This window comes from Gracilibacillus ureilyticus (assembly GCF_900111195.1).
GTDB lineage: Bacteria > Bacillota > Bacilli > Bacillales > Amphibacillaceae > Gracilibacillus > Gracilibacillus ureilyticus.
On the sequence record NZ_FOGL01000006.1, the window covers coordinates 102510 to 160180 of the forward strand.

The 57671-nt window shown below is 36.8% G+C and carries 59 protein-coding genes and 1 riboswitch (1 of these 60 only partly in view); of the genes, 34 read left to right on the plus strand and 25 right to left on the minus strand.

Going from position 1 to position 57671, the window contains the following annotated elements; all coding sequences use genetic code 11:
* Positions 1 to 170 precede the first annotated feature (170 nt).
* The 6 genes from BMW36_RS07935 to BMW36_RS07960 form a co-directional block, all read right to left on the minus strand.
* On the minus strand, positions 171 to 566 hold the full coding sequence (locus BMW36_RS07935; protein ID WP_089740329.1) for an SLAP domain-containing protein: 396 nt from the start codon (positions 564 to 566) through the stop codon (positions 171 to 173).
* Positions 567 to 733: 167 nt separating this feature from the next.
* Positions 734 to 1627: a MetQ/NlpA family ABC transporter substrate-binding protein gene (locus tag BMW36_RS07940; protein ID WP_089740330.1), complete on the minus strand. Its 894-nt coding sequence runs from the start codon at positions 1625 to 1627 to the stop codon at positions 734 to 736.
* A gap of 74 nt (positions 1628 to 1701) precedes the next feature.
* Positions 1702 to 2370 carry a methionine ABC transporter permease gene (locus tag BMW36_RS07945; protein ID WP_089740331.1) on the minus strand — a complete coding sequence of 223 codons (669 nt, stop codon included), beginning with the start codon at positions 2368 to 2370 and terminating at the stop codon, positions 1702 to 1704.
* Positions 2363 to 3388: a methionine ABC transporter ATP-binding protein gene (locus BMW36_RS07950; protein WP_089740332.1), complete on the minus strand. Its 1026-nt coding sequence runs from the start codon at positions 3386 to 3388 to the stop codon at positions 2363 to 2365. The genes BMW36_RS07945 and BMW36_RS07950 overlap by 8 nt, the downstream gene beginning before the upstream one ends.
* Before the next feature lie 102 nt (positions 3389 to 3490).
* Positions 3491 to 3597, minus strand: a riboswitch (SAM riboswitch).
* Between the two features lie 116 nt (positions 3598 to 3713).
* Positions 3714 to 5075, minus strand: coding sequence for a PFL family protein (locus BMW36_RS07955; protein WP_089740333.1), 1362 nt, complete (start codon positions 5073 to 5075; stop codon positions 3714 to 3716).
* Positions 5076 to 5091: 16 nt separating this feature from the next.
* Positions 5092 to 5367 carry an ACT domain-containing protein gene (locus BMW36_RS07960; RefSeq protein WP_089740334.1) on the minus strand — a complete coding sequence of 92 codons (276 nt, stop codon included), beginning with the start codon at positions 5365 to 5367 and terminating at the stop codon, positions 5092 to 5094.
* 157 nt (positions 5368 to 5524) lie between these two features.
* On the opposite strand from BMW36_RS07960, the gene BMW36_RS07965 reads away from it, so the two are divergent.
* Positions 5525 to 6253 carry a Cof-type HAD-IIB family hydrolase gene (locus BMW36_RS07965; protein WP_089740335.1) on the plus strand — a complete coding sequence of 243 codons (729 nt, stop codon included), beginning with the start codon at positions 5525 to 5527 and terminating at the stop codon, positions 6251 to 6253.
* 176 nt (positions 6254 to 6429) lie between these two features.
* A complete protein-coding gene (gndA, locus tag BMW36_RS07970) occupies positions 6430 to 7851 on the plus strand; it encodes an NADP-dependent phosphogluconate dehydrogenase (RefSeq protein ID WP_089740336.1) in 1422 nt (473 codons plus the stop codon).
* Positions 7852 to 7914: 63 nt separating this feature from the next.
* On the opposite strand, the gene BMW36_RS07975 is transcribed toward gndA, so the two are convergent.
* Both BMW36_RS07975 and zwf read right to left on the minus strand, forming a co-directional pair.
* Positions 7915 to 8538 (minus strand): cyclase family protein, encoded by a 624-nt coding sequence (locus BMW36_RS07975; RefSeq protein ID WP_089740337.1) that lies wholly within the window; start codon positions 8536 to 8538, stop codon positions 7915 to 7917.
* Between the two features lie 66 nt (positions 8539 to 8604).
* A complete protein-coding gene (gene zwf, locus BMW36_RS07980; RefSeq protein ID WP_089740338.1) occupies positions 8605 to 10086 on the minus strand; it encodes a glucose-6-phosphate dehydrogenase in 1482 nt (493 codons plus the stop codon).
* Between the two features lie 237 nt (positions 10087 to 10323).
* Between zwf and BMW36_RS07985 the strand changes: the two genes are divergently transcribed.
* Positions 10324 to 11094, plus strand: a complete 771-nt coding sequence (locus BMW36_RS07985; RefSeq protein WP_089740339.1) for a TIGR01457 family HAD-type hydrolase — start codon at positions 10324 to 10326, stop codon at positions 11092 to 11094.
* A gap of 525 nt (positions 11095 to 11619) precedes the next feature.
* On the opposite strand, the gene BMW36_RS07995 is transcribed toward BMW36_RS07985, so the two are convergent.
* The gene (locus tag BMW36_RS07995; RefSeq protein WP_089740341.1) at positions 11620 to 12504 is read right to left on the minus strand and encodes a DMT family transporter; all 885 of its coding nucleotides are present in this window, start codon (positions 12502 to 12504) and stop codon (positions 11620 to 11622) included.
* A 157-nt stretch (positions 12505 to 12661) separates the two neighbouring features.
* On the opposite strand from BMW36_RS07995, the gene BMW36_RS08000 reads away from it, so the two are divergent.
* On the plus strand, positions 12662 to 13024 hold the full coding sequence (locus BMW36_RS08000) for a VOC family protein (protein ID WP_175480380.1): 363 nt from the start codon (positions 12662 to 12664) through the stop codon (positions 13022 to 13024).
* 62 nt (positions 13025 to 13086) lie between these two features.
* Here the strand turns inward: BMW36_RS08000 and BMW36_RS08005 are convergent, their stop codons facing one another.
* From BMW36_RS08005 to BMW36_RS08015, 3 genes are read right to left on the minus strand one after another with little or no spacing between them, the layout of a single operon-like run.
* Positions 13087 to 14130, minus strand: a complete 1044-nt coding sequence (locus BMW36_RS08005; protein ID WP_425431931.1) for an ABC transporter permease — start codon at positions 14128 to 14130, stop codon at positions 13087 to 13089.
* Positions 14102 to 15067 (minus strand): ABC transporter ATP-binding protein, encoded by a 966-nt coding sequence (locus BMW36_RS08010; RefSeq protein ID WP_089740344.1) that lies wholly within the window; start codon positions 15065 to 15067, stop codon positions 14102 to 14104. The genes BMW36_RS08005 and BMW36_RS08010 overlap by 29 nt, the downstream gene beginning before the upstream one ends.
* A 2-nt stretch (positions 15068 to 15069) precedes the next feature.
* Positions 15070 to 16230 (minus strand): COG1470 family protein, encoded by a 1161-nt coding sequence (locus BMW36_RS08015; protein ID WP_089740345.1) that lies wholly within the window; start codon positions 16228 to 16230, stop codon positions 15070 to 15072.
* 138 nt (positions 16231 to 16368) lie between these two features.
* Between BMW36_RS08015 and BMW36_RS08020 the strand changes: the two genes are divergently transcribed.
* Both BMW36_RS08020 and BMW36_RS08025 read left to right on the plus strand, forming a co-directional pair.
* Positions 16369 to 16929 (plus strand): RNA polymerase sigma factor, encoded by a 561-nt coding sequence (locus tag BMW36_RS08020; RefSeq protein WP_175480381.1) that lies wholly within the window; start codon positions 16369 to 16371, stop codon positions 16927 to 16929.
* A 1-nt stretch (position 16930) separates the two neighbouring features.
* A complete protein-coding gene (locus BMW36_RS08025) occupies positions 16931 to 17638 on the plus strand; it encodes an anti-sigma factor (RefSeq protein WP_089740347.1) in 708 nt (235 codons plus the stop codon).
* Positions 17639 to 17713: 75 nt separating this feature from the next.
* On the opposite strand, the gene mreBH is transcribed toward BMW36_RS08025, so the two are convergent.
* A complete protein-coding gene (gene mreBH / locus BMW36_RS08030; protein WP_089740348.1) occupies positions 17714 to 18721 on the minus strand; it encodes a rod-share determining protein MreBH in 1008 nt (335 codons plus the stop codon).
* A gap of 214 nt (positions 18722 to 18935) precedes the next feature.
* Here mreBH and BMW36_RS08035 point away from each other — a divergent pair, with 214 nt between their 5' ends.
* From BMW36_RS08035 to BMW36_RS08060, 6 genes are read left to right on the plus strand one after another with little or no spacing between them, the layout of a single operon-like run.
* Positions 18936 to 19583: an MOSC domain-containing protein gene (locus BMW36_RS08035; protein WP_089740349.1), complete on the plus strand. Its 648-nt coding sequence runs from the start codon at positions 18936 to 18938 to the stop codon at positions 19581 to 19583.
* A gap of 6 nt (positions 19584 to 19589) precedes the next feature.
* Positions 19590 to 19958 (plus strand): DnaJ family domain-containing protein, encoded by a 369-nt coding sequence (locus tag BMW36_RS08040; RefSeq protein WP_089740350.1) that lies wholly within the window; start codon positions 19590 to 19592, stop codon positions 19956 to 19958.
* 13 nt (positions 19959 to 19971) lie between these two features.
* Positions 19972 to 22089, plus strand: a complete 2118-nt coding sequence (locus tag BMW36_RS08045; RefSeq protein ID WP_139180301.1) for a putative bifunctional diguanylate cyclase/phosphodiesterase — start codon at positions 19972 to 19974, stop codon at positions 22087 to 22089.
* Positions 22090 to 22144: 55 nt separating this feature from the next.
* Positions 22145 to 22609, plus strand: a complete 465-nt coding sequence (locus tag BMW36_RS08050) for a low molecular weight protein-tyrosine-phosphatase (RefSeq protein ID WP_089740351.1) — start codon at positions 22145 to 22147, stop codon at positions 22607 to 22609.
* 31 nt (positions 22610 to 22640) lie between these two features.
* Complete coding sequence (locus tag BMW36_RS08055; RefSeq protein WP_089740352.1) at positions 22641 to 22913, plus strand: YtxH domain-containing protein; 273 nt, start codon at positions 22641 to 22643, stop codon at positions 22911 to 22913.
* Positions 22910 to 23752: a YihY/virulence factor BrkB family protein gene (locus tag BMW36_RS08060; protein WP_089740353.1), complete on the plus strand. Its 843-nt coding sequence runs from the start codon at positions 22910 to 22912 to the stop codon at positions 23750 to 23752. Before BMW36_RS08055 ends, BMW36_RS08060 begins: the two co-directional genes overlap by 4 nt.
* Before the next feature lie 105 nt (positions 23753 to 23857).
* Here the strand turns inward: BMW36_RS08060 and BMW36_RS08065 are convergent, their stop codons facing one another.
* Positions 23858 to 25795, minus strand: a complete 1938-nt coding sequence (locus BMW36_RS08065) for a heavy metal translocating P-type ATPase (RefSeq protein WP_089740354.1) — start codon at positions 25793 to 25795, stop codon at positions 23858 to 23860.
* Positions 25796 to 26099: 304 nt separating this feature from the next.
* Here BMW36_RS08065 and BMW36_RS08070 point away from each other — a divergent pair, with 304 nt between their 5' ends.
* Together BMW36_RS08070 and BMW36_RS08075 are read left to right on the plus strand one after the other, a co-directional pair.
* Complete coding sequence (locus tag BMW36_RS08070; RefSeq protein ID WP_089740355.1) at positions 26100 to 27002, plus strand: transporter substrate-binding domain-containing protein; 903 nt, start codon at positions 26100 to 26102, stop codon at positions 27000 to 27002.
* Between the two features lie 14 nt (positions 27003 to 27016).
* Positions 27017 to 27682 (plus strand): amino acid ABC transporter permease, encoded by a 666-nt coding sequence (locus BMW36_RS08075; RefSeq protein ID WP_089740356.1) that lies wholly within the window; start codon positions 27017 to 27019, stop codon positions 27680 to 27682.
* A 221-nt stretch (positions 27683 to 27903) separates the two neighbouring features.
* On the opposite strand, the gene BMW36_RS08080 is transcribed toward BMW36_RS08075, so the two are convergent.
* Positions 27904 to 28665 carry a class I SAM-dependent methyltransferase gene (locus tag BMW36_RS08080; protein ID WP_089740357.1) on the minus strand — a complete coding sequence of 254 codons (762 nt, stop codon included), beginning with the start codon at positions 28663 to 28665 and terminating at the stop codon, positions 27904 to 27906.
* 118 nt (positions 28666 to 28783) lie between these two features.
* Here BMW36_RS08080 and BMW36_RS08085 point away from each other — a divergent pair, with 118 nt between their 5' ends.
* The 10 genes from BMW36_RS08085 (at position 28784) to pdaA (ending at position 37380) form a co-directional block, all read left to right on the plus strand.
* Positions 28784 to 29638, plus strand: coding sequence for a LysR family transcriptional regulator (locus tag BMW36_RS08085; RefSeq protein WP_089740358.1), 855 nt, complete (start codon positions 28784 to 28786; stop codon positions 29636 to 29638).
* Between the two features lie 78 nt (positions 29639 to 29716).
* Positions 29717 to 30652, plus strand: coding sequence for a prenyltransferase/squalene oxidase repeat-containing protein (locus BMW36_RS08090; RefSeq protein WP_089740359.1), 936 nt, complete (start codon positions 29717 to 29719; stop codon positions 30650 to 30652).
* Positions 30653 to 30798: 146 nt separating this feature from the next.
* A complete protein-coding gene (locus tag BMW36_RS08095; protein WP_089740360.1) occupies positions 30799 to 31947 on the plus strand; it encodes an NAD-dependent epimerase/dehydratase family protein in 1149 nt (382 codons plus the stop codon).
* A 35-nt stretch (positions 31948 to 31982) separates the two neighbouring features.
* Positions 31983 to 33134: a glycosyltransferase family 4 protein gene (locus tag BMW36_RS08100; RefSeq protein WP_089740361.1), complete on the plus strand. Its 1152-nt coding sequence runs from the start codon at positions 31983 to 31985 to the stop codon at positions 33132 to 33134.
* Between the two features lie 30 nt (positions 33135 to 33164).
* Positions 33165 to 33614 carry a GtrA family protein gene (locus BMW36_RS08105; RefSeq protein WP_089740362.1) on the plus strand — a complete coding sequence of 150 codons (450 nt, stop codon included), beginning with the start codon at positions 33165 to 33167 and terminating at the stop codon, positions 33612 to 33614.
* A gap of 70 nt (positions 33615 to 33684) precedes the next feature.
* On the plus strand, positions 33685 to 34077 hold the full coding sequence (locus BMW36_RS08110; RefSeq protein WP_089740363.1) for an OsmC family protein: 393 nt from the start codon (positions 33685 to 33687) through the stop codon (positions 34075 to 34077).
* A 60-nt stretch (positions 34078 to 34137) separates the two neighbouring features.
* Entirely contained in the window at positions 34138 to 34902 is a 765-nt protein-coding gene (locus BMW36_RS08115; protein WP_089740364.1) for a YfkD family protein, read from the plus strand.
* A gap of 152 nt (positions 34903 to 35054) precedes the next feature.
* On the plus strand, positions 35055 to 35213 hold the full coding sequence (locus BMW36_RS20310; RefSeq protein WP_175480382.1) for an SE1561 family protein: 159 nt from the start codon (positions 35055 to 35057) through the stop codon (positions 35211 to 35213).
* 15 nt (positions 35214 to 35228) lie between these two features.
* Positions 35229 to 36536 carry a Na+/H+ antiporter family protein gene (locus tag BMW36_RS08120; protein WP_089740365.1) on the plus strand — a complete coding sequence of 436 codons (1308 nt, stop codon included), beginning with the start codon at positions 35229 to 35231 and terminating at the stop codon, positions 36534 to 36536.
* 58 nt (positions 36537 to 36594) lie between these two features.
* Positions 36595 to 37380, plus strand: coding sequence for a delta-lactam-biosynthetic de-N-acetylase (gene pdaA, locus BMW36_RS08125; protein WP_089740366.1), 786 nt, complete (start codon positions 36595 to 36597; stop codon positions 37378 to 37380).
* A gap of 37 nt (positions 37381 to 37417) precedes the next feature.
* On the opposite strand, the gene BMW36_RS08130 is transcribed toward pdaA, so the two are convergent.
* The 3 genes from BMW36_RS08130 to BMW36_RS20315 form a co-directional block, all read right to left on the minus strand.
* Positions 37418 to 39514, minus strand: coding sequence for an RNA degradosome polyphosphate kinase (locus BMW36_RS08130; RefSeq protein WP_089740367.1), 2097 nt, complete (start codon positions 39512 to 39514; stop codon positions 37418 to 37420).
* Positions 39515 to 39649: 135 nt separating this feature from the next.
* On the minus strand, positions 39650 to 41188 hold the full coding sequence (locus BMW36_RS08135; RefSeq protein WP_089740368.1) for a Ppx/GppA family phosphatase: 1539 nt from the start codon (positions 41186 to 41188) through the stop codon (positions 39650 to 39652).
* Between the two features lie 168 nt (positions 41189 to 41356).
* Positions 41357 to 42730 carry a tetratricopeptide repeat protein gene (locus BMW36_RS20315; protein ID WP_089740369.1) on the minus strand — a complete coding sequence of 458 codons (1374 nt, stop codon included), beginning with the start codon at positions 42728 to 42730 and terminating at the stop codon, positions 41357 to 41359.
* Positions 42731 to 43168: 438 nt separating this feature from the next.
* Here BMW36_RS20315 and BMW36_RS08145 point away from each other — a divergent pair, with 438 nt between their 5' ends.
* The 6 genes from BMW36_RS08145 to ald all read left to right on the plus strand — a co-directional run bounded on the left by BMW36_RS08145 (position 43169) and on the right by ald (position 49949).
* Positions 43169 to 45274 carry an ATP-dependent Clp protease ATP-binding subunit gene (locus BMW36_RS08145; protein ID WP_089740370.1) on the plus strand — a complete coding sequence of 702 codons (2106 nt, stop codon included), beginning with the start codon at positions 43169 to 43171 and terminating at the stop codon, positions 45272 to 45274.
* Positions 45275 to 45668: 394 nt separating this feature from the next.
* Positions 45669 to 46496 (plus strand): dimethylarginine dimethylaminohydrolase family protein, encoded by an 828-nt coding sequence (locus tag BMW36_RS08150; RefSeq protein ID WP_089740371.1) that lies wholly within the window; start codon positions 45669 to 45671, stop codon positions 46494 to 46496.
* 287 nt (positions 46497 to 46783) lie between these two features.
* Positions 46784 to 46990, plus strand: a complete 207-nt coding sequence (locus BMW36_RS08155; protein WP_089740372.1) for a PLD nuclease N-terminal domain-containing protein — start codon at positions 46784 to 46786, stop codon at positions 46988 to 46990.
* The gene (locus BMW36_RS08160; protein WP_089740373.1) at positions 46991 to 47899 is read left to right on the plus strand and encodes an ABC transporter ATP-binding protein; all 909 of its coding nucleotides are present in this window, start codon (positions 46991 to 46993) and stop codon (positions 47897 to 47899) included. It begins immediately after the preceding gene.
* Positions 47899 to 48675, plus strand: a complete 777-nt coding sequence (locus BMW36_RS08165; RefSeq protein ID WP_089740374.1) for an ABC transporter permease — start codon at positions 47899 to 47901, stop codon at positions 48673 to 48675. The genes BMW36_RS08160 and BMW36_RS08165 overlap by 1 nt, the downstream gene beginning before the upstream one ends.
* Positions 48676 to 48833: 158 nt before the next feature.
* Positions 48834 to 49949 carry an alanine dehydrogenase gene (gene ald / locus BMW36_RS08170; RefSeq protein WP_089740375.1) on the plus strand — a complete coding sequence of 372 codons (1116 nt, stop codon included), beginning with the start codon at positions 48834 to 48836 and terminating at the stop codon, positions 49947 to 49949.
* A 19-nt stretch (positions 49950 to 49968) separates the two neighbouring features.
* Here ald and BMW36_RS08175 read toward each other — a convergent pair whose 3' ends face one another.
* The 5 genes from BMW36_RS08175 to BMW36_RS08195 form a co-directional block, all read right to left on the minus strand.
* Positions 49969 to 50214 carry a YuzB family protein gene (locus tag BMW36_RS08175; RefSeq protein WP_089740413.1) on the minus strand — a complete coding sequence of 82 codons (246 nt, stop codon included), beginning with the start codon at positions 50212 to 50214 and terminating at the stop codon, positions 49969 to 49971.
* 112 nt (positions 50215 to 50326) lie between these two features.
* On the minus strand, positions 50327 to 51016 hold the full coding sequence (locus BMW36_RS08180; RefSeq protein ID WP_089740376.1) for an LrgB family protein: 690 nt from the start codon (positions 51014 to 51016) through the stop codon (positions 50327 to 50329).
* Positions 51016 to 51381, minus strand: a complete 366-nt coding sequence (locus BMW36_RS08185) for a CidA/LrgA family protein (protein ID WP_089740377.1) — start codon at positions 51379 to 51381, stop codon at positions 51016 to 51018. Before BMW36_RS08185 ends, BMW36_RS08180 begins: the two co-directional genes overlap by 1 nt.
* 85 nt (positions 51382 to 51466) lie before the next feature.
* A complete protein-coding gene (locus tag BMW36_RS08190) occupies positions 51467 to 52018 on the minus strand; it encodes a GNAT family N-acetyltransferase (RefSeq protein WP_089740378.1) in 552 nt (183 codons plus the stop codon).
* Positions 52019 to 52394: 376 nt separating this feature from the next.
* Positions 52395 to 53294: a TIGR01777 family oxidoreductase gene (locus BMW36_RS08195; RefSeq protein WP_089740379.1), complete on the minus strand. Its 900-nt coding sequence runs from the start codon at positions 53292 to 53294 to the stop codon at positions 52395 to 52397.
* A gap of 70 nt (positions 53295 to 53364) precedes the next feature.
* Here BMW36_RS08195 and recX point away from each other — a divergent pair, with 70 nt between their 5' ends.
* Positions 53365 to 54183, plus strand: a complete 819-nt coding sequence (gene recX / locus BMW36_RS08200; RefSeq protein ID WP_089740380.1) for a recombination regulator RecX — start codon at positions 53365 to 53367, stop codon at positions 54181 to 54183.
* A gap of 123 nt (positions 54184 to 54306) precedes the next feature.
* On the opposite strand, the gene BMW36_RS08205 is transcribed toward recX, so the two are convergent.
* A complete protein-coding gene (locus BMW36_RS08205; RefSeq protein ID WP_089740381.1) occupies positions 54307 to 55098 on the minus strand; it encodes an HAD family hydrolase in 792 nt (263 codons plus the stop codon).
* Between the two features lie 125 nt (positions 55099 to 55223).
* Here BMW36_RS08205 and BMW36_RS08210 point away from each other — a divergent pair, with 125 nt between their 5' ends.
* Both BMW36_RS08210 and BMW36_RS08215 read left to right on the plus strand, forming a co-directional pair.
* Positions 55224 to 55556 (plus strand): YfhH family protein, encoded by a 333-nt coding sequence (locus BMW36_RS08210; protein ID WP_089740382.1) that lies wholly within the window; start codon positions 55224 to 55226, stop codon positions 55554 to 55556.
* Between the two features lie 13 nt (positions 55557 to 55569).
* Entirely contained in the window at positions 55570 to 55842 is a 273-nt protein-coding gene (locus BMW36_RS08215; protein ID WP_089740383.1) for a YfhJ family protein, read from the plus strand.
* A gap of 45 nt (positions 55843 to 55887) precedes the next feature.
* Here BMW36_RS08215 and BMW36_RS08220 read toward each other — a convergent pair whose 3' ends face one another.
* Complete coding sequence (locus BMW36_RS08220; protein WP_089740384.1) at positions 55888 to 56877, minus strand: metal-dependent hydrolase; 990 nt, start codon at positions 56875 to 56877, stop codon at positions 55888 to 55890.
* A gap of 104 nt (positions 56878 to 56981) precedes the next feature.
* On the opposite strand from BMW36_RS08220, the gene mutY reads away from it, so the two are divergent.
* Positions 56982 to 57671, plus strand: partial view of an A/G-specific adenine glycosylase gene (gene mutY / locus BMW36_RS08225; protein ID WP_089740385.1) — the 5' portion only. The gene runs 387 nt beyond the window's last position; 690 of the gene's 1077 nt are visible here — the first part of the coding sequence; the start codon lies at positions 56982 to 56984; its stop codon lies off the right edge, out of view.

Below are 57671 nucleotides of genomic sequence, written 5' to 3' on the forward strand. Positions count from 1 at the left end.
CGAAGGAGTTCGGAAGGGTTCTGAAAGCCATGGCGTCAGGAAAACCGAGAGCGAAGGAGTTCGGCGAGACCACAAAGTTAAAAATTAAAGTTGGAACCGTAAACTCTTGAATAGGGAGTGTCTAATAAGAAAGTCTCCTCACGCCCTGTCTAACTTAATCCCTGAAAACGCTAATCATTCTTCCAATAGTTAATATCGATTGATAGTTCTCCGCTGATATCATGCTTACCAATAACATCCTCAGGAAAAATGAACGTCCATGGCATGCTTGTCTTTGCATCCAGTTGAAGGCGGTTCTCTTCAAATAAGTGACTTGCAAGTATCTCGTCATTTTTTCTTATATTAATTTCCACTTTTGTCAAATCCACATTTGTTTCAGCATAGTTATGTATCAGTGTAATACACAACAGATCTTTTCTGTGATTTACAGCAAAGCGTATAGGTACAATACGGATTTGCTCATTTTCTTCTGCTGTTTTTGTTTGATTAAAAACTTTCTCAATGATATCTAAATCCTGGTTGCTTATTGTTTTTTTCCATTTATCTTCAAGCAGTAATCTTTGCATTTTTCATTCTCCGTTCTTTTGCTCAATTTTTTATTGAAGCAGAACACTTAGTAAATAATTGATTCATTATCTTTATCATAACATTCTGAGAAGCATTAGGAAATAATTTGCCGTTTTACTGTGAATTCCAAAAAAGGCAGGTGAACTGTTCACCTGCCTTGGCTTTTTTATTCAGATACAGGTACTACTGCACCTTCGTATTTTTCATTAATAAAGTTTTGGATTTCTTCTGAACGTAATACTTCTACCAACTTTTGAAGTGCTTCATTATTTTCATCTTCACTGCGGGCAGCGATCACATTAACATATGGAGTGTCTGAACCTTCAATGACTAAAGAATCTTCTGAAGGAGTTAGACCTGCTTCAATCGCATAATTTGTGTTGATGGCAACTAACGAATCAGCTTCACGTTCATAGAACTCTGGAAGAAAACCAGCATCAATATCTGTATCGAACTCTAAATTCAATGGGTTTTCTACTACATCATTTACTGTAGCATCTACAATATCGACATTCTCGTCAAGTTTGATTAAACCTTCACTTTCAAGCAGAGCAAGAACACGACCATGATCTGAGACAGAGTTACTCATTATCACCACTGTTCCTTCTTGTACATCCTCAAGGTTTTCGATATTTTTAGAGTAAATTCCCATTGGTTCAAAGTGGATGCCGCCAAGATTGACAAAGTCAAATCCTTTTTCCTCCATTTGTGTTTCGAGATAAGGAATATGCTGGAAGTAATTAGCATCTAGAGTTCCATTTTCTAAATCATCATTAGGAAAAACATAATCTTGATATGTTTCAATCTGTAATTCAATTCCTTCTTCTTCAAGTAATGGAACTGCTTCTTCTAAAATCTCTGCATGGGGGACGCTGGATGCACCAACAACAATTGTTTCTTTTTCTGTGCTCGCTTCCTCTTCATTGTTTTCTTCTGCAGTTTCCTCTGTTTCATTTTCTGTGTTGCTGTTTTCAGCTTCTTCCTCATTATCTGTCGTTCCGCAAGCTGCTAAAACGGTAAGCAACAAGGCTGTAAGTAAAAAAACTAAATACTTCTTCATAAAATAAATCATCCCTTCATTTTTATTTATATATTAAGTTTTTGGTTTTTTAAAAAAGTTAATCCAAAAACTTATCATCTTTTGTCAATTGCTTTTGTCAGTAAATCTCCGATGACCTGGAGAATAAATACAATAATAATTATTAAAATGGTACAAGCTAACACCACATCAAAGTCTCTACGCTGGAATCCCTGTAAATATGCAAGGTTTCCAAGTCCTCCGGCACCAATTACGCCGGCCATTGCGGTATATCCTATCAGAGCAATGGCGGTAACCGTAATACCGGAAATTAATGCAGGCATTGATTCGGGTAACAATACTTTCATAATAATCGTATGTGTTCTCGCCCCCATTGATTTAGCAGCCTCTATAACCCCTTTATCAACTTCTTTTAATCCTATTTCAACAAGCCGGGCGTAAAATGGCGCTGCACCAATAATCAGGGCCGGCAGTGCAGCTTTCCAGCCTCTAATTGTTCCAAGTAAAAAATCTGTAAAAGGGAACAATAATAAAATTAATATTATAAATGGGATAGCACGAAAGACGTTAACCACTATAGCGGTGATTCCGTATATCACACGATTCTCCCAAAGATTTCCCCGGTCGGTTAAAAATAATAATAATCCTAATATTATACCTAGTATTAGCGTTCCTATTACAGCAATCGACGTCATGTACAGTGTTTCCTGAGTAGCTATCCACAAATCTTCCGGAATAACATTAGGGAACCATTCCTTAAGCATGTTTTAACACCTCGACTTCTACTCCTGCCTTCTGGATATAATGAATGGTGTCTGTTAAAACATTACTATTACCATTTAACTGAATATATAATGTCCCGTAAGACCCTTCCTGTGTAGGGGCAATGGAACCCTGCAGGATGTTTACTTCCACTTCGAAATTCTTCGCTATTTCACTAATTAACGCACGTTTTGCATTATTTCCGATAAAATGGAGCTTTATTACTTCGCTATCGTCATGCTGATTAATAAATTCCTTCAATTTATCCTGTTCATGCTCTAAAGGATTAAGCTGTTGAACAAAACGTTTCGTTGTTTTTGACTGTGGCCGAACAAATACATCAAGCACTTCACCAGTTTCTACTACCTTACCATTCTCCATTACGGCAACACGATGGCAAATTTTTTGAATGACATGCATTTCATGGGTGATGAGAATAATCGTAAGACCCAGTTTTTTATTAATGGAAACAAGGAGATCGAGAATATCATCAGTTGTTTCCGGGTCCAGTGCTGAAGTGGCCTCATCACATAATAAAACCTCCGGATCATTCGCTAACGCTCTAGCAATACCTACTCTCTGTTTTTGACCTCCGCTAAGCTGGGAAGGGTAGTTACTTTCTTTACCAGATAGGCCAACTAAATGAATGAGTTCTTTTACCTTTTCTTTTATTTTGGCCTTTGGTGCTCCTGCAATTTCAAGCGGAAATGCAATATTATCAAAAACCGTTCTCGACCATAACAGGTTGAAATGCTGAAAGATCATTCCAATCTTTTGCCGTTTTAAACGAAGTTCACTCGCTGACATTTTGGTAATATCTTTATCATGTATTTCTATTGAACCTGAAGTCGGTTCTTCCAAACGATTAATAAGTCTGATAAAGGTACTTTTACCGGCACCACTGTATCCTATAACACCGAAGATTTCACCTTGTTCTATCTCTAAAGAAACGTCATCAACGGCTTGAACTTTTTGTTTTTTTGTTTCAAATACCTTTTTCAAATTTTTTATTTGAATCAATAAAATTTGCTCCTTTCTTTACAGAGTCATATAAGTTCAGAAAAATATAAAAAGCCCTTTCTGTAAAAGAGGACAGAAAGGGCTGCATTTTTCCCGTAAGTCCTCTTATCTCTCAAAGCATCTGCTTTGTTGGAATTAGCACCTTTCAGATATAATCTGACGGTTGCCGGGTTTCATAGGGCCAGTCCCTCCACCTCTCTTGATAAGAGTCTATTCATTTCATTAGTCGATATCATAGCATCTTTCTATATACTAGTCAATAATCTAATGAAATGTTGGAATTATCAAATAATTCTGATCCTTCAGACAATCCTTTGATTATTCATTAATTGGTTAATGCCTGAATTGGGGCAGGAATTCTGCCGCCTCTTTGAATCAGTTTATTTGAACTGAATTTATTTACTCCAATAATCGGTGCTCTTCCTAATAGTCCTCCAAACTCTACAATCTCTCCGGCATTTTTCCCGATAACAGGAATAACTCTTACAGCAGTTGTTTTCTTATTAATCATCCCAATTGCAGCTTCATCTGCAATGATAGCGCCTAGAGTTTCCGGACTTGCATCGCCTTCTAATGCAATCATATCTAAACCGACAGAGCAAACACAAGTCATTGCCTCAAGTTTAGGAAGGGTCAGAGCATTGTCTTCGATTCCGCGAATCATTCCATTGTCCTCACTAACTGGAATAAATGCACCACTTAATCCCCCTACATAGGAACTAGCCATTGCCCCGCCTTTCTTTACAGCGTCATTCATTAAGGCAAGAGCAGCGATAGTACCATGGGTTCCCACTCGTTCTAGCCCAATTTCCTCCAGGATTTCGGCAACACTGTCATTCATTGCGTTGGTCGGTGCCAGGGATAAATCCATGATGCCAAAAGGAACTTTTAATCGTTCAGCAACAACCCGGCCAATTAATTCTCCTGCCCGAGTAATTTTAAAGGCAGTCTTCTTTATCACATCAGAAACTTCTCCGAGATCCGCATCAGGGTATTTTTTCAGAGCATTAAGCACAACTCCAGGACCGCTTACTCCGACGCTAAGCACAGCTTCGCCTTCTCCTGCTCCGTGAAAAGCACCTGCCATAAATGGATTGTCTTCGACCGGATTACAGAAGACAACTAACTTCGCACAGCCGATGCTGTTCTGATCTTTCGTCAATTCTGCTGTTTTCTTTATTATTTTTCCCATTTGTGCCACAGCATCCATATTAATTCCCGTTCTCGTAGTTGCTACTGAGATCGATGAACATACCCTTTCAGTCTGACTTAAAGCTTCAGGCAATGCATCTAGTAAAATTTGTTCGCCTTTTGAAATACCTTTATGTACTAAAGCGGAATATCCACCTATGAAATCAATATTTAGCTGTTTTGCAGCCAGGTCCAGCGTTTTTGCAAGTTCGATTGCTTGTTCTTTTGTAGCATTTCCGAGTAGATCAGCAACAGGTGATATAGCAATTCGCTTATTAATAATAGGTACACCATATTCTTCTGCGACTTGATTTGCTGTTACTTGCAGATCTTTTGCATATGTCGTAATTTTGTTAAATACTTTCTGTTTCAATTTGTCAAAATCAGGGTCAGCACAATCCTTCAGACTAATTCCCATTGTCACTGTTCTAATATCCAAATGTTCCATCTCAACCATACGTATCGTTTCTTGTATTTCAGTAAACGCTATTGCCATTTATCTCTCCCCCTTACTAGACCCGATGCATTGCCTGAAACACATCTTCTAATTGAATACTAATCTTAAGCCCAAGTTCCTGCTCAGCTGGTTTGAATTTTTCCTTCAGCTCACTTAATTTGGTAGGATCATTGATATCAATCAACATTATCATTGTAAAAAAATCCTGCAAAATGGTTTGGCTTATATCAGATATATTTACACTATTTTCTGCAAGAATGGTGGTAACTTTGGCAATAATACCAACCTGGTCTTTCCCGACAACACTTACAACTGCACGTTTTTGCATCATAATCACCTCATTATTTTCCTTAAAGGACGATTTAATAGTTATAGTATCATCCAAGTTTTGCTAATATACACATTATAACATGATTATTCCAAATAAGTATTTTTGCTAATTTTCAATATATCACATAAAATGATAATGAAAATAAGGGGGGTATTTCATGAAAGACATTCGATTAATTGCTTTAGACATGGATGGAACTCTATTAAATTCGAAGCACGAAGTATCAGAAGAGAACAAAAAAGCGATAATTAAGGCAAGGGAAAAGGGTGTAGAAGTTATTATTTCTACAGGGAGGCACTACCAGACAAGCTCACTGATTGCAAAGGAACTGGATATTCATTATTTGATAACAGTGAATGGCAGTGAAATCTGGACAATGACAGGTGACTTGATTGCAAGACAGACACTAGATGCTGAAATTATAGAGAAACTTGTAGCAATTAAGGAGGAGCACAAAACTTGGGCGTGGCTTTCGTCAATTGATAAAATTTGGCGCGGCGAGGTGCCGGAAGATATAAGTGCACATCAATGGCTGAAGTTTGGGTTTGACACAGATACTCCTGAAAAGAAAGAAAAGATAATGCAGACACTGGGAAAATGGGAAGAGATTGAAATAAGTAATTCAAGCCCAACGAATATTGAAGTGAATGCTATCGGGGTAAATAAAGCGGCAGCTATTGAGATTGTTTGTGAGAGACTTGGAATTACTATGGAACAAGTAATGGCAGCTGGAGATAGCTTAAATGATATTAAAATGATTGAAAAGGCTGGTACTGGGATTGCAATGGGCAATGCACAGGAGAACGTCAAAAAGGTGGCAGACTGGATAACTGCAACTAATGATGAAGACGGGGTAGCAAAGGCAATTGAAAAATTTGTCTTATAAATTGCAGAAATTTCTGAAAATGGGACATAAATACTTGCAGTGATGAAGAGTATATAATAACTTTATATATGGAATGATTTTTCTATCGTGATTTACGCATTAATCTATTTCATGCTAGAATAGTGGAGTAGAATGATACATATGCAGTTATTTATTAAAAAGGAGCGAATAAAAAAATGGCAAAACAACAATTTGGTGTGGTAGGTCTTGCTGTTATGGGTAAAAACCTCGCTTTAAATGTTGAAAGCAGAGGATATTCTGTAGCAGTCTATAATAGAACTTATCAAAAAACAGAAGATTTCTTAAACAATGAAGCGAAAGGAAAAAACTTCGTTGGAACAGAGTCTATCGAAGAATTCGTAGATTCTCTTGAAAAACCACGTAAAATCATGCTAATGGTACAAGCGGGTCCAGCAACTGATGCTACGATTGCTTCATTAAAACCACTTCTTGACAAAGGTGACATTTTAATTGATGGCGGGAACACATTCTTCAAAGATACCATGCGTCGTAATGCAGAACTTGATGAATCCGGTATTCACTTTATTGGTACAGGAGTATCAGGCGGGGAAGAAGGTGCACTTAAAGGACCTTCCATCATGCCTGGAGGACAAGAAGAAGCTTATAAATTAGTTGCACCTATCTTCGAAGCAATCTCTGCAAAAGTGGAAGGGGACCCATGTGTTACATATATCGGGCCGAACGGGGCTGGTCACTATGTGAAAATGGTCCATAATGGTATCGAATATGGTGATATGCAGCTAATCTGTGAGGCATATTTCATTTTGAAAAATGTGTTAGGATTAGGTGCAGATGAATTGCACGAAGTATTCGGTGAATGGAACAAAGGCGAGTTAGACAGTTATTTAATCGAAATCACTACAGATATCTTTAAGAAGAAAGATAAAGAAACTGGTAAACCAATGGTTGATGTTATCCTTGATACTGCCGGCCAAAAGGGTACAGGTAAGTGGACTAGCCAAAGCTCTCTTGATCTAGGTGTGCCATTACCAGTAATCACAGAATCTGTATTTGCACGTTTTATCTCTGCAATGAAAGAAGAACGGGTTGCAGCAAGTAAGGTACTGCAAGGTCCGTCTGCTGCTGAAAAGCCATATGATGGAGATAAAGATGAGTTGATTGAAGCAATACGTAAAGCATTATATATGAGTAAAATTGTTTCATATGCCCAAGGATTTGCACAAATGCGTGCAGCATCTGAAGAAAATGACTGGAACTTGCGTTATGGTGATATCGCAATGATTTTCCGCGGTGGATGTATCATTCGTGCACAATTCCTTCAAAAAATTAAAGAAGCTTATGACAAAGAGCCTGGTCTTAAAAACTTACTGCTTGACCCTTACTTCAAAGGTATTGTAGAAAGCTACCAGGATTCATTGCGTAAAGTGTTATCTGTTGCAATGGAACGCGGTATTCCAGTTCCAGGTTTTGCTAGTGCTTTAGCTTACTATGACAGTTATCGTACAGAAACATTACCGGCTAACCTTCTGCAAGCACAACGTGACTACTTCGGTGCTCACACATATCAGCGTGTGGACAAAGAAGGCGTGTTCCATACGGAATGGCTGGAAGATTAATAAATAAAAAGATCCCTCTTAATATGAGGGATCTTTTTATTGGGTGCAAAATATAAGAGGTTATTATAAATTCTTCTCAAATAAAAGTACTCTTGCCGGAGATGCTTCTGTACCTGTTAATTTTAGGGGAGCAGCAACCATAAAATATTCTCCTGGGTCAATTTCAGCTAATCTAATTCCTTCTAGAATAATAATATTCGCACCTAATAGTTTTATATGTGTCGGAAAATTCTCCTGGCTTCGTTCTACCCCAAGTGTATCGATCCCGACACCGTCAATTTCCTTTTCTGCTAAGTAATCCGCACCATCTTCTTTTAAATACACGAATTGAAAGTCAAATGAATTACTTTCATATACTGAATTTTTTGTTTTTAATAATACAAAATCACCTTTCTTAATCGAATGCGCTTCCAAATCGGATTTTGTTATGCCATCCTTTACATGTTCTAAATCTATTACTTTGACATTCCTTACTAACCTTTCCAGTGAAATGGTTTCAAATGCAGCAGCATTATTGATCATGTGAAGAGGTGCATCAATATGTGTCCCGGTATGAGCGTTCAGTTTCATTGTTGTATCAGTTATATGACCAAATGACTTTGTATCAAACCTCGGTTTTTTGCTATCCATATCTTCCCATACTTGCATATCTGGGTGAATATTCATGGAAATATCATAAAATTTCATCAGAACTACTCCTTTTATGAAGAAAAAGCAATCAATAACTCATTGATTGCTTTTTCAAATTTAGTCTTATTTAGGGGTGATATCCCACCATTTGAATCCATCTCTTGCCAGAAGCTGGTCTGCTTCTTTAGGCCCGTTCGTACCTGACTCATAATTAGGGAAATCAGCTTTTTTATTATCCCACGCGTTTGCAATAACATCGATAAACTTCCAGGAAAGCGCAACTTCATCCCAGTGTGTGAAGTTTGTAGAATCACCGCGCATACAATCATGTAGCAAAATTTCATAAGCTTCCGGTGTGTTCATTTTGTCTCCAGAGTTATTGTCATAGCTGAGAGTGATAGGAGTAGACGCAGCACTGTAATCGCCTTTTTTCGCATTCACATGCAGCGTAATACCCTCATCAGGCTGGACATGAATCACTAACAGATTAGACTTTGTTTCATGTTCTTCCCCGTAGTATAAATTCATCGGTAAGTCTTTAAATTCTACCACGATTTCTGTAGACTTTTTCTTCATACGTTTTCCGGTACGGATGTAGAATGGAACACCGGCCCAACGGAAATTATCAATAACTAATTTTGCTGCAACAAAAGTGTCCGTATTGGATTCCGGATCTACGCCATTACCTTCGCGATATGCTGGTAATTCTTCCCCATTAACGATTCCACGATCATATTGTCCGCGAACAAAGTATTCATCTACATTGTCTTCGTTTAAGACACGCAATGCACGCAGTACTTTCACCTTTTCACTTCGAATCTCTTCAGGTGTCAGTTTAATCGGAGGGTCCATGGCTATAAGTGCAAGCATTTGAAGCATATGATTTTGCATCATATCTTTTAAAGCTCCGGCACTGTCATAATAACGGCCACGCTCTTCCACTCCTAAAACTTCACTTGATGTGATCTGAATATTTGATATATGCTGATTGTTCCATAATGGCTCAAACAATGCATTGGCAAAACGGATCACTTCGATATTCTGAACCATTTCTTTTCCTAAATAGTGGTCAATCCGGTAAATTTGATCCTCTGAAAATGCTTCACGAATCTGGTTATTTAACTTCTCTGCAGACTCATAGTCATGACCAAATGGTTTTTCAATTACTAATCGTGTCCAACCCTTAGTCGTAGTTAAACCTTCCGACTTAAGATTGGCTGCTAATGTTCCGAAGAAATTCGGAGCCATCGAGAAGTAGAATAAACGATTTCCATCTGTTTGATGCTTTTCATCTAATTCGGTAATTAAGTTCTCTAATTTTCCATAATGGTCTAAATCCTGTATATCAAATGGATTGTAATGAAAATGGCTTGCGAATTCATCTGGATCGATATTTGGATCATTTAATCCATTTATTGATTTTTTAACATTGTTACGGAAATCTTCGTTAGTAAGCGGGCGTCTGGCTACACCAATTACCGCAAAATTTTCGGATAATTTTCCATTTCGATAAAGTCGATAAATCGATGGATACAGTTTTCTGTTTGCAAGGTCACCAGTGGCACCAAAAATAACAATAACAGCTTTCGGGTTATTCGTTGTCATATTAACTAAAACTACCTTTCTACATTTGATTATTAATAAATGAATGCTATGCATATGTGTCACGATATGCTATATCATAAAAAATGTGGCATATATAAGATATGTTTTCTTTAATAATTATACATGATAACATATAATAAGTCACAATGACGAAAATGTCATAAATATATACTATCATTTATTGAAAAAATGACAAATGAAATACATAGAATTTTCAAAAAATTTAGGAGGGAAATTGTGAAAGCATATCGTGGTTTCTTAATAGACTTAGATGGAACAGTATATAAAGGTACAGAAAAAATTGCGGAAGCAATCGATTTTGTTAAAGAGCTGGAAAGAAGAGGGTTACCCTATTTATTTCTAACCAATAATTCGACAAAACATCCAAGTGATGTATCAGATAAGCTGGTCAGTATGGGGGTACCGAGTACAGCCGAGCATGTTTTCACTACAAGTATGGCAACAGCAAATTATATTAAGGAACAACAAGCTGATGCAAAGGTTTATGCGATTGGTGAAGAAGGCTTGCATATGGCGATAGAGGAATGTGGACTCAAGGAAGTGGAAGAAGGTGCAGATGTAGTAGTAATGGGTCTGGATCGTGACATTAGCTATGAAAAGTTAACGAAAGGTGCTTTAAATATTCGGGCAGGAGCGAGATTTATCGCAACAAACGGGGATGTAGCACTACCGACAGAAAGAGGTTTTTTACCAGGTGCCGGGTCACTTATATCTGTACTATCTGTCACAACAGGAGTTCAGCCGAAATTTATTGGTAAACCTGAGTCAATTATTGTGGAACAAGCACTGGAAGTGTTAGGTACTTCCAAAGAAGAAACATTAATGATCGGTGATAATTATGCAACAGACATTTTAGCAGGGATCAATGCAGGAATTGATTCACTTCTTGTTCATACAGGGGTCACCACAAAGGCAGATCTTGACTTAATTGAAGTAAAGCCAACATTCACGATCAACAGCTTAGCTGAATGGACATTTGGTGAATAATATTAGAAAATGAGTCTGAGACAAAAGCATATTGGTTATAATAAAATCCGAACAATGACGTGAATTCTGTATATAGAATTCATTGCTCAGAAATCTATCTTTCAATTTTACTGCACATTATAGGGATACTGTGCAGTAAAGGTGTATTTATGCTGAGTGCCATACTTACGCTACAGCCGGCCACTTCGCTTTCACCCAAGGGCACAAGTGCGTATGAAGAATTAATTTATCTTCTTTTACTTAAAAAAATTAAAAATTCTTCCCTTTCTTACAACCATTGGAGAGTATTATTCCAGCGTAGGCCGATTGCGGAGAGTCCTATGGGAACAGGACGAGCTGAAGATCCACTTGGTGAAGCGGGTTTCTTCAACAAGTTAGCTGAAGCCGTCCCCATGGAAAGCGAAGCAATCGGACGGAGTGGCAGCATTGCACACTAAATAATTCAAGTATTTAGTATGATTGCATATAATCCATATAATGCGCATTAATTTTTTTCTAACATTAGTGTTTTGTGCGGAACGATCGTTATGTCCCACCGTTTTTCGTACGGTTGGTAACAATAACACCGGCTATTACACATATTACTCCTGCAATTTGTACAAAGGTGACCATTTCACCCAGAAAAATAACTGCCCCTATCATTGTAAATACAGGCACTAAATTTAAGAATATCGATGCCCGACTTGGGCCAATTTCCTGCACACCTTTATTATAGGCAATTAGGGCAATTAATGATGGGAAAATTCCAAGATAAAATAATCCGCCAATGATGGCACCTGACCACTCGATTTGTTTTATTCCTTCAATTTCAATAAGCATAAGCGGAAGGAATACGATAAGCGCAACAACAGACATAACGAGTAATACACCATATGTAGGAAATTTCCACACATGTTTTTGGATCAAAATAGAATAAACTGCCCATGTTACCATTGCAAGCAGCATAATTAAATCTCCGCTATTAAATTGCAATCCCATAATTACTTCCCATGAACCTTTTGTTATTACAAAGAATACTCCGAACAGTGAGATAAAAACTCCCAATATCTGTTTACGGTTGAATTTCTCCCCAAATAACAGAAGAGCCAGTAATAACGTAAAGATCGGTGTGGATGCTTCTACAATCCCTGCGTTAATTGATGTAGTATAATTTAAAGCTAAATAAACAAAAATATTGAAAAATACAAGGCCTGTCACCGAAAGTGATAGTATGGCTTTCCACTCTTTTTTCCATAGTGTTTTATTGTTTCTCCACTCCTTGTATCCAAGTGGCAAAATCACAATAGCTGCAATAAAATAGCGGAAAAATGAGAGTGTTACAGGTGGAATTTCGGCAGTTACAGGTTTACCAACAATTAAATTTCCTGCATAAAAAACAGCAGTCAGAATTAAAAGAAAGTATGCTTTCATGATCTCACCCCCTAAGTTATGCATATTAACACGAATCGTTTGAATAGGGAAGAAGTCTGATTAATTAATACAGAAGAAATGATAATAAGCATGTTTTTTATAGAAGGAAATTGTATATTAGTTATTGTTAATAAATACCTTTTGGGAGATGATGATAATGAGTGAGCAGGTGCTTGAGAAATTTGTTGAGAGAATTGACGCAGTTTTCCTTCCGGTAAAAAATCTGGAGGAGTCACTATCTTGGTATCAGGAAATATTCGGATTCGGTTTACGTTGGAAAAATGAGAGAATGTGCGGTCTTGCTATCGCACCAAACTGCGGATTCCACCTTGTACAGATCTCTGATTTCCAGCCGATTGATAAATACACACCTTTTAATTACGTTGTAAAAGATGTGGAAGAAGTAAGAAACAGACTGATAGAGAAAAAGGTGACAGTTTCAGAATTGCGACCTGGGGAGCCTAAACGATTTGATTTGACGGACATTAACGGAAATATGATAAGTGTGATTCAACTGTAACTTTATAGATTTGGAGTTGAAGATCGAGCATCAATAAATTTGCCTTTGATGCTCGATTATTATTATTTAGACCGGATTTCCTGACGCATAAAGATTGTATAAGATACAGCGAAACAAATCAATGTCGCAGCAATTAACCCTGTCAGCTGTGGCCAAATGAGTAATAAACTTTGACTTAGCGGAAGTGGACCGGCAATAGCCCCGGTTGATTGTTCCACTGTATATGGTCCTAATGTCCTTACAGAAGGGGACAATAAAGTTGTTGTTGATTCAGTGTACAAATAGTTTGGAGATAACCGCATTAAATTCAGTACAAATTCCTGTTTGTTTAAAGCCTCTTCGGTGCTTGAAATATTTTCAGGATTTAAGATGGTTTGTGATAATACCTTCACAATCATATTATAAAACATTGTAAAGAACAGCCAAATCGCAATAGAAGCAAGGGCTGAAGTAGCGGCCTGTTTGAAACGGACAGAGAACAAAATGCCTAAATTGAGCCAGAAGGCAGTATAAGCAATACACAGTACTAGGAAACATGACATTCGGAAGAACTCTTCCAGTGTTGGAGGTATACCCAGTATCAGGGTACCTAGAGCCATTACTAATAAACCGAGTGCAACAAATAATAGACTATTTAAAATTAAAGCAGCTGTGAATTTGGCATTCAATACATAGTCTCTTGGAATTGGCTGTGCCATTAACCTGCTTAGAGTCCCTTTATTCCGTTCAGTATTGATTGCATCAAATCCTAATGCAATTCCAAGTAATGGACCTAAAAAAGTGACAAATGAAATAAAGGAAGGTAAGGTGCCATCAGAAATAGTAAATAATTTAAGAAATAAGAAAGAACTCCGGGCAATATTTTTCGCCTCCTCATCGACATTAAGGGCATCCTGTATCGTAGTGATAGCAGTGTACAATGAGCCTGCGCATGTCAGAACTATTAACAAAAGTAAGATGATAATCCGCCAGCTTGTAAGATAGTCAGTGAATTCTTTTCTGACAATAGCTTTAAAGGCAGGAATGTAGTCTCTGTTGTTATTTTCGGAAGAATAAATCCATTTAGAGAAAATCCCTTTAAGACTTTGTATTCTTTGCACTATGATCAGCCCCTTCAAAATACCGGTGATAAATTTCATCTAACCCATAGTTTCTTTGCTGAATGTATTGTAAACCGGTATTTGTCTGAATAATTATGTTAGCAATATCTGTTGTTATGTTACTTTCTCCGTATACTGCCATTTCTTTATCACTAATTTGAGCTACTCTGTTAACGCCTTTAACCTCATTTAATTGTTTGATTAATTGCTGGTCTATATGGTCTACTCTTACATCGATAACAAATAGATCTTCAAAATACAGTTTTTCTGCTAATTCTTCCAAATTTCCTTCTGCTAATAATTTCCCTTGCACAAAGATCCCTACACGATCACAGATTTGCTGAACTTGATGCAAATGATGGGAAGAGAGCAATACAGTGATTCCTTCCACCTGATTAAGGTGTCTGATTAATTGTAATAATTCTCTGACTCCCTCCGGGTCAATCCCTAATGTAGGTTCATCTAAAATAATCAATTCAGGTTTTTTCATTAAAACATCAGCAAGACCTAATCGTTGTCGCATTCCTCGGGAGTATTTTCCAGATTTCTTGTGAGCTGCATCCAACAATCCAACTCTTTTTAGTAATTGAAGTGCTCTCTCTTCAGCGGTTTTTCTATCTATCCCATTAAGTCTGGCGGTGTAAATTAAGTTCTCAAATCCGGTCATATCATCATAGAATCCCAGATCGTCAGGAAGATAACCCACTCGCTGTTTTACAGCTAATGGTTCGGAAGTGGAGTTCAATCCGCAAACTTTAACAGATCCAGCAGAAGGTTCACTTAATCCAAGCATCATAAGAATCGTTGTTGATTTACCGGCACCATTTGGTCCAAGCAAACCAAATATTTCTCCTTTATTAATCGTTAAGGAGAGGTGATCGACTGCATATTGATCATCATATTTTTTGGTTAATTGGTCTAATTCGATGATCGGTGCTGTCATAGTTATCTCCTCCCATATTTTCTGAAAATAAAGTATAAGCCGGCAATTACTGTTAAAATAATCAGAATGCTAACAATTCCCCAAAGAGTGGATGTCTTAACAGAGAGACGGAAGTCAGCTTCCGAACTGGTTTCCCCGCTGTCTGCTGTAAATGTTGTTACATAATCTCCCGCTATTGCATCATCTGGTGCGGTTAAAGTTGCTTTAATTGTTTTAGATTTTCCTGCCTCCAATACAGCGATAGAACTTTCATCAAACTCTGACTCCCAATTAGGCGGTGTACTTGCACTAATCGATATATCATTTAATGTTGTGGTCCCCGTGTTCTCAACAACTAAATCAATGGTTCGTGATCTGCCTGCAGTAATATCTGTGCTTAGGTTCCCGTTAGGAGTACTAATACTTAAACTGTAGGAACCTGTTATTACCGCCTCTAATGTAGTTTCAGCAGATGTTGTACTGGTTGCAGCTTTAATAGGGATCTGATAAGTATCTGCCTGAATATTTGTTGGCGGGGTAACGTCAACCGTAATATCCTTTGATCCGTTAGGTTCTAATGTTACGGAGGTCACATTGTTACCGTCTGCTTTAAACTGCACCCCCCAGCCATCCTGTATTGCAGCACTTAAACCATATGTTTGCTGTTCTGCTGTCCGGTTTTTCAAAGTAGCTGTATAAGTAAATGTCGCATCAGCATGTCCTTCCATATTCGGTTGTTCTGATGATAACTCTGTTTCAAAAGTTCCCTGTTCTGTTACTGTTGTTTTAAATGGTAGTTCTGCATATTGGTCACCATTACCATTTGCGACAAGACGGAAATTATAGTCAGCTTTTTCAATTTCTAAAGGGACTGTTACCTCGAACTGGACATTTTCTTCGGAGTTCTCTCGTATAGATAGTTGACTTATATCTTTTCCCCCTGCAGTTATTGAATATTTCCAGTTTTCTGGTAATCCTTCTACATCAAAGCTGACATTGGCAATAGAAGAATTACTGTTAATTACCGTGACACTATAGGTCAATGTTTCTCCAGGTGTTACGGATAATCCGCTATAAGGTGTAAAGAGTGTAAGTCCACCGGCTGCTTTTAGACCTATCCCTGAGAAAAATAATGAAAGTACAATAAATGTTGAAGTGAAAACTGTAATGAATAATCTCTTCATCAAAAATCCTCCCCCAATATATTTATCATTAAGTAATACGGAAGAATTTTGATTTTGGATTTGTCTTTTACAAAAAAATTTGTAAAATATAATTTAAGAGACGCTCTTATCCATAAAAGAAGAAAGAGGGCGATGATTTTGGATGATCATTTGTTAATTAAGCAGATGGCTGAAAATCAGAAGAATGCTTTTGATCTTTTTTATGAGAAATATCACCGGTATATTTTCCAGATTGCCTATAATATTATAAAAAACCGCTTAGAGGCAGAAGATATTTGCCATGATGTACTAATTGAAATCTACCAAAAAGCAAATCAATACAGCACAGACAGAGGTAGTGTTAAAGCATGGATTGCAATCAGAACAAGGTCAAGGGCATTAGATCGGCTGAGAAAAAAGACCGAACTTTTGGCGAATAAGATGGAAGATATATTAACAAAGGTAAGCCCTGCTGCAGATCAGTATGTTATAGAAAATATGGAAAAGGAAGTGTTGCAGAGAGCATTAAACCGTTTACCACTTGAACAACGACAGGCGATTTACTATATGTATTTTGATCAGTTTACACAAAAAGAGATCGCGCTGGAACTGGGCCGTCCTCTTGGATCAGTTAAATCATCTGTGAGGTATGGACTTCAAAACCTTCGCAAACAGAAATCATTGCTAAGATGGATCAGCTCAAGTGGAGGTGACAAGTGAGATGAATAAGAAACATGTCAGAGAAGAGGAAATAATCGACTTTCTTAATGGAGATACAGAGGAATCAGAGAATTTTAAAATAGAAGAACATATATCAGAATGTGAGCAGTGTAAACAGTTATACTTATTTTGGCAGGAGGCATTGCCAACTGGTAATGAAACGATTCCATCACCATTTCTGAAGATAAGAGTTGATAAACGACTAAAAAGAGGATGGCTTCAAAAACGGCAAATTCAAAAACCATTTGCTGTTGCCGCAGGTATGATGATAATTATGATAGTATGCCTGTCACTGCCTGATTTATTAAGACAATCAGTAACAACAGAACCAAAGTATGAAATATTCCAAAATAGTGAAATTAAGGATCAGGAGATCTTTGTGAGTAATCCGCAAGTGGAAAAACAGGAAATTGTGCCGATTGCAAATAATGAGGTCAATGGAGAAGTGTGGGTTAACAATGAAACCTCGGAGATATTATTGGAATTATACGGATTATCAGGTTTGGATCAAAACGATCATCAACTATGGATAGTAGATCATCAAAACCGGGCAAAAGGTGAAATTTTAATGGTGGAAAACGGAACGACAAGAGTTTTGTACAGGCTGGATGATTTATCTCATTATAAATTTCTGAAAGGAAGCCTTGAACCATTAGGGGGGAGTCATCAACCGACAGGTCCTGAAACCTTTTTTGTTACCTTTGAATAATGGAAGGAAAGATCAGTTAAATAAAGCAGCAAAAATCGAGCAGACTGCCCGGTTTTTGCTGAGGTTTCATAAAAGCTATTTAGCGGCTTTTTGCAGTTTCTGGATCATTTTTAAGGAACGTCCTGTGCCGATAGCAACAGATTCCAGTGGATTTGGAGCGATATGCACTGGTACCATAATTTCACTGGACAACCATTCTTGCATGCCTTGTAATAAAGCACCACCGCCTGTAATAGTTATCCCCTGGTCTACAATATCTCCACTAAGCTCTGGCGGACAATTTTCCAGTGTATCATGGATCGCATGAAGAATTGTTTCCAACACTTCTTTGATTGCAGATTGCACTTCTGTGGAACGAATGGTAATCACCTTTGGCAAACCTGTTACAAGATCTCGGCCACGAACTTCCATTGTTTGCTCAGGGTGATCTATCAATGCATAACCAATTTCAATCTTAATATTCTCAGCAGTACTTTCTCCAATTAATACATTGTAGTTCTTTTTAATATATTGAATAATCTCTTCATCGATGTGATCACCGCCGACACGAACAGATCGACTTGTAACAACACCACCAAATGAGATTATCCCAACCTCACTCGTACCGCCACCAATATCAACAATCATACTAGCTTGTGGCTCCGAAACAGGTAAATCTGCTCCAATTGCTGCTGCGATTGGTTCTTCAATTAAATGTACTTCTTTCGCTCCAAAACTTTTGATAGCATTATCAATCGCTCTTCTTTCTACAGCAGTACTTCCTGTTGGTGTACAAACAACTACACTAGGTTTACGCATTGATAAACCTGATTTTTTGCCAACTTTTCTTAAAAAAGCTGTCAGCATTTGTGTAGTTGAATCAAAGTCTGCAATTACTCCATTTTTTAGCGGTCTGACTGGTATAATATGTCTAGGTGTTTTACCTATCATACTTTTTGCTTCATTTCCGACAGCTACAACGGCATTCGTCCGTGTGTCCAGTGCCACCACTGCCGGTTCATTTAAAATAATTCCTTTTGACTTTGTATATATTAAGATATTAGCAGTACCTAAATCTATACCGATTTCTGTATTTGAAAACATTAATAGTAACCTCCATGTTGTAGCATAATTTATCCTCTTCTATAATTGTTCTAGTTTAAAGAAGAAATTATGACCGTACTTGGAGTGGAATTTAATGTTAGTTGTTTGTTTCTTTCATACTATTTCGACTTTATATGATAATTTTCTTATAATGTTAAATTTTTCTGAAATATCCGGTATAATATAGATATGAGGATCAGGAAGGAGCTCGTCAATGAACTATGAAATTGTTTCCTTAAATGTTGGACAGCCTCAATTACATCAGTTTGGAGGCCAGGAAATACATACCGGATTTGTCAAACGGCCTACAACTGAAGTGTGCTATTTGACAATGACCGGATTTTGCGAAGATGGACAAGCCGACCTGAAAAACCATGGCGGGGAAGAAAAAGCGTTACTAATGTACGCAGAAGACCATTATACATACTGGGAAAGTTTATATAAACTTAACTTTACTTATCCATCTTTTGGTGAGAATATAACTGTTAAAGGATTAACGGAAAAAGACTTATATATAGGGGATATCTTCCAGCTTGGGGAAGCATTTATTCAGGTTTCCCAGCCCCGTCAGCCATGTTATAAAATTGCCGCATATCATCAGATAAGAAACATACCTGCTGAGGTTACAAGAACTGGATTCAGTGGATATTATTTTCGAGTATTGAAGGAAGGTAAAGCTTCTTCACGTGATAAACTGATAAAGGTGGAAGAATCAGAATCGAGAGTAACACCATATGACATATTTGACTGTCTGTTTCACCAAAGGGAAAATAAAGAAAAAATGAAACAATATGTAGATATCAGTACATTATCGGCTAATGTAAAAAGTACTTTTAAGAAGAGACTGATGAAGTTAGGGTGAGAAGTCTTGGACATTTTTACACAGTTAGCAGAGGAAAAAATTAAGCAAGCTATTAGGAATGGGGACTTTGACCATTTAGATGGAAAGGGAAAACCTCTTAAATCTGATCTGTTGTCACATGTACCTGAAGATTTGAGAATGTCTTACCGTATTATGAAAAATAGTGGCTATTTACCTGAAGAAGTGGTATTAAAGAAAGAGATAGTTTCTCTGTGTGATTTGTTAAAATTATGCCGGGATGCAGCTGAAAAGAAACAGTTAGAAAAACGATTGTCTGAGAAACAACTTAGATTTCAGATGCTTATGGAAAAACACCAGTTTAAGAAAACTTCGGGGTACAAAAAATATCAACATAAATTGAATCGTTTATTCTAGAGGAGAAAATATCATGATAAATGGAAAAGGTATGAAGTTAACTTCGATAAATCATTTATTTAATAACGAGCAATTAACAGACAAATTAAATAAATTAATGAATGAAGACACTGAAACTAAAAGAGAAGTGATTCATGGAGAAATTCAGGAACAATTCAACAGTGTAAGCAAACTGTTCCATATAATTGAACAAGTTGTTTCCTATGCTATTTTTGATAGTGAATACCGGCTGGTTTATTCAGAGAAGGATTTAAACAAACAGGCAATTTCCACTTTATTTCACTCAACAAACTCTTTTTTAAATATTACTAAGGAAGTTATTGAAAACGGAAAATGGCAAGGTAAGGTTTATCTAAATAACTCAAATAATGAGAAAACGTGGTATAACGCCCATGTTTTCCCGTTTGCGCAAAATGAAGACAAGCCGGATTTATTTGTTATGGTCCTGATGGAAGTTTCAGAAAATGAATCGATTATGGAGAAAGATGCAGGGGTAATTCAATCTAGTTATACGAAAATGCTACAAGAGGTCATGAATCTTATCTTCAAATTAAAAAAGATAGATGGTCAAATGATTTTTACATTTATGGAAGGTAAGTTATCCCAAAAGTTAAATATTTCTAAAAATCTTAATGAAATAATTGAGCAACTAGATCAGGATACATGCCTGCTGCTGAAAGATAAAGTAGATAGCGCATTCCATGGTGAAGAGGAAGTATTTAAGTTTCAATTTAAAGGATTACATCTAAAAGCAATGTTATCTCCTCTACTTGAAGACGGGTTTGTTACCGAAATAGTTGGAACAGTGATTGATATTTCGTCCTTTGATTACTCTATCAAGCAAATAGAACATATAGTAAACCATGATTCGTTAACAGATTTACCAAACAGACAGAAGTTAATGAAAGACATGGAGTTATTTATACATAATGATGCGGAAAATAAACCAAAAGCAGTAGTATTCTGTGACTTAGACAGGTTAAAAAATATCAATGATACGATAGGCCAGTTTGCAGGTGATCAGGTTATTACTATGATTGCTGAGAGAATTGATGCGATGATCCCTGATGGCAGTTATCTCTATCGTTTAGATGGGGATGAATTTGTAATAGTATTTGGCCGTCTTACAGAGGATGTGAATCATTTAACCAAACAGATCTTGCAAAAAATAAGGCAGCCAATCGTTATTGCCAATCATGAGTTTTATATAACGGCAACAATGGGCATAAGCTATATTGAGGAATTTGCGAATGAAGCTGAAGAATATATTAACAGAGCTAGCATTGCCCTTCATTATGGAAAGGTACATGGTGGTAACCAGGTGTATGAATACAATAAACAAATGAGCCAAACCTATAATGAATTACTATTATTAGAATCTGATATAAGAAAAGCTTTTAAATTGAACGAATTTAAACTCGCTTATCAGCCGAAGGTAGATGTTCAAACAAATCGTATTGTTGGTGTGGAGGCGTTAATAAGATGGGAACATGGGAAAAAAGGGAAGATCCCCCCATCAACCTTCATACCGATTGCTGAAGAAATTGGTATGATACATGCAATTGGTGAATGGGTACTTTATGAAGCATGCCGCCAATTCATGCGTTGGAAAGAAGCAGGAGCGGAACCCGTAATAATTGCAGTCAATGTATCAGCGATTGAGTTGCAGCAGGCTGACTTCCTCTGTAAAGTAAAAAATGCTATTAATGAGACAGGTATGGATCCAAATTACTTAGAAATAGAAATTACAGAAAACAGTGTGATGCAAAATACAGATGCATGTATTAGAACGATGAAAGAGTTAAGGAAAATGGGTATTTCTTTATCTATTGATGACTTCGGGACAGGGTATTCGTCAATGGGTTATTTACAAAAATTCCCAATAAACTTTTTGAAAATCGATCAATCATTTATTAAAGATTTATTTACAGAGTCAGGTAGTGCGGAGATCATCAAAGCAATGATACAGTTAGGTCATACATTTGGTTTAAAAGTAGTAGCAGAAGGTGTGGAAGGTGAGCAAATTTTAAGCTTTATCCGTGATGAAGACTGTGATTATTATCAGGGGTATTTTTACAGTAAGCCGCTGGATGCCAATGAAATAGGCATGAAACTAAACAGTTTACACTAACGAAACGTGCAAATTATGAATATTAGGATTAACCAGAAGGAATAGGTGGTAGTATATGATTAAAGTATTATTTGTATGCTTAGGGAATATTTGTCGCTCCCCAATGGCAGAAGCAGTGTTTCGACAAATTATACACAGAGAAGGGATGGAAGATCAATTTTATATTGATTCAGCTGGAATGGGTGATTGGCACATTGGGAAACCTCCGCACCATGGAACACGCGCAAAGTTAGATGAAATGAATATCTCTTATAAAGGACAAAAAGCGAGGCAGATTGAATTAAAGGACTTAAATGAGTTTGATTACATTATTGCTATGGACGAACAGAATATGAATGATTTATCTAGTTTAGGGAAACATTCAGAAAATACCGTGGTTAAAAAATTAATGGATTTTGTTAAAGATGCAAAAGAAAAGGATGTTCCCGATCCGTATTTTACGAAGAATTTTGATTACACATACGAACTAGTAAAAGAAGGATGCGAACAATTATATTCATTTATATTAAAAAAACAGTAACATAGCAGTGAAAAGAAGGGGTGGATAATCAATGGGTAAACAACTGTTAATAAAAGGAATGATAGCAGGAGCGGTAGTAGGTGGATTATTAACACTTTTCGATCGCGATACAAGGAGTTTTGTGAATAAAAAGTGCCTCCAATCTAAAGATAATTTGAAGTATTATGCTAAGCATCCCGCTGATTTTGTCCATCAGATAAATGAAAATTATCAAAAATGTTCTAAACAGCTAACTAGCGGATTATCAACAGCAATGGATATGCTCCAGCAATTAGAAGATGTGACCAGGAATAAAGAAAAATGAAAAAGCAGAAATGGCTGGATAATCCGTTCATTGTATTCCTGAAGCAATTATTTAAAAGAATTAATGATGATGATGTTCCAGGCCTTGCTGCACAATTATCCTATTTCTTTCTATTGTCTTTATTCCCTTTCATGATCTTTCTCGTAACATTGATTGGATACCTGCCATATAGTGATATTGATGTAATCAATTTTATTTCTAACTATGCACCAGAGGAAATTAACAAATTGCTGAATGACAACATTACTCAGGTAATGAATAACCGTAACGGCGGTTTGTTATCTGTCGGGATAATTGGTACACTCTGGTCCGCATCAAACGGGGTTAATGCCTTAATGCGCGCATTTAATGAGGCGTATAATATCGACGAAGAGAGATCATTTATCGTAGTGCGCGGGATTTCTATTATTTTAACAATTGCAATGGTATTTGTTATTTTAATTGCATTCGCGCTTCCGGTGTTTGGGCGTATGATAGGGGAGTATATCTTCTCGTTCGTCGGTCTGTCCGATGACTTTATTTCCCTGTGGGAGACCTTGAGATGGGTTATTTCATCTGTCATCTTTTTCATCGTTTTAACTGCATTATATTTACTAGCTCCAAGTAAACGTGTAAAATTTAAACATGTCGTAATAGGTGCGGTTTTTTCAACGATTTGCTGGCAGTTAACATCATTAGCATTCTCTTATTATGTATCATCAATTGGTAATTATTCTGCAACATATGGCAGTCTTGGTGGTGTAATTATTTTAATGCTATGGTTCTATTTATCAGCAATGGTTATTATAGCTGGTGGAGAGATCAATGCGCTTTACGAGAAAAAGAAACTTGCAAAATAATATGAAGATAACAGGACACAGATGCAATTGACATCTGTGTCCTGTTAGTTTAAGTGAATCTCACATCACAACTTAGGAAAACTATCATTTATAAAATCTCATCATTTAGTTGCGCAATAATCTTAATCCATTAAGAATCACAGCGATAGTACTTCCTTCGTGTCCGATGACACCCAATGGTAAGTCAATAACCTGCATAAAGTTAGAAGCAATTAAACCTGAAATGATAATAATAGAAAAGATAATATTCTGCTTTATAATCCGGTTCATTTTACGAGATATTTTCACGGCATCCACAATCTTAAGGAGATCATTTTTTACCAATACGATATCTGAAGTTTCCAATGCAACATCCGTACCTGCCCCCATAGCAATTCCGATATCAGCTGTAGCTAATGCAGGAGCATCGTTAATACCATCACCTATCATTGCAGTTGTATTGGAAGAGTGGGACAGTTTCTTGATTTCTTTCACCTTGTCAGCTGGTAAGCAATTTGCTTTATAATAATCTATCCCGATTTTAGAAGTAACAGACATTGCGGTGTCCTCATTATCACCAGTTAACATAACCGTTTTAATACCTAAATCGTTAAGAGCATCTATTGCTCGAATCGCGTCATCTCTTATTGGATCTTCCAAGGCAAATAATGCACAAATTTCTCTATTTTTAGCAACATAGACTACTGTTTTACCCTGCACTTTAGCTTGGCAGTTGGGAAATGTGTGTAAAAAATGCTCTGCTTTTTCTTTGCCGATTAATTCAGCATTTCCTATCTGCCAAAAGTTCTGATCATCATTTGCTTCCATTCCTTTGCCTTCAATATGAACCATTTTCCGGATATCGGGAGTATACATGGTATTCTCATTTTTACACCAGGTGGTTAATGCTGTTGCTAATGGATGGTTTGATTGATTCTCCATCTCGCTGACAACTGAAATTAACTCTTCCCTGTCTGTATATGGCAGGATGAAAACATCAGTGATAGCAGGTTTTCCCTTTGTTAATGTCCCTGTTTTATCGAAGGCTGCCACTTCGATTTTTCCTAGTGCTTCAACATGTACCCCACCTTTAAAAAGTACACCTTTTCTTGCGCTATTTGAAATGGCTGACAATGTTGCTGGCATAATAGAAGCAACTAAAGCACATGGGGATGCGACTACTAATAATATCATTGCCCTGTAAATAGTATCCTGCCATGACCAGCCAAACAGGAAGTGTGGCAGAAACATCATCATCCCGACAGTTACCAGTACAACTTTCACATAGGTACTTTCGAATTTCTCAATAAAAGCTTGAGAGGGTGATTTTTCACTTTGGGCTTGTTGAACAAGGTGAATAATTTTTTGAAATAATGTTTCATTTGCCAACTCATTGATTTCCACAGTAATACTGCCATTTAAATTAATCGTTCCAGCGAAAACTTGCTGATTTATTGATTTGCCTATTGGCATCGATTCCCCTGTTAGTGTACTCTCATCAATTGATGTGCGCCCATGCCGTATAATTCCGTCTGCCGGAATCCTTTCCCCAGCTTTTATAAATATTTGGTCACCGATTTTAAGGTCTAAAACGTGCACAGTTTTGGATCCGTCCGGTGAAATAAGCAGTGCTGTTTCTGGCTGCAGTTCCATCAGTGATTTTAATTCTTTTTGGCTGTTTTCTTCTGTGTAACTTTCAAGGGCTCCTGATAAAGCAAATATGAAAATTAGAATAGCTCCCTCAGTCCAGTATCCAATAGAAGCAGCACCAATAGCAGCGATAATCATCAGGAGTTCAACGTTTAAGGTGTGATCTCGCATTGTCTCGGTAATACCTTCTTTTGCTTTAGCGAATCCCCCGATCAAGAAAGCACTGATTAATACGGTGTAAAAAACCCAATCATTCACTTTATCGTGTAAAAGCCATGAAATGAGGATTAAGATCCCGCTGAATATTGCGGCAATTAGCTCACGGTGTTTAGTTAAAGTTATGATTATTTCCTTTCTGCTTTTTCTGGACTTAAATGGCATATTGTTTATAATCATTCTAATATAATTACTCATTATTCATCCTCCTTATAGTTTATTGAGAACCAATATCAAAGAATTGGGCTGTTGATAATAATAATCATTTTCGTTATTAATAATTATTATAAACTAATAATTAATTTAATTATAAGTGTTTCAGGTGAAAAGTCAACATGGGCAGATAGGAATTTCTTTTCCGTTTTGTTAAAGGAAGAAACAAGTATTATAACAGGGTAGGTAAATATATAGTTACAGAATCCAAAAAGGTTGAAAAGCAAAGGATAAACTGTTATCTTTTATTTGTTAGAATATATATAACAATTTAAAGGGGTGGACAGTTTTGAAAAAAATATTTTTAATTTTCATATTCTTGCTTACAGGTTTGTTAGTGGCATGTGGAACAGCAAACGAAGAAAGTAAAAATACGGAGGATAACAAAGCAAACTCAGAAAGCTCAGACGAAAATACATCTGAGAATGTTGATAAGAAATGGAAGGAAATTGAGGACAGAGGTGAGCTTATTGTTGGTACTTCCGGCACATTAATCGGAGCCTCCACCTATAAAGAAGGTACAGAAGAATTGACCGGCTATGATGTGGAGATAATGAAAGAGGTTGCTAAAAGATTAGGGCTGGAAGTGAAATTTGAAATTATGGGCATTGACAGTATGCTCCCAGCTATTCAGAGCGGAAGGATTGATGTCGCAGCAAATGACATTGAAGCAACAGACAACCGGAAAGAACAGTTTATCTTTTCGGATCCCTATAAGTATTCGTACACCACAATGGTTGTAAGAAAAGACGATTATTCCGGCATAAACAGTTTAGAAGATTTAGAAGGAAAACGAGCTGGTGGAGGAGCAACAACTATTTACAGTCAAATAGCTGAACATTTTGGTGCGGAAGTTGTTACATATGGAAATGCTCCAAATGAAGCATACTTAAGAGATGTCGATAATGGTAATACTGACGTCATTGTGAATGACTATTATCTGTCGAAATTCGGTGTCGCTGCTTTTCCGGAATTTAATATTATGTTACATCCTGAATTGAAATTCCATCCAACAGAACAAGCTGCAGTTATGGCTAAAGATGCGACTGTTTTGCAGACGAAAATTAATGAAAAGCTTGCTGAAATGCGTGAAGATGGTACATTGTCTGAACTGGCAATTGAATTTTATCAAGAAGATGCTTCTCAAAAACCCGAAGAGGAAATTGAGGAGATTGAAGGTCTTGATTTATAAGGTGTGAGATACCGATGCAGGATTTTTTTGATGTAAAGCTAGCCCTGGAAAATTTACCTTTTATATTAAGCGGTTTGCCGATGACGATTGCTGTATCCTTCGCATCAATGGTATTAGGGCTTATTCTTGGGTTGTTTATTTCCCTTGCAAGAAGCTCTGACTTAATACTTTTAAGGTATCCGGCAAGAATTTATATTTCTTTTATGAGAGGTACACCAATTTTAGTATTTTTATTTATTTTATATTATGGTTTACCGATGATTGAAATTCGAATGTCAGCATATATGGCTGCAGTAATAGGATTCGGTCTGAATAGTGCTGCTTATATTGCAGAAGTGATTCGTTCCTCACTCAATAGTGTCCCAAATGGTCAATGGGAATCTGCGAAGGCTCTAGGATTTAACTATTGGCAGACATTGAGAAAGATAATCTTACCGCAAGGTGTAAGAATTGCAATGCCGCCACTAACCAATGTATTTTTAGACCTTGTTAAAGCTACATCTCTTGCAGCTGTTATTACTGTTCCGGAGTTGTTTCAGAAGGCACAGATTGCGGGAGGAAGGGAATTTGACTCGCTAACAATGTATATTTTAGTAGCGCTAATTTACTGGCCGCTATGTATCATTATTGCATTTTTTCAGGAAAGAATGGAAAATCGATTCAGTCGGTATGTTAAGTGAAAAACACTCTAGCAACTGAACTTTCATTAATCATAAAAGAGGGTGGGACATACCAATTATGTCCCATCTAAAAAAGAATATTAAATTGAATAAAACAGATAAAAACTACTCAAGGGATGATCCCCTGAGTAGTTTTTTGCCATGACTTTTCATCAGTACCGTACCCCAAAAAGCCTTCGCTCGAGATTTTCCGGTCGCCAAGGTGTTCAGCTCACCTCCGATTATCTTGAAGTCTCCTTTATCCCTATTACACGGATTCTCTTATAATCTGCAATCCATTTACCATCTATATACATCTGCTCTTTTAAATTTGATTCAATATTTACTAAAATTTGGTCTTTCTCCTTTTCACTCGTTTGGTTGAATAAATGGGAAGCGAACATTTCAATCCATTTTCGTAATCCATCTTCTCCTTCTAAAGGTGTTGGGCGATCAAAATGCTGTGCAAAAACAACCCTGAATCCGGCATTTTCCATTAATGAACTGTATTCACCTATAGTTGGGAAATACCATGGGAAAAGCTCCGAATCTTCACTGATGTTAAATTGTTTCTTCAATTGATCTGCAATCAAATGAATATTACCTTTACCACCAAACTCAGCAACAAACCTTCCATCAGGTTTCAATGCTGAATAAATATTGCTTATTGCCACTTCCGGCTGTTTTACCCAATGAAGTGTAGCGTTTGAAAAAACAGCATCAAAATCTCTATCAAAGTTCATTTGTAAAATGTCTGCCACTCTAAAATCAATGTGAGGGTATTTTGCATTTGCCTGGTCTATCATATTTTCTGATTGATCAATACCAATTACTTCTACTCCCCTTTCTGTTAACTGGTTTGCCAAATCCCCTGTTCCACAACCAATATCAAGAATTTTTTCAGAGCTTTTTGGTGCTAAAATTTCGATAATATCACCGCCAAATTCTGAGACAAACGCATGCTGTTGATCATATAAATTTGCGTTCCATAAATCTTTTTTCATAGAGCTACACATCCTTTTTAAGAAGTTAGTGTAATTATATGGGAATATGTATATAATGAAAATTAATTAAAAATTCGATTTTTGATAACATACTGTTATTGATAAGGTGGAACTAATAATGGATATGAAGTGGATAAAAACTTTTGTTGTTGCAGCAAAATATGAAAATTTCAGAAAATCATCAGAAGAGTTATTTTTATCACAGCCTGCTGTTACTAAACATGTGAAGAGATTAGAGGAACATCTTCATAGTGATTTGTTTGACAGAACAGGAAAAATAGTCAAGTTAACAGCAGCTGGTAAACAATTTCTTCCATATGCTAAAGAGCTATTAGCAGCCTATGAAAAGGGGATAACAAACTTCGAATCATGGAAACAAGGGTATTCAAGGAAACTAATCATCGCTGCGGCACCGCAAATTGCATCATCTTTCCTCCCTGAACTATTGAGTAAATTTATGAATATCCATCCTGATATAGAAGTCCTCGTCAATGTGAAGAGTTCCTTCGAAATTGGTGAGGAAATCTATAGAGGAGATGCTGATATTGGGCTCTCCAGAATCGAACCCCTTCAAAATGAATTAATGATGCAAATTATCCAGAATGAGCCTGTTATATTAGTTGGACCTGCGAAGAGACAACTTACTGAAGCAGAAGCATTGAACAATTACAGACTAATTACACACAATCATCCAGAGTATTGGGATACTTTATTAATTGATATTAAAAGATATTTTCCTGGATTACAAACAATGGTAGTAAATCAAATGGAAGTAACAAAAAGATTCATTGAAAGTGGTTTGGGTGTCTCTTATTTACCTGTATCCATCGTTAGAAACGAAATGGAGCAGAATAAATTGCTTGAAATTAAATCGAAAATAATCACACCGCCGATTTCCAGGACATATATTTTGACAAAAATAGAGACAAGTGAAGCAAAGGAGTTTATCAGCTTCTTGAGAAAATCCATTTAAAATTAAAAAGTACAAAAGTGAAGGGATTAACGCTTTTTTAGAGAATAGTAAATATATCAAATAAGTTGAGGTGATTATATGAAAATATCAAGGGAAACTTTTGAGAAAACAAGTAGATGGCTAAAACGGAATGCGAGGCCATTAGAGGTTGCGAGATGGAATCATTTATTCAAAGGGAATAACAAGAACAAAGTGATCGAAATATTAGAAGCATATCAAAATGAGGATGGGGGATTTGGTCACGGGATAGAGCCTGACTTCTGGCTGCCTCAGTCTTCTCCTATGGCCTCCTGGTATGCAGGTCAAATTCTGGCAGAGAATGGAGCAGATAACGATGATGGAATAGTAGGAAGATTAATCGGCTATCTAATAAAAGAATACGATCCTGATAAAAGATTATGGTCATCTGTTCTTCCAGAAAATAATGTATATCCTCATGCTCCCTGGTGGCACTGGGAGGAAAAGGTTCAAGATAACTGGATGTTTAATCCTAGTGCTGAACTGGCTGCATTCATCTTGAATTGGTCCTCACAAGCAAGAAACCGCGAAATCGCAACAAAAGTAATCAATGAAGCTTTAAAACGGCTGATGGTGGCAGAGAAAATGGATTTCCATGAAATTAATAATTATCAACAATTATATTATAGTCTGAAAATGAAGGAAGACGAAATGGAAACCCAACTATCATTCACTATCGATCAAATTTATCATAAATTAAAAAACCTTATAGAGCAAAGTGCTGAGGTGGATGTAAATGCTTGGTCAACAGGCTATAAACCACTCCCATTAAATTTTGTTGTAAGTGCAGATGACCCTTTCTGTCAGATCTTTGGTGACTTGATTGAAGATAATTTGAATTTCTATATAGAGCAATTAACAGAAGAAGGTATATGGAAAATTCCATGGAGCTGGGAACAATATCCTGACGCATTCCCTGTCGCAAGAAGGTATTGGGAAGGTATTATAGTTGTGAACAGATACAAGGTTCTTCATGCCTTTAACCATGTAATTTAATTTGGGAACAATGTATTGCCTAAGCTAAGTGTACTTTAAAATTGTGTAAATATTCAGATTATAATTTTTAATATTTTTTTCGCTATGATAAGATGAAAGATGAATATAATTTTAGTAGTAATAAGATGACAAAAAGAGGTGTAAAAATGAAGATCATAGTAGCAGGTGGAGATGGATTCTGCGGTTGGCCAACCGCTCTTTACTTATCACAGAAAGGCCATGATGTATCCATTATTGACAGCATGGTAAGAAGAAAGATTGATAGAGAACTGCATTCTAACTCATTAACACCAATAGCAACATTGGAAGAGCGTGTCGCGAAATGGAAAGAGTTAACAGGGAAAGAAATCCGTATATATGAGGGTGACTTAGTTCATTATGATTTCTTAAAAGAAGTGTTAAAAAGAGAGATGCCAGAAGCTTTTGTTCATTTTGCTGAACAGCGATCTGCACCATACTCTATGATTGATCGTGAACATGCTGTTTATACTCAAAACAACAACGTCACAGGTACATTAAATGTACTTTTTGGAATAAAAGAAATAGTTCCTGATTGTCATTTGATAAAATTGGGTACACTAGGAGAGTATGGAACACCGAATATTCAAATCGAAGAGGGCTATATAGAAATTGAACATAAGGGACGTAAAGACGTTCTGCCTTTTCCGAAACAGCCAGGTTCTTTTTATCACCTGTCAAAAGTCCATGATAGCCATAATATAATGTTTGCTTGTAGAATCTGGGGTATCCGTGCAACGGATTTAAATCAGGGAATTGTATACGGTTTAGATACAGAAGAAACTAAAAAAGATCCTGTTCTAACAAACAGGTTAGATTATGATGGGGTGTTTGGAACAGCACTGAACCGATTTATTATCCAATCAACAATAGGTCATGACCTTACCGTATATGGTAAAGGTGGCCAAACTCGAGGTTTCTTACATATTAAAGATACGGTTCGTTGTATCGAAATTGCAGCAGAGAATCCGGCAGATAAAGGTGAATTCAGGGTGTTTAATCAATTTACAGAAGAGCACAGTGTAGGGGATTTAGCTGAAAAGGTACAGAAAGTAGCTAATGAAGAAGGGTATCCGACCCATATAGCCCATTTAGAAAATCCGAGAGTGGAATTGGAAGACCACTTTTTCCATGCGGAAAACACGAAATTGAAAGATTTAGGGTTAGAGCCGCACTTACTGGATGAGGAAGTAATTCGGGAAATCCTCAGAACAGTCGTAGCGCACAAAGAGCGTGTAATTAAAGAAAACATATTACCACAAGTTAAGTGGAAATAATCATAATAACAATACACCATTAAGGATGGTTTTCTATGAAGATATTAGTGATCACAGAGACATTCCTGCCATCAACCGATGGGGTTGTGACACGCTTAACCAACAGTATCCGTTATTTTTTAAAATCAGGTCATCAGGTGCAGATTATTGCACCTGATCTTGGTGTATATGAGTTTGAAGGAGCAAAAGTCATTGGAGCAAAAGCAACAAGACTTTTTTTCTATCGGTCGAAAAAATTTGCCATGCCAACAAAGAAAATAAAAAAGATGATTCAGGAATATGATCCAGATATAATTCATGTGGTTAATCCCGCTTTGCTAGGAGCTTCTGGAATACATTATGCTAAAAAACTGGGTTACCCTTTGCTGGCATCTTACCATACTCAGGTACCTAAATATGCTGATTACTACCATTTGTCGATCTTTAAAGGGTTACTATGGTGGTATTTTCGTAAACTTCACAACATGGCAGACATTAATTTATGTACTTCGCAGGTGGTGCATCAGGAATTAATCGACCAGGGTTTTAAAAATGTCCATGTATGGAAACGAGGTGTTGACACCTCCATGTATCACCCTCGTAACTATAAAGAAGCTATGCGTAAAAGGCTTACAAATGGACAAACTAGTAAGAAACTGCTCCTGTATGTAGGAAGGTTAGCGCCGGAAAAAGAAATTGAAAAAATAAAACATGTACTTAAAGCATCTGATCAATTCGTTTTGGCAATCGTGGGGGATGGTCCGTACCGTGATGTGCTGGAAAGACACTTTCAAGGAACAAATACTGTGTTTACAGGATTTATTTACAAGGAAGAGTTAGCTAGCGCATACGCTTCTTCTGACGTTTTTGTTTTTCCATCAACAACAGAAACATTAGGATTGGTAATTACAGAAGCAATGGCATCAGGTTTACCAATTGTAGCGGCAAAGAGTGGACCAACTTGTGAGCAGATCGAGGATGGACAAACTGGTCTTTTGTATGATCAGCATGTGGAAGGTGATTTTACCAGAACCGTTCTCCAGTTTGAAGATGAAACGTTGAGAAAAAGACTTGCGAAGAGGGCACGGGAGGAAATAGCAGATATGGGGTGGGATACTCAATCTAAACAAATCCTTGATATATATCAAAATTTAACAGGCGGTAAACGGACAAGTTATGGAGAAATGGATAAAGGTAATGAGCAATAGTGAATAAACTGGCATCACTGGAGTGGCTTTATGGATAGAGAGAAAAGAAAAAGTGGAGGTTTTCAGTTTTTACAATTTGGAATTATCGGGGTTGGGAATGCATTAATAGATATCGGAATGCTCAACCTTCTGCTAATACTTTTCTATACGGAAGATCGAATGCTGTTACTAGGATATAATACAATTTCTTATCTTTTAGCTGTTTCCAACAGTTACTTCTGGAATGCAAGTGTGACATTTAACCGAACTTCAAAAGGGAGCGGTTATCAGAGGATCGGTTTTGTAGTTCAAGCGCTTATCAGTCTGGGGATAAGCAATATTGTGTTTATTGGACTGAACAGCTTCATGGAATGGTTAGGGGTACTCAACTGGTTGAGGTACAATATAGCGAAAGGTCTGGCGATGCTCCTGTCTTCACTTGCCAGTTTTTTTATGGTGAAATATTTTGTATTCAAGGATTATAAGAAAAAGAAATGTTAAGCACATTATCCCGCTAATTTCCTCCCGGTATGCTACACTAACATTAAATATACAGAAGGAGGTATAATGCGTGGACTTTTATCTTAAAGAGGGTGGCATAAGAACAAGGTTGCCATATGGAGAACTGGACATTTCAGGTAATGAAAACTGTGGATACAGACCATTTCAATTAATGGTAGCTTCAGTTGCAGGATGTAGTGCATCTGTTTTTCGCAAAGTTCTGGAAAAGAAAAGAATAGTGATAGAAGATTTACACATCAGTGCAGAAGTGACACGCAATCCGGAAGAGGCTAATCGAATAGAGTCTATTGAATTACATTATGCGGTGAAAGGCGCTCACTTAGATCGAGAAAAACTCGAAAAAACATTGGAAATTGCCAGGAAAAATTGCTCGATGATCAGAACAATTGAAAATGCTGTAAAAATAACGGAAACCCTCGAAATAATTAAAATAAGTGACTAAAACTGACGAATAATTCTTCCTTTCTTCCTCAAACTAAGCAAAAAAGGAAGGAACGAAGTAATGAAAAAAATTGGACTCTCTATTATATTGGTGTTTTTTTTAGGCATGAATTCGTTATCTGCAGAAAAGCTTGAGATACCTAATCATGTTGTTTCAATCGAAAAGGAAAATACTTCACAGCAAATGAAAGAAGAAGAGGCAATAGTTGAGCCGAGTAAATTCGTTAAAGAGCTGATTGACAATATTGATATTAAAATAGAAAATCCTGATTTAATCAAAATGCTGAATGAAACAGACATAAACCCTTCACCAATTGCCATAGGCTACCGCGGTAATGTCTACTTAGGTCATTGGCCTTTAAGGTATGACTCATCTGATTCAAAGGTGAACTGGGAATTTCAATTGATTAATACCAATGAAGCAAATAATTATAATGGTGAAAAAAATATTGCAATTAATTATGAACAGTTAGAAGAAAAACATATTAAAGGCGGACTTACATCAAAAGTTAGCCATCCAGAGCAAATAATGAAGATGATAATTAATTCAGTTGAGAAGAAGCATGCTTTTCCTTTAACTTTCCATGCGGTGTTTGGAAAAGGTACCAGACTGAGTCAAACGTATGATGTTCCGCTAAATAAGGTTGGTGCATTAAAAGCTTACGCATCAGCATTGCAGGAAAGAGGACAGATTACATTTGGCGAAGTTTATATTGAACTAAAAGGCTCCAAGAGAAATCTTGTGATAAAAAATGTAACAAAACAAGATATCGGGGCATTTATTCCTGTAGAAAATCATGTAGCATTTTCATATAAGACATACTAAGACGCAATCCATTTGATTGTGTCTTTTTTGGATCTTCCGGATAAAGACCCTCTATTTGTGAAATAACAGAGGAGGGTGGACAATACAGGGAAAATACATTAGTATTGTCAAGGGATTTGAAAAAAACATTAGAATAAAAAGGGGTAACAGCGATGTCGGAAAATAATGAAAAAATACTTCAGCTAAGACAGCAGTTGGAACGTTTTATTGAGCAACTGGATCAATTGGATCCTGAGGAGACATCTGTGGAAGATGTCGATAACTTAATTCAGTTAGTTGAAAAGATTGAGCAGAACTTAGACAGAAAATAAGAGAGGGTAATTTGAATGGAATGGATCGTAGCGGCATCTGTATTGACGATGCTCGTCCTTAGTTTACTTCGTGTCCATGTTATATTTGCTATTATTATTTCAGCAATTATTGCAGGTCTTATGGCTGGAATGAATATGCAGGACACTGTTGACATGCTTATTGAGGGAATGGGTGAACAAGCAAATACTGCTTTAAGCTATATTTTATTAGGTGTTTTTGCTGTAATGATTAGCTATACCGGCATTACAACAATATTAGTTCGGGGATTGATACGTGTATTAACTGGCAAAAAAACAATGCTCGTCTTAGCGATTGCGGGTATTGCGTGTTTATCACAGAATTTAATACCAGTTCATATCGCTTTTATACCAATATTAATACCGCCATTATTAAGTATTTTTGATCAAATGAAGCTAGATCGCCGGGCGGTTGCTACTGCATTAACTTTTGGTTTAAAAGCTCCGTATGTAATGATTCCGGTCGGGTTTGGGCTGATTTTTCATGAAACAATTCAAAAAGGCATGAGTACAAATGGAATAGAGCTATCTGTAAAGGAAATTGCCGGATCCTTGTTAATTCCTGGATCCGGAATGATTGTAGGATTGTTGATCGCTGTTTTTATATCTTACCGAAAAGACAGAGAACCGGCACAGTTGCTCCATACGACTTGGAATGATCAAAAAGAGCATGAAGATAAAGTGATTTTCACTCGCCAGCATGCTTTTACTATTATAGCCATTGTAATTGCGCTAGTAGTTCAAATTATAACAGGAAGTCTTGTAATTGGGGCACTGGCAGGAATAACGGGAATGGTGTTATTCTTTGCTGTTCCATTGAAGGAAGGTGATACCTTCGTTCAGAAAGGTATCGGCATGATGGGTACAATAGCATTCGTAATGTTAGTTGCTTCAGGCTTTGCTGAGATTCTGAAAAACACGGGTGCTGTCGACGCCCTTGTATCAGCATCATCATCCATGCTTGGTGAAAATAAGGCAATCATTGCATTTATTTTATTACTTGTTGGATTACTAATTACATTGGGAATTGGTTCCTCATTCGGAACAATTCCAATCATAGCTGCATTGTATGTTCCTATCTGTGCTGCAGCCGGCTTCTCTCCAATGGCAATTGCTACATTAATAGGTACAGCGGCTGCATTGGGAGATGCCGGTTCTCCAGCTTCTGACAGTACTTTAGGCCCTACTTCCGGATTAAGTGCTGATGGGAAACATCACCACATATGGGATACTTGTGTACCAACATTTTTGCATTTTAATATTCCTTTGTTTATTTTTGGCTGGATTGCCAGCATTATTTTGTAAAATATAAGCATAAGATCACCATATTTCATGGAAAATAGAAATAAAAAAGGTGATGTTAATGCGAAAATTATATTTACTTCTAATGATGGGCATTTTATTTACGGTCATGCCATTAGAAATGGCTGCTGAAGGCTATGGCTGGGGATATAAGAAAGCGACAGACAACCAGCCTCCCGATGTAGGAAAGTATAAAGCGATACTCGATAAATATAACAGTTTTTATATCGACCCATCTGGTGAAAAAAATGTTTATCTTACATTTGACAATGGGTATGAAGCTGGTTTTACAGAACAGATATTAGACGTGCTGAAAGAGAAAAAGGTCCCTGCAACTTTCTTTCTAACAGGTCACTATGTTGATGACAAGCCGGATTTAGTAAAGCGCATGTTAAGAGAAGGACATATAATCGGAAACCATTCTGATACGCATAGAGACTTTACTAAATTATCTAAAGAGGAATTAAAAGAAGATATAGAAATATTAACAAACAAATTAAAGAAGGTTTCGGAAAATGCGGTAGTCCAATATGTAAGACCTCCAAAAGGTACCTTTAACGAGCAGTCTTTACAATGGGCGAATGAATTGGGTTATACCCATGTATTCTGGTCATTAGCTTTTGTGGATTGGAATGAAGGTCAGGAGAAAGGCTGGGAATATGCTTATAACCAGGTGATTGATCAAATACACCCAGGCGCCATTATTCTGATGCATACTGTATCAAAAGATAATGCAGATGCACTGGCACCAATTATTGATGAATTAAAAAAGAAAGGCTATAAATTTAAAAGTCTGGATGATTTAATGATGAAAGAACTGCTTCCGGAAGCGGTAATAGGGCTGTAAGAAAAAACTTGGCTTAACTTTTAGCCAAGTTTTTCTGTTATTCTTCATCATCCAATACACGGTAGGCCATATCAAAAAGGACAAGCTGGCTGTCAACTAAAGGATCAGTTGTGGTATCTTTAACATGTGTATAGCTTCCATCACTGTGCTGAATTCTCATTTTAGCTGTATCATTTAACATAATGTTTAACATCTCTAACACCCGTGATTTTATTCTGCCTTCAAATATAGGAAACATCAGTTCCACCCGTTTTACCATATTACGTGTCATTAAATCAGCCGAAGACAGGAACAGTTTTTCTTCCCCATTATGATGGAAAAAGTATATTCGGCTATGTTCCAGAAATCTGCCTACTATGCTGCATACTTTTATATTATCACTGATTCCTTTAATACCCGGCTTTAGGCAGCATATTCCGCGAATAATAAGCGTAATTTGGACTCCAGCCTGAGATGCTTCATAAAATTTCTGTATTAATGGTTTGTCTGTTAAAGAATTCATTTTAGCAATAATTCTGCCATTCCCATACTTTCTGTGATAAGTAATTTCGGCTTCTATATACTGGATAATGTCATTTCGGATATCAAAAGGTGACATGGATAAATGGTGGAAGTCAGGTTTCTCTGTATAACCACTTAAATAATTGAAAAAATTAGTGGCATCAATTCCAAATTTCCTTTTTGTTGTGAGGTAGGACATATCTGTATAGAATTTTGCAGTCTGGTCATTATAATTCCCTGTGCCTAAATGAACTACACGTTCAATTTTCCCATTAGTTCTTCTTACAACTAAAGTTATTTTACTGTGTGTTTTTAATGAAATCATCCCGTAAATCACATGGCAGCCAGCTTTTTCTAACATTTTGGCCCATTGGACATTATTTTCTTCATCAAACCTTGCTTTTAATTCAACCAGTACAGTTACTTGCTTGCCGTTCTCAGCAGCTCTTTTTAACCCTTCAATGATAGGGGAATCACCGCTCACCCTGTATAAGGTTTGCTTAATTGCCAAGACTTCCGGATCATTTGCTGCTTCGCTAATTAAATCAATAATCGGTCCAAATGATTCATATGGATGATGTAAGAAAATATCCCGTTTGCGTACCGCTTCATATATATTCTCTTCTTCATGAATATCCTGTGGGGGCTGTGGAATCAATGTTTGAAAAACGAGATGTTCATACTCCTTTTTCAGCGTGCTGTAAAAGTCGGCGAGAAAGGTTAAATCCAATGGACCATGAATAATATAAAGATCTTTCCGATGGATTTCCAGTACGTGTAAGAGAAATTCAATCATTTGAGGATTTTCTTCTCTGGCGTCTACTTCCAGTCTTACTGCCGCACCCCATTTACGCTTTTTTAATTCTTTCTCGATTTCTTTTAATAAATCCCGTGCACCTTCTTCATGAATGGTCATATCAGCATTCCTTGTAATACGGAAGGTTGTAGTTGACTTAACCTTATACCCTTTAAAGAACTTGCCAATAAAATAACTAATCAAATCCTCAAGCAGTATATATTGATGATTTTCACCAAGGCGTATAAATCTGTCTAGTAATACAGGGACCTGTACTATTGCTGTTTTTAGCTGTTCAGCGTCTAAATCATACAGATCCTCTAATTGTACAGCTAAGTTAATGGACTTGTTTAACAGCATAGGGAAAGTACGGTATGCATCAATAGCCATTGGTGTTAATACAGGAAATATATGCTCATCAAAGTAATTCTCTAAATCGTTTAACTGGCTGCTTGTTAAGTCACTCACCTTCATAATCTCTATACCCGCTTCATCAAGCGGTATGCTTAGCTGCCGATAAATATCATATTGTTCTTCTACTAATTGATGATTAAATTTTGATATTTGGGATAACTGCTCCTTAGGCGTCAGACCAGATTTATTATCTTTACGATTAAAGCCAGCTTTTACCTGATCTTTTAAACCCGCTACCCGTACCATAAAGAACTCATCTAAATTAGAAGAAAATATAGCAAGAAAACGAAGTCTCTCCAATAAAGGATTACTGTCATCATCCGCTTCACCAAGTACTCTTTTATTAAAAGATAACCAGCTTATCTCTCTGTTATTGTAATAGGATGGCAATCCCAGCTCTTTCTCTAATTCAGCAGTTGTCATTGTTAATCATTCCTTTTTACAGTTTATGAAAGTATAAAAATAAATAGAGTAATTATATTAATTTAAAATTATTACTACTCTATCATAACGCTATTAAAAGGAAGTTTTGTTAAATTAGTGTAAATTTAATGTGAATTACTCCTTTACATTAGCTTGAAGAAAATGAAGATCCACGTCCATTTTTGCTAATTTTTCTAAGTGTTTCTTTTGTTTTTCTGCCTGGTATTCTTCGGGAGTACAGTCACCATCACAGTAAATGGAAAAGGTTAATTTCTGCTGCCTTTTTTTGATATGGATATCCTTTACTACTTGTCTTTTAGTAGCATCAAGACAGTATGTGAATTTAAGCAATGCCCCAAGATGAAGAATTTTTTTTCGTTCTTCTTTTAAGAACCAGTTTTTATATGGCTGGATAAATTGTTTAAATACAGTTTTATTTTTATACGAAGCGATTAGAGCAATCATTAGGCGCTCTCTGTGCATCAGCCCGTCGATTGTTCTGTTTGCAAGTAAATAAAATGTATGTTGGGCACTCGATTCTGCATCAATGTATTCACCAAGATGACAAAGATAACTGGCACGTTTCACAAGACTCCAATCATTTTTATCCAGATGGATAATGCCATTTTGTTTCAGATAGTCAAATACCTTTCTTGTCAGGTACTGGACATGCATAATTTGTTTCGGTTCCAAATTAAAGTCATTAATTAATTCCTGAATACTATCCTCCAACACATTAGGAAAAAGGATAGAACCCATCTCCTTTGATAATTGTTCATAGAATACCCCATCACGTAAACCTTTTCGGCTTAGTATAAAACAATCTGCCTGGACGGTTTGGTAAAGGGTATGAAAAACTTGAATAGCTGGAATGATGATATCGGCACGGTCTTTTGACAGTCCCTCGACTTTTGGCAATTTATCGGGACTTAAGGATGTTAAGTAATTACTGACCATCTGTATATCTTTATCGAACATTTTATACTGATGAAGACCGGCGAGTGAATATTTTTTTAAATTCTGTTCTATCTGAACTAAGTTTCGGGCACTACCGCCGATTGCGATAAGTGGAATTTCCCGGCCTGCCAACCATGGTAATGTATGAAATTGTTTACTCAGGTAGTGGTGTAATTGAACAAGTTCCTCATCTGTCGGGATTTCTTCTGTGAAGAATTCTTTTAAAGTAAGTGCCCCGAATGGGAAACTGTGGGAGTGAATTAATTCTCTGTTCTTAAAATAGGTGACCTCTGTACTGCCCCCGCCTATATCTACTGTGATCCCTTCTTCAATGGAAGTCGAATTAACGACAGCCAGGTACCCGTAATATGCTTCTTCTTCTTCTGAAAGTATTCTCATTGGAAGTCCGGTTTCCTTTTCAGCAATGGTTATAATTTCTTCTTTGTTATTAGCTTGTCTGATAGTAGCAGTTGCCACACACACAACTTCTTTCAATTGATAAACACCTAATACATCCTGGAAACTGCTTAAAGTGGAAACTAGCTTGTTGATTCCATCCATTGAAAGATTATTTGCCGGATCAAGAAAAGTGCGTAACCTTGCGACCGCTTTTACATTTTCTACTTCTTTTAGACGTCCGCCTTTTTCCTGTAGGTATATAACAAGACGCATTGTATTTGAGCCGATATCGATTATAGCGTAGTACTCTTTCTTCATTCCATATCACCTGATCTCTTTGTTGGGATTTAGCAATATTATATCATAGACAAAGAATGATGAAGTAGCGCAAACGGCAAAAAAAGTATACGATTACATTCATGGTATGATAAAGATTAACCCTTTATGCTGCATGAAACAGAATAGTTACCAGAACATCTGATGCTTCTAAGATGTTCTGGTACGTGATGACATATTAACTAATAACTCCTGATAATCTTTTGCTGAGTTTAAATCACCAATGGCATAATAACTTTTCTGCAGATATTGTAACGGTTTAGGATCATCCGGAGATAATTCCATCTCCCATTCAAAACATTGAATAGCTTTGTCATATTGTTCTAAATGATAGTAGATCTCACCAAGTGCATATTGCTCGTCAGGGTTTTGTTCAAGTTGTTTCATATTTTTTAGTTTCGTTATTACAGGCAATTCAACGGCGCTAAGATGTTCAAGTATTTCAGTGATTGAAATATGCGGTAACAGCTTTCTTGTACAATAATGAATAAGTTTCTCCATCTTTGTCTGGTCACTTTTATAATGGCTTGTAATATAAGGGAAAAGTTGACTTTTATACTGCTTTAATAACTCTCCTTCAGCTGTTAGCAGTGCTTTCTCAAAAACCTCTAAATCCATTTTTTCACCTGTAACAAGTGCATGAGAAACAATCGTTTCATTTGAATCGTTCTCTGATAATATTCGAATAATCCTGTCAGACGCGGGGTCTAATTTTAATAACTCTCTCCAGAATGACTCAGTAATATCTTTATTATTCAATTTCTTTAATTCTGTTTCGAATTGTTCAAGATCAGTTGATGAAAAAGGGGGATGAGAAGTTTGGAACAACTGGTACCTCAATGAAAGGGAGTCAAACCATCTCTCTTCTTTTTGATAAAATTGGAGTAACTGATTAATAACAGCATTTGAGGTAAGGTAATCTGCTGAGACAGCTTCAATATATAACGAATCTGTCCAATTGGATACTAATTGATTGTATTTTGAGTATGTTTCCTGATATTTCTGAAAATCCATATGATGAAGCATATCTGTCGCGAAGCGGTCGTGTGGACGAACAAGGGCATAGTTAACAATTGTCCGGAAAGCCAGTTTCATCTGACCATTACGACGGTACTGGTAGAAGATTTTTTTACAGAGAGCGCTTATTTTCTTTTGATCCAGAAAATTATCAAACATTGACAGAACATACAGCATTTCAATATCCGTGTATTTATCTTTTAAGTTTTGAAACATTTGATTAGACGTCGTGATCCGGTATTTTTTATCCGGACTAAGAAATGCTCGTGTTAGAGGATGCTTGGAAGGGTACTGGATACCATTGGTAAGAGCTCTTTTAAGAAAAGAATGGAGTTTAATTGCATTTAGTTTTTTTGCATTGATAAATTTATCCTTATAGAAGATAGCAGTATAACATTGGTTGTTTTTATCGGTTAACTCTACTATTTTAGCTTGTTTAAATAAAGTAAGTTGCATTACATTCATTTTCAATGGCTTTTTATGGTGTAGAAACGTAATGGTCGTCATTATTTGCAACAACTCCTTTTTCCTTATTGTTTTTATCATATCATATTAGATTAAGTCGTGAAAGGCTATAGCAATGTAAATTGTATGTTAAGATTATTACATTTAAATTCGGAAGATTTATTCTTATGATAAACTGTAAGAAAAAATGGGGGGATACTAAGTTGTTAAAAGAACTTTTCTGGTCTTTATTAATAGCTGTATTACTGTTGTTTATCCCGTTCGGTGCAGTTTTATAAAAAATATAGAATTATAGAACCCAATCTGCTAAACAGATTGGGTTCTTTTATGTTTATATATGAAAAAATTAATGCAAATCATGAGCAAAGCACTTGAAAGTCAAAAAAGGTCAAAGTATAATATGAAATAGAAAAGGTCAAATATAGTCAAAGTCAAATGTATGACCTTCTCATTAAAAGAAATTGAAGGAGGAATAAAAAGATGAAATGTCAACATTGTGGAGAACGTCAAGCCAACATTAATGTTAGCCTTCGATTTAATGATCAAACACAAAATATTCAAGTTTGTGACACATGCTTTCAAGATATAAAAAATGAAATGAATCAGCCGTCCAATATGTTTGGTGGACAAGGCTTTGAATCTTTTTTTACAGGAAATGGCCAGTCCAATACCAAAACTTATTCTAAAAATAAAAAAGGAAATGGATTGATTGACCAGCTTGGTAAAAACTTAACCGATGCTGCAAGTGCAGGTTTAATTGACCCGGTTATTGGGCGCGATAATGAAGTGAAACGTGTGATTGAAACATTAAATCGCCGTAATAAGAACAATCCGGTTCTTATTGGGGAACCCGGTGTCGGTAAAACAGCCATAGCGGAAGGACTTGCACTGAAAGTAGCAGAAGGTAATGTTCCTTCAAAATTATTAAATAAACAAATCTATATATTGGATGTAGCATCATTAGTTGCAAATACTGGTGTGAGAGGCCAGTTTGAAGAGCGCATGAAACAATTGATTAATGAGTTGCAGGAACGCCAGAATGTGATTCTTTTTGTAGATGAGATTCATTTACTTGTAGGGGCCGGTTCTGCGGAAGGTTCTCAAATGGACGCAGGTAATATCCTGAAACCTGCCCTGGCTAGAGGGGAATTACAATTAATTGGTGCTACGACATTAAAAGAATATCGTCAAATTGAGAAGGACGCTGCATTGGAACGCCGCTTCCAGCCGATTATGGTAAAAGAGCCAAGTGTGGAAGAAGCAGAGAAAATATTACAAGGTCTGAGAGAACGGTACGAAAATTATCATAAAGTAACTTATTCTGAAGAAGTAATTCGAGCAGCAGTTACTCTTTCTAAACGATACATTCAGGATCGCTTTTTACCTGATAAGGCAATTGATTTAATTGACGAAGCTGGTGCAAGGCTGAATTTGGAAGTTTCCGATACAGATCAGGATACATTACAAAAACGCCTTGACGAAATCTCGAAGGAAAAGACAGAGGCTGCAGAACAAGAGGATTATGAAAGAGCAGCAAATTTGAGACACCAGGAAATTAAATTAGAAAAGAAATTAGCTGAAACGAAAGAAGTACCAAAAGCAGAAGTAAGTGTAGAAGATATTCAGTTAATAATTGAAGAAAAAACTGGTATTCCAGTACGTAAACTCCAAGCAGATGAGCAATCCAGAATGAAGAAATTAGCAGAAAACTTAGCTGCAAAAGTAATTGGTCAGCAAGTAGCTGTTGATAAAGTAGCAAAAGCTGTACGCCGGAGTCGTGCAGGTTTGAAAGCGAAGCAGCGTCCGATTGGTTCATTCTTATTTGTAGGTCCGACTGGTGTAGGGAAAACGGAATTAACTAAGGCATTAGCAGAGGAGTTATTCGGTACGAAAGAAGCGATGATCAGACTGGATATGAGTGAATATATGGAGAAACATACCGTATCCAAGATTATCGGCTCACCACCAGGATACGTTGGACATGAAGAAGCTGGGCAGCTTACAGAAAAAGTCCGCCGCAATCCGTACAGTCTGATCTTGTTAGATGAAATTGAAAAAGCGCACCCTGATGTGCAAAATATGTTTTTGCAGATAATGGAAGATGGCCATTTAACAGACAGTCACGGCCGGACAGTAAGTTTTAAAGATACAGTAATTATTATGACAAGCAATGCAGGAACAGGTGCGAAGAAAATTACAGTTGGGTTTAACAGTAATAACAATGAAGCTGTTTCGATAATGGAAAACTTAGGCGGTTATTTCAAACCGGAATTTCTGAATCGGTTTGATGCCATTATTCCATTCAATGAGCTTACTCAGGCTGATCTGTTACAGATTGTTGACTTAATGCTGGCAGAGCTTAAGGGACAATTAGCTGAGGAAGGATTAAATATTGAAATTAGTGAAGAAGCGAAACAATTCCTTGCAAATAAAGGATATGACCCGCGGTTTGGTGCTCGTCCATTGCGCCGGGTAATCCAGGATAAAGTAGAAGATGGCATTACAGATATTCTGCTGGAAGAAGAAAGTATAACTCGAATTAATATTGCACTTGAGAATGAAGACATCGTTATAACAAAAGCATAAAAGTAAAATAAAATTCTGGCTGTGAGATTCTTTCAGCCAGAGTTTTTTTATTGGCGGTATGTGTTGAAAAGAATAAAGAAGCACAGACCTGCTACGCTTTTATAGCAAGTCCGTGCTTATATGGATCGAATTATTCTATTATATGAATTATCTCTAAAAAAATTACTGAAACATTACTCTAAATGTCAAAATTAAAAATGACAGGAAGTTAGGGTTTTTCATTCTTTTGCGATTCATTTAATTCCCCTCCCTTTTTCAAATGATTTAATGTAATTTAAGAATAACATGACATAATTAGGTGCAAAATTAACATGTCAGAAAATGTAACGCTGTTTTTTTAAATAAGGTGGATTCTTTTTTTGTTATAATAAAAAATTAGAGGAGGGCTGATAGAATGATTAGTCAAAAAACTGAGTATGGCCGACTGGAGAGAGTAGTTGTATGCCCGCCAACTTATATGGAGATAAGAGAGATTATTAATACAACCCAAAGAGTATATGAAGATGATAATATTGATGTAGATCGTGCACTTGCCCAGCATGATAATTTTGTGAAAACACTAAAACAAAATGGTGTAGATGTAATTTCTTTACAGCCTTATAAAGCGTTTAATGAACAGGTGTTTACACGGGATATTGGTTTTACTATTGATGATACGATTTTTATCGCAAAGATGGGAAGAGATATCCGCGAAGAAGAAGTGGAGATATTAAAAGCGTACCTGGATAAAGAAGAAATTTCCTATGAGATGCTGACAACCCCGTCAATCGAAGGTGGCGATGTTATTGTTTCACCGGAGTATGTATTTGTTGGTGTCAGTACCAGAACAACCCTTGAGGCAATAAACTCACTACAAAGTAAGCTGCCGCAAAAAAAAGTGATACCATTACCGATTAGAAATGATATTTTACATTTAGACTGCACTTTTAATTTGATCAGTGAAAATGAAGCATTGATCTATTCACCTGGTTTCACTAAAGAAGATGTTCAGTGGTTAAGGGAAAGGTTTGAACTTATAGAAGTGTCTGAAAAAGAACAATTTACTTTAGGTACCAATGTCCTCTCAATAGGTAATAAAAATATAATTTCACTAACAGAGAATAGCGAAGTAAATGAAGAACTGACAAAAAGAGGTTATCAGATCATTGATGTTCCCTTTTCTGAGATCATTAAGTCAGGTGGATCTTTTCGATGCTGTTCCATGCCGATTGAGCGAGAATAGTGAGTTATACAGGCGTGGGATAATCCAGAACGAAGTCTGTACAATCGTCCAGGCTTAAATGATACTCTACAATTTTAATTGGAAGTTACTAATTTTAGACATAAGAAAATTCTCATGAACATTATGCATATTTTGTTTATGAGAATTTTCTTTTAAATGGGTACCTAAATTGGAGGATAGGTCAAACAGTATTTTTCTTGATGCTGAATATAAGAACTGCTGCATTCTTTTCTCTATATGAAACTTAACAGCCGGGACATCCGTATTGTTAAGAGGAGGTGAGTTTTATGGATGAACTTCAGCAGCTTATAGATATATTACCAATAATTGCACCGGTAATTGTCATTCAATTGATTCTCATGTTAGTTGCACTTGTATCTTTAATCAGGGCAGATGATACAAATGGTCCAAAATGGTTATGGGCAATATTAATTTTATTTTTTAGCTTAATTGGTCCGATCTTATATTTTATTGTTGGGAGGAGGCAGTCCTAGATGGCTGTAATAAAAGTGCAAGGCTTGAAGAAAAAGTTTAAAGGAGCAGAAATAATTAAAGGGTTGGACTTTCAACTGGAGACGGGGCGCTGTGTTGCATTACTTGGACCGAATGGGGCAGGTAAAACAACTACACTTCGCATACTTTCAGGTTTATTAAAGCCAACTGATGGAACAGTCCTGTTTGAAGGCAGAGAAAAAAATAGGGACATCAGGCATTTTATTGGCTATTTGCCTCAATATCCTGTCTTTCATTCCTGGATGAGCGGGAAAGAGTTTTTGGTATACGTGGGGATGCTTGCACATCTGCCGAAAAAAGAAGCTGGTGAGCGTGCAGAGAAGTTATTGAAGAAAGTAGATATCTATGAAGCTGGAAATAGAAAAATTGCAAGTTATTCTGGCGGGATGCGACAGAGACTCGGAATTGCACAGGCAATGATTCATCAGCCGCAATTATTATTATTGGATGAACCCGTCTCAGCATTAGATCCGATTGGAAGGCGGGAAGTATTAACATTGATGGAAGAATTAAAAGAACAGACAACTATTTTGTTCTCCACACATATTTTAGGTGATGCAGAGGAAATTTGTGATGATCTACTATTACTTCACAAAGGTAAAATAGTAGAAAAAGGCGCGATAGAAGAGTTGAGAAATAAGAACCAGTCTGCAAAATTTGAACTGAAATTCTCAAGTAATTCCCTTACATATTTTGAACGGATTAAATCAATGGACATAGTACAGGATTGCCTGATGGTCAAGAGTGAAATCCATGTACAAGTAAAAGATATCGAAAAGGCACGTCAGCAAATTCTGGCTGCATCTATTAAAAATAACTGGCCCCTGGTAAAATTTGAATTAAGCCGAACTTCCCTGGAAGATCTTTTTATGAAAGTGGTGAAAAACTAATGCAGTGGATGACAGTATTTTCTAAAGAATTGCTGGAGGACTGGCGTAGTTATAAATGGATTTGGGTACCATTAGTTTTTATTTTATTATGTATTATGGATCCGCTATCAAGCTACTATTTACCCCAAATTCTCGAAGCTGTCGGCGGATTGCCGGATGGTACTGTAATAGAAATGCCGGAAACTCTGCCGGAAGAAGCATTAATGATGAGTCTTGCACAACTAAGTATGATAGGTGTAATGATTATTGCAGCAATAACCATGGGGGTCATTGCGGGAGAACGCAAAAGTGGTGTTGCTGAACTGGTATTAGTAAAACCAATTCCTTATTTGACCTATATCACAGCAAAATGGGCTGCAAAATTGCTGTTGATATTTAGTTCCTATTTACTTGGAATGTTAGCAAGCTGGTATTATGTAAACTTACTGTTCGGGGAAATATCCTTTTTAAAGTTTATGGGAGTGTTTTTCTTTTACTTCATTTGGCTTGCATTTGTGACGACTTTATCCGTATTTTATAATACAACAGTAAAAGTACCCGGCCTAGTAATTTCATATACATTACTGACTCTTATTGTAATGTCGGTTTTATATAAAATTTTTGCACATATAATGCCATGGTTCCCTAACAGCATAAGCACTCACCTTATGAGATTTGTAATGGAGAATAATATTCCGGGTGAGTTATGGGGGGCAGCTGGAATTACTGCTGTCTTGTCTGTAATTCTTCTTGTTTTATCTAACTATGTTTTTAAAACTAAAGAAATGGCTGATTAAAAAGTAAAAGTCACGATGCCCGCTGTGGCTTTTTATGTCAAAGAAAGACTTTTGCTCATTAGTGTATCAATAAAAATCGGTTATCTTTTCCGTAAAAGAGGGAAAACAAATAGTAAGTAAAAGACATAATATGCTAAAAAAGAAAGCGGGTGGATTGGATGAAAATTGGTGTCCCAAAAGAAGTAAAGCAAAATGAGAACAGAGTTGCACTGACTCCGGCTGGTGTATTGACATTAACTAAATCAGGGCATCAGGTCTTTGTAGAGACTGAAGCAGGTGAAGGAAGCGGTATTTCGGATCACCATTATCAGGAAGCTGGAGCAGTCATCGTTCCAACGGCTGAACAAGCATGGGGACAGGAATTAGTTGTGAAAGTAAAAGAACCTCAGAAAGAGGAGTTTGCCTATTTTAGTGAAGGACAATTATTGTTTACTTATTTGCACTTAGCAGCAGAACAGGAAGTTGCAGAAGCGTTAATTGCGAAAAAAGTGACAGGAATTGCATATGAAACGATCCAATCTGACTCTGGTGAGTTACCATTATTAACCCCAATGAGCGAGATTGCCGGCCGAATGGCGGTACAATCTGGCGTACACTTCCTTGAGAAGATCAATGGCGGGAAAGGAGTACTGGTTGGTGGAGTGCCAGGCGTAGAACCTGCTAGGATTGTAATTATTGGTGGAGGTATTGTTGGAACAAATGCAGCTATGGTGGCAGCTGGTCTCGGGGCTGATGTGACACTACTGGATATAAACATAAGTCGTTTACGTCAACTGGAAGGAATTTTTCAAGGAAAAATTAAGACTCTTGCCTCGAATGAATATAATATCCGAACACAAGTAAAGAATGCGGATCTTTTAATTGGAGCTGTGCTCATTCCGGGGGCAAAAGCTCCGAAACTGGTTACGGATGATATGATACAAACAATGGAAGCTGGATCAGTAGTTGTGGATGTAGCTGTTGATCAAGGAGGATCCATTGAGACAGTTGATCAGATTACTACACATGATAATCCGGTATTTATAAAACATGGCGTCACTCATTATGCTGTAGCGAATATTCCCGGCGCTGTCCCTAAGACAGCAACATACGCATTAACGAATGTAACGACACCATACGTTATAAAACTTGCTAACCTTGGTCTCAATGAATTTGTCAAAGAAGACCCTTCCTTTGCAAAGGGATTAAATACGTACAAAGGGAAAATAGTCCATGAAGCGATAGCGCAGGGACTTGACAGAAGGTATGTAGAACTTCATACATTATTCCAGTAAAAAACGGAAGCTCCGCTTTTTACTGGAATAATGCTAATTCTTCTTCAATTGTTTTCCGTATTTTGTCTAAGGTTTCTTCAGGGGTTTTTCCATGAATCCTTTTTCCGTTAACCATTGCGTACGGCTTTAAGCGGCACAAACCGCAAAAATTCAGGCAATCATTGATTAATACAGCAACTTCAGGGTACTCTGATTCAATAATTCCTTCTATATCAAATGTATTCATTAAATTACTGTCACATATTTCCACAACTACGATCCCGATAGTCATCACCTTCCATCATTGATAATACAAGAATCAATCTCTTAAATTAACAAGATATGAACCGCTTTGTCAAACAAGAAGTTTACTTCCAGACTGACTAATGTTCACAAATTTAAAATAAAATTTTGAGTACAAGGGGTGCAATTAATGATACGAGAACTGCACTAATTGTCATTGATAGAGCACTCACTGCACCAGCCAGTTCACTGTCTTCCAGTGCTTTCGCTGTCCCTATAGCGTGTGAGGCTGTTCCAATTCCTAATCCTTTTGCAACAGGGTGATTCACACGGCCTGCCCTCCACATCATGGGAGCAAACATGGCCCCACTTATTCCGGCGATCATTACAAATATAGCTGCCAAAGACATACTGCCGCCAGTTGCATCAGTAATGCTTAATGCAACAGGTGTTGTCACAGATTTTGGTGCCACTGCAGCAATAACTGATTCCCCAAAACCTAATGATAATGTAAGCAGCACCCCGCTCAGGACGCCGATAAATGATCCGGTAAGAATGCCGGTAAAGATTACAAGCGCATATTTTTTAATTAAATATCTCTGCCTGTATAGTGGCAAAGCAAGAGCAACAACTAGTGGGCCTAAGAAGTGATTTATCCATTGACCGCCATACATATATACAGAATAGGGAATATCAAATAAATATAAAAAGATAATAATACTAAGTGATGTGATAATAATTGGTAAAGTAAATGGAGATGGGATTATACTGTATAATTTTTTGCTAATAAAATAAAAAAATACTGTCAGGATAAGAAACCCAATACCATAAAGATATGGAACCATTATATATCCGCCTCTTTCTCAAGCAGTTTTCCTGCTATAAAGCTAGTCGTAAATATGACGAGCAAAGTACTTAGAAAAGCCGCCAGCAAAATCAAACTCCCTTTTCCTCTGAAAAAATCAAAAAATTCTATAACCCCGACAGTCACTGGAACAAAAAATAATGGCATATCTTTTATTAACAGATCAATGCCATTACTAATTATCCTTTCAGGTATTATGTTAGTTAGTAACAAAACAAAAAACAGCAGCATTCCAATGATGCTGCCGGGAATCGTTAAGTTTAATACTGACTGAATATATTCCCCTAAATGATAAAAAATAAAAAGCAGCGAAATCTGTAACAAGATGTAAATAATTTTTTTCATTGATAAAGCCTCCAAAATAAGAAAAACCTAAACGATTCTTAGCACTATACAATAGTACAACAAATTCGTTTAGGTGACAAAGTATTCAGATTGCTTCTTCGCCTTCTTTTAATGTTTCCTGATGAGCGAAGTAACAATCGCGTGTAATCACATAAAGATCATAAATCGGATCTTCTAATGAACATTGATTTACTTTATCATATATTTGTGGATAACTCTCATTAGCGTACATAACATAAGGTACTTTAAGAATAGCCTTGGAAGAACGGTAATTAGTTTTCCTTATTTTAATAAAAATCGCTTCAATAGAGTGTTCATAGAACAGTTCACTAAAGAACGCATCTTTTGCCAGTTTGTTGTAACCTTTACCGAAATACGGCTGACCAATCCATGTAGCAAGAAAACCTGCCCCGTTTTCAATATCAAAAAGGTTGATTGTTCCTATCGGATTATACCATTCATCCAGGATTGTACGAGAGATCAGTTCCCCATTATCTTCCGCTTCCATCGTTTTCCTTGTAAGAAAGTAAAATTCATCACTTGAATTTGCCTTATGTCTTACATATGGGAAAACTTCAGGATGTATCATCAATTCATATAAAGCCGGTGCGTCTTGTAATTCTCTTTTTTTAAGCATAAAAAATCCCTCCTAAATGATGGAGGGTGTCATGGAAGAAGACAGGGTAACCCCTAGTAGTATGTTCCATCCACCCTCGAATTTTTATCAAAAAGCCACAAAAATTCGGGGTGGGAATCGAACCCACTAGAACCAGCTCTTACAGCTGGTGGCGCACCATTTGCCTTCCCTCCATGTCGACAACTTATCGTCTCGAAAAAATCTATTCTTATCTTACACAATTAATGTATATGTTGTAAATAGATTTTTGTTAAAAAATAAGAAAAAAATCAACGTAACTGGAAGAAATATTAAGAAAAATTAATATATACTTGATTAAATTAACAATACGTTATAATTTGATTGAAAATGAGCTATTATGACATAATATTCGTAATTATTTGAAAATTTTGCTCAATGCATCTTTCACATCAGGATGATTAAAATTGTATCCCGATAATGCTGCTTTTTCTGGTAACACTTTTTGTCCTTTTACGACAAGAATACTCATTTCACCTAATAAAATTTTTAGTAATATTCTTGGAACAGGTAACCAGTTGGGTTTGCCAAGTACTTCCGCTAACTTTTTCGACATTTCCCTGTTAGTAACAGGATTTGGGGAAGTTACGTGTAATGGCCCCTCAATATGGGGATGTTCAATAGAAAAGATAATCATATCCACTACATCTTTAATATGGACCCAGGAAATCCATTGATCCCCTGTACCAATCCGGCCGCCGATATAGAATTTAAATGGAAGTGCCATTAAGGGAAGTGCTCCTTCCGTTCCTAATATGACCCCAAAACGTGTAATAACTGTCCGTACTCCTTCAGCTTTCGCCTGTTGAGCTGTATCCTCCCAAGCTTCTGTTACCTCTGCTAGAAAGTCATTACCGGATTCGTTATCGCTTTCTGTATAGGTATGATATGTAGATGTGCCAAAGTAACCTATAGCAGAAGCGTTAACTAACACTTCAGGTTTTTCATTCATATTTCTGATCAATTCATTAATTTCATATGTCGCATTTATTCTGCTTTGGTATATTCGGTCTTTTTTTGATTTCGTCCAGTATCCGAAGAGTGAGTCACCCGCAAGGTTAATGATAGCATCGAGTTTCGGCAGCTGTTTGTCTGGCTGCTTTCCTTTCTTTAACCAGCCGATATAACGAACTTTATCTGTATCATGGTATCTTTCAGGGTGTCTCGTTAAGATGTATATCGTATCTCCACGTTCTGTCAGTTTTCTCGTTAAGTGCTTTCCGACAAAACCAGTACCCCCAGCTATTGCTATTTTCATGCTGATAACCTCCTGTATATTAATTGAAGAACAAATGTTTGTATGTTAAAATGATATAGAGGTGACAATAATGCCTGTTATTTCGAAAATTACAGTCCAAAAAAAGTTGAAGCATAGGTATAATGTTTTTCTTAAAGACAAAGACTCTGACTATTATGCGTTTAGTGTTGATGAAGACTTACTTATCTCTTATCATCTCCACAAAGGCCAGGAATTAACGCAGGAGCAAATAGATCAGATTCAGGAGAAGGATGCCTCTTATAAAGTGTATACCCTTTCTTTAAAGTTTTTAAGTTACAGAATGCGTTCTGAACAGGAATTAATCAATTATTTACAGAATAAAGATATAGAAATTACATTTATTGATGAAGTGATTAACCGGTTGAAGCGAGAAGGGTTGCTGGATGATCTTGCATTTAGTGAGGCATTGGTCAGGACAAGGATGGAAACCTCTTCAAAAGGCCCGTTGTTAATTAAAAAGGAATTACTCGAAAAAGGGATAAATCAATTAATTGCAGAGAAAGCTTTACGACAATTTCCTTATACAAAACAATATGAAAAAGCAGAACAATTAATTAGAAAAAAATTGGAACGTCCCTCAAGAAAATCCTATAAACAACAAGTGGATAGCGCCAAACAGTCGTTATTGCAAAAAGGCTATTCTTTGGGTGTCATCAGTGAAGTCATTCAACAAATAAAAACAACGTCAAACAATGAGGAAGAATATGAAGCGATTATCTATCAGGGAGAAAAGGCGCTGCAGAAATACCGGAAGAAAGACTCTGGCTTCCAACTAGAGCACAAAATTAGAGCAAACTTATTTCGTAAAGGTTTTGACTCAGAATTAATTCAGCAGTTTATCGATGAATTTGTGGTGGAAAGAGAGTGAGAGTGGGACATAACGGTCAGGTTGCGCACAAAACCCGACTATTAGAAAAAATCGGATTTTTTTATAGCTAATATGCGTTTGTCCCATACCCTTTCTCACAACTCTAAATGTGCGAAAACATTATTAATTTTTCACAAGGTTTGTAATTTGCTCGATAGCTTCACACACATCTGATACTACATATGAAGCTTTCTGTTGTACAGCAGCAGGTGCTGAAGACATAGCAAAACTGTTTGGTGTCATTTCGAACATAGGAATGTCATTATAGGCATCACCAATAACTGCTATTTCTTCAGGTTTGATTTGCAAGTGAGCTGCCAGAGCTTTCAGCCCCTCTGCTTTGCTGACACCTTCAGGAACAATGTCCAGACAACGGGGGTCTGATAAATACGATTCCATCTTGTCAGCAAATTGATCAGTTAATTCCTTTTGAATACCTGTTAATTCTTTTTCCTCACCAATCAGCATATATTTGCTTGCATGGATACTCTTCCCGTATTGTTCAATAAAATCAATTCCTTCTACTAATGGAAAGTAGAGGAAATTTTCCAGTGCTTTCATTTCATCGGTGATTTCTGAGATATAAATCTCATCACACGTTGATATACATAGGACATTTTCATATGCAGTTACTTTTTCATGAATGGCAATACTGTTAGAAACATCAAAAGTTTTAGAATAAATAGATTCACTGTCCTTTGTCTTAACAAATGTTCCATTCTGACTTACTCGATGCGCAGGCTGTTTCAGTTCCTTGCAAATTTCTAAAATGTCTCTGTCTAATCTGCCCGTCGCAATGGCAAAATCTATATGATGCTTACTTAATAATTGTATTGCACGTTTATCCTCATCTTTAATGATATTTCCGCTTTTCAGTAACGTTCCATCTAAATCTGTTGCGAACAATTTTATCATGCGTTATCCCCCTTTATACCAACCATTATAAACGTTATAACAAGTGATTACGATTGATTTGTTTAATTGTGCATTACTTTACTCCGTGCTAAAATAAGAGGTAATTAAGTATTGGTGGTGGGAAAGTGGAAAGAAGATACAGTACGTACACAGTGGAAGAATTGCGTGCAGAGATTGCGATGTTAAAGGAAAAGGTGCAAAAAGCAGAACAATTAGGAAATATAAGCGAATTTGAGATATTAGAGCGAAAAATGCAAATGGCGGCAGCTTATCTTGTCAATCCAAAAGATTTTCAGAAAGGGGAACGTTATGAGTTAGCAGGCGACCCTGGACAGACTTTTGAGATTACCTACATTAATGGTGTATTTGCATGGGGACACCGAATTAATTTACTTGGTCAAAAATTTGAAAAAGAAGAAGCGGTACCTCTTTCTATTTTACAACTCAGCAAACCGTAAGGCAGGTGATAGGATGAATGATGCTATCGAAAGTTTAGCGAAAGAGTTACAGGAAAGTAATCCAGACTTATCATTAATTGAAGCAAGAAGCTGGGTGGAATTATTATGGGAAGACTTTGAAGCTACACGTGCGAAAGCAGGCAGAAAATATGAAGGTGCAGAAACGACGCTGAGGATTGTCAGACACTGGATCCAACAGTATGGAACACATTTGAATGAATTTGCGGAAAGATATCCAAAATATAAAAAACTGATATACAATAATGAAGATAAGCCACTTCATTAAAAAAGTAGAAGGTTTGGTATGCCTTCTACTTTTTTAAATTTTGCTTTAAGTTGTTATTTGCTTGATTGGGTTTAATTTGTTTTGTAATTTTTCTTCGGAGAAAACCCAGCCGGTGTATGAATTCATAATCCTCATATTATCATCAATCTGTACGACTGCAACAAATGGATAATGACCTTCATTACGATAACGCAGGTCATAAAAGCGAACTTCACTGAAATCATCATAAACGTTCCATTCCCAGCGGTAGATCGGTGAAAATGAAAGAAAAGCTGCTATATTTTTGTCCTCTTTCGCAATCGCAAACAATTCCGTGTCAGGGACGGGTTCCTTTTCGAACTGATCATCTACTTTTATATGGCCATCCTCCACTCTGCCTACATAGTAATAGTCTCTTGTAATTATAGCTATCCGCCATATATTTTGTTTAGTTGTAGGAGATGTAGTAACCTTCTCTGTATGCTCAAAATGGTGATGTATATATTTGACTATTTCCCGCTTGTCGAGATATCGCTTAATATAATACAATAGAATGATGAAATATATTATTAACCAAGTGTATCCGGGATTTGCACCAATAATCCATGCGATTATACCAATAATATGCAAACTGAAAATATAAGGATCGAAAGTGCTAATAAATCCATATGCTACCCATTTTTTTGTAAAGGGACGGTAGGCTTGTGTTCCATATGCATTAAAAATATCCACAAATACATGAAGGATTACTGCTAGAAATGTCCATAACCATAAATGGAGGAAATCCACTCCAGGAACAAACAGATAGATTATGGAAGAGATCGCTATTCCCCAAAAAACTACTGCCGGAACTGAATGTGTAATTCCGCGATGATTCCGCAGATAAGCAGCATTATTCCGTAATTTTAATATCGTGTCAAAATCAGGAGCATGGGAGCCGATTATTGTCCCTGCCATGACTGCTGTAAAAAGGGATGGATCATGCTGGACTACAGGATCAAGTGTTGCAAGACCGCCAAGAGCGATGCCCATTGTAATATGTGTTGCTGTATCCATCAAAAGCTGCCCCCTTTTAAGTAATCATATATATAGTAATTCATCAAAGTGTGAAACGTTAATCATTAATTAATAACATCATTGTATCACGAAGGATGAGCAATATGAAAAATAATCAATTACCTGTCACAATTAATATACCCCAATTTCGCCATGATTTAATCACATGGTTTGAACAAGAGCAAAGAGACCTGCCATGGCGGGAAAATCAGGACCCTTATAGGGTATGGGTCTCTGAAATAATGCTCCAGCAGACAAAAGTAGAAACAGTTATTCCTTATTTTCACCGGTTTATCCAATCATTCCCTACCTTAGAGGCACTAGCTGAAGCGGATGAACAGCAAGTTTTAAAGGCATGGGAAGGTCTGGGTTATTATTCACGTGTAAGAAACCTGCAGGCAGCAGTTCGAGAGGTAGTTGCCGATTATAATGCGAAAGTGCCCGAGGATGCCGAACAGTTTGGTAATTTAAAGGGTGTCGGTCCCTATACTCAAGGGGCTGTTTTAAGTATTGCATACGGGAAAGCAGAGCCTGCAGTTGATGGAAACGTGATGCGCGTCCTTTCAAGGATTTTATTAATACAGGAAGATATCGCAAAGGCGAAAACAAGGAAAATATTTGAACAGGCAGTCAGACAGTTAATCTCTCATGAGAATCCATCTGCATTCAACCAGGGTTTAATGGAACTTGGTGCACTGATATGTACGCCGCGTAATCCCAGCTGTTTATTATGCCCTGTGCAGGTGCATTGTAAAGCGTACAGTGAAGGAATCCAGCATTCTCTGCCAGTCAAG

Excerpts from the sequence above, each read along its gene's own strand:
- BMW36_RS08075 (WP_089740356.1), top strand. The coding sequence starts at position 27,017 with ATGCAGGATTTTTTTGATGTAAAGCTAGCCCTGGAAAATTTACCTTTT.
- BMW36_RS08045 (WP_139180301.1), top strand. The coding sequence starts at position 19,972 with ATGATAAATGGAAAAGGTATGAAGTTAACTTCGATAAATCATTTATTT.
- BMW36_RS07975 (WP_089740337.1), bottom strand. The coding sequence starts at position 8,538 with ATGAAATTTTATGATATTTCCATGAATATTCACCCAGATATGCAAGTA.
- BMW36_RS08195 (WP_089740379.1), bottom strand. The coding sequence starts at position 53,294 with ATGAAAATAGCAATAGCTGGGGGTACTGGTTTTGTCGGAAAGCACTTA.
- BMW36_RS08180 (WP_089740376.1), bottom strand. The coding sequence starts at position 51,016 with ATGGTTCCATATCTTTATGGTATTGGGTTTCTTATCCTGACAGTATTT.
- BMW36_RS08165 (WP_089740374.1), top strand. The coding sequence starts at position 47,899 with ATGCAGTGGATGACAGTATTTTCTAAAGAATTGCTGGAGGACTGGCGT.
- BMW36_RS20310 (WP_175480382.1), top strand. The coding sequence starts at position 35,055 with ATGTCGGAAAATAATGAAAAAATACTTCAGCTAAGACAGCAGTTGGAA.
- BMW36_RS08060 (WP_089740353.1), top strand. The coding sequence starts at position 22,910 with ATGAAAAAGCAGAAATGGCTGGATAATCCGTTCATTGTATTCCTGAAG.
- BMW36_RS08120 (WP_089740365.1), top strand. The coding sequence starts at position 35,229 with ATGGAATGGATCGTAGCGGCATCTGTATTGACGATGCTCGTCCTTAGT.
- BMW36_RS08130 (WP_089740367.1), bottom strand. The coding sequence starts at position 39,514 with ATGACAACTGCTGAATTAGAGAAAGAGCTGGGATTGCCATCCTATTAC.
- BMW36_RS08205 (WP_089740381.1), bottom strand. The coding sequence starts at position 55,098 with ATGATAAAATTGTTCGCAACAGATTTAGATGGAACGTTACTGAAAAGC.
- BMW36_RS07955 (WP_089740333.1), bottom strand. The coding sequence starts at position 5,075 with ATGGCAATAGCGTTTACTGAAATACAAGAAACGATACGTATGGTTGAG.
- BMW36_RS08000 (WP_175480380.1), top strand. The coding sequence starts at position 12,662 with ATGAGTGAGCAGGTGCTTGAGAAATTTGTTGAGAGAATTGACGCAGTT.
- BMW36_RS08160 (WP_089740373.1), top strand. The coding sequence starts at position 46,991 with ATGGCTGTAATAAAAGTGCAAGGCTTGAAGAAAAAGTTTAAAGGAGCA.
- zwf (WP_089740338.1), bottom strand. The coding sequence starts at position 10,086 with ATGACAACGAATAACCCGAAAGCTGTTATTGTTATTTTTGGTGCCACT.
- BMW36_RS08035 (WP_089740349.1), top strand. The coding sequence starts at position 18,936 with ATGAACTATGAAATTGTTTCCTTAAATGTTGGACAGCCTCAATTACAT.
- BMW36_RS08105 (WP_089740362.1), top strand. The coding sequence starts at position 33,165 with ATGGATAGAGAGAAAAGAAAAAGTGGAGGTTTTCAGTTTTTACAATTT.
- BMW36_RS08080 (WP_089740357.1), bottom strand. The coding sequence starts at position 28,665 with ATGAAAAAAGATTTATGGAACGCAAATTTATATGATCAACAGCATGCG.
- BMW36_RS08095 (WP_089740360.1), top strand. The coding sequence starts at position 30,799 with ATGAAGATCATAGTAGCAGGTGGAGATGGATTCTGCGGTTGGCCAACC.
- BMW36_RS07960 (WP_089740334.1), bottom strand. The coding sequence starts at position 5,367 with ATGATGCAAAAACGTGCAGTTGTAAGTGTTGTCGGGAAAGACCAGGTT.
- BMW36_RS07945 (WP_089740331.1), bottom strand. The coding sequence starts at position 2,370 with ATGCTTAAGGAATGGTTCCCTAATGTTATTCCGGAAGATTTGTGGATA.
- pdaA (WP_089740366.1), top strand. The coding sequence starts at position 36,595 with ATGCGAAAATTATATTTACTTCTAATGATGGGCATTTTATTTACGGTC.
- BMW36_RS07935 (WP_089740329.1), bottom strand. The coding sequence starts at position 566 with ATGCAAAGATTACTGCTTGAAGATAAATGGAAAAAAACAATAAGCAAC.
- BMW36_RS08025 (WP_089740347.1), top strand. The coding sequence starts at position 16,931 with ATGAATAAGAAACATGTCAGAGAAGAGGAAATAATCGACTTTCTTAAT.
- mreBH (WP_089740348.1), bottom strand. The coding sequence starts at position 18,721 with ATGTTTTCAAATACAGAAATCGGTATAGATTTAGGTACTGCTAATATC.
- BMW36_RS08065 (WP_089740354.1), bottom strand. The coding sequence starts at position 25,795 with ATGAGTAATTATATTAGAATGATTATAAACAATATGCCATTTAAGTCC.
- BMW36_RS08090 (WP_089740359.1), top strand. The coding sequence starts at position 29,717 with ATGAAAATATCAAGGGAAACTTTTGAGAAAACAAGTAGATGGCTAAAA.
- BMW36_RS08050 (WP_089740351.1), top strand. The coding sequence starts at position 22,145 with ATGATTAAAGTATTATTTGTATGCTTAGGGAATATTTGTCGCTCCCCA.
- BMW36_RS08150 (WP_089740371.1), top strand. The coding sequence starts at position 45,669 with ATGATTAGTCAAAAAACTGAGTATGGCCGACTGGAGAGAGTAGTTGTA.
- ald (WP_089740375.1), top strand. The coding sequence starts at position 48,834 with ATGAAAATTGGTGTCCCAAAAGAAGTAAAGCAAAATGAGAACAGAGTT.
- BMW36_RS20315 (WP_089740369.1), bottom strand. The coding sequence starts at position 42,730 with ATGACGACCATTACGTTTCTACACCATAAAAAGCCATTGAAAATGAAT.
- BMW36_RS08190 (WP_089740378.1), bottom strand. The coding sequence starts at position 52,018 with ATGCTTAAAAAAAGAGAATTACAAGACGCACCGGCTTTATATGAATTG.
- BMW36_RS08100 (WP_089740361.1), top strand. The coding sequence starts at position 31,983 with ATGAAGATATTAGTGATCACAGAGACATTCCTGCCATCAACCGATGGG.
- BMW36_RS07995 (WP_089740341.1), bottom strand. The coding sequence starts at position 12,504 with ATGAAAGCATACTTTCTTTTAATTCTGACTGCTGTTTTTTATGCAGGA.
- BMW36_RS07965 (WP_089740335.1), top strand. The coding sequence starts at position 5,525 with ATGAAAGACATTCGATTAATTGCTTTAGACATGGATGGAACTCTATTA.
- BMW36_RS08215 (WP_089740383.1), top strand. The coding sequence starts at position 55,570 with ATGAATGATGCTATCGAAAGTTTAGCGAAAGAGTTACAGGAAAGTAAT.
- BMW36_RS08015 (WP_089740345.1), bottom strand. The coding sequence starts at position 16,230 with ATGAAGAGATTATTCATTACAGTTTTCACTTCAACATTTATTGTACTT.
- BMW36_RS08115 (WP_089740364.1), top strand. The coding sequence starts at position 34,138 with ATGAAAAAAATTGGACTCTCTATTATATTGGTGTTTTTTTTAGGCATG.
- BMW36_RS08220 (WP_089740384.1), bottom strand. The coding sequence starts at position 56,877 with ATGGATACAGCAACACATATTACAATGGGCATCGCTCTTGGCGGTCTT.
- BMW36_RS08185 (WP_089740377.1), bottom strand. The coding sequence starts at position 51,381 with ATGAAAAAAATTATTTACATCTTGTTACAGATTTCGCTGCTTTTTATT.
- gndA (WP_089740336.1), top strand. The coding sequence starts at position 6,430 with ATGGCAAAACAACAATTTGGTGTGGTAGGTCTTGCTGTTATGGGTAAA.
- BMW36_RS08085 (WP_089740358.1), top strand. The coding sequence starts at position 28,784 with ATGGATATGAAGTGGATAAAAACTTTTGTTGTTGCAGCAAAATATGAA.
- recX (WP_089740380.1), top strand. The coding sequence starts at position 53,365 with ATGCCTGTTATTTCGAAAATTACAGTCCAAAAAAAGTTGAAGCATAGG.
- BMW36_RS08155 (WP_089740372.1), top strand. The coding sequence starts at position 46,784 with ATGGATGAACTTCAGCAGCTTATAGATATATTACCAATAATTGCACCG.
- BMW36_RS08010 (WP_089740344.1), bottom strand. The coding sequence starts at position 15,067 with ATGACAGCACCGATCATCGAATTAGACCAATTAACCAAAAAATATGAT.
- BMW36_RS08145 (WP_089740370.1), top strand. The coding sequence starts at position 43,169 with ATGAAATGTCAACATTGTGGAGAACGTCAAGCCAACATTAATGTTAGC.
- BMW36_RS08055 (WP_089740352.1), top strand. The coding sequence starts at position 22,641 with ATGGGTAAACAACTGTTAATAAAAGGAATGATAGCAGGAGCGGTAGTA.
- BMW36_RS08135 (WP_089740368.1), bottom strand. The coding sequence starts at position 41,188 with ATGAAGAAAGAGTACTACGCTATAATCGATATCGGCTCAAATACAATG.
- BMW36_RS07940 (WP_089740330.1), bottom strand. The coding sequence starts at position 1,627 with ATGAAGAAGTATTTAGTTTTTTTACTTACAGCCTTGTTGCTTACCGTT.